Consider the following 57671-nt stretch of genomic DNA (forward strand, 5'->3'; position numbering starts at 1 on the left):
CATTCATTGCAGATCACCTTTCACCCACGATGACGCCGTCCGCAGTTTCGGTTTCTCAAAGTACGATGTCATATCCGCCAGAACCTCCCGGGTAACCTCAGAGAGATGCATGAGCGCGTCGATATCACTCCGGCTTTCTCTCGGTTCCGCTGCCAGAACCAATCCATGCGTTCTTTCCATACAAACCACCGTAGGAACGCCTAGCATATCTGCAAGGCAAATCCCATAGAGAGGAAATATCCTCAATGACACTTAAAGATTGTGGAAATGCATGACACATTTGCAATGCAGTTTAGAAGAATATACATACATCCGCACCGCAAAAAGTACCGGGAAAGAGTCATGGACGACACCACCCGGAAAGAACTTTCACGCATCAGAAACATTCTCACCAGCAACCCGCGGGGGATGAGTATCAGCGATATCTCCGAGGAGATGGGTCTCAACAGAAACTCCGTGGCCAAGTACCTCAACATGCTTCTCGTGGGAGGTCATGCGGAAATGAGGACGGTTGCCGCGGCCAAAGTCTACTACCCCTCCCGGAGAGTGCCAATCTCAGCAATGCTGGACTTTTCATCCGACTGCATCCTCGTCCTGGACAGCAACCTCCAGATCATCCAGGCCAACGACAGCCTCCTGAAATGCATGCAGGCGGAACGGGACACTGTCATCGGCAGATCGCCCCGCTCCCTGCCGCCCGGCCCCCTCTCCGACCCGGAACTGCAGGAGGCGATCGGCAGAGCGATGCAGGGCAGCGAGCAGACGCGCGAGATAACCGCGGAGATGGGCGGCACGAGGCGTCACTATCGCATTAAAATCGTCCCGACTGCCTTTGAAGAAGGAAATTCGGGCCTGACGATCCTGCTGGAGGATATTACTGACGAGAGGGGGGCGCAGGAGGCGCTGCAGCAGAGTGAGGCGCGCTACCGCGCCATCGTTGAAGATCAGACCGAGTACATCGCCCGCTTCACACCGGAGGGGAAGATTACATTCATCAACGAAGCATACGCGCGGCACCTCGGCATTCCCCGCAGCGAGCTCAGGGGAAGGGATGCCCGGGCAATCATTCCGGATGACGGACAGAGCGGACTGCAGGAGAAGATCCGCGCCGTAAACAGTGCATCCCCTATGACGACATGGGAGGCCTGCGCAGACACCCCTGCCGGCGAAGAGCACTGGCACCAGTGGGTCGTGCGCGGACTCTTTGACGAGCAGGGAAACCGGCTCGAATACCAGGCTGTCGGGCGCGACATCACCGACCTCAAACGGTCGCTTAAGGAAAAGGAGATCCTGCTACAGGAGGTGCATCAGCGCGTCAACAACAGCCTGCAACTCATCTCCAGTCTGCTGCACCTGCAGAATTTTACCATAGCCAACGATGAGAGCCGCACGATCATCCAGGATATGCAGAACCGCATCCGTGCCCTCTCGCTGGTATATGAGACGCTCTATCAGTCCCGCGACCTCTCCCGGATCGATCCCGGCCGGTACCTGACGAGGGCGGCAGCAGATCTCCTCGCAGATCATGAGGGCGCACAGGAGAGGATTCACATGAACGTGACGGCAGACGAAACCACACTGGATATCGAGCAGGCAATTGCCTGCGGCCTTATTATCACCGAGCTTGTCCAGAACGCACTCTCCCACGCCTTCCCGGGCGGGAGGAGCGGAGAGATCCGCATCGCGATCCGCAACGCCGAGGAAAGGTGCGTCCTCGCAGTCTCCGATACCGGCGTGGGCCTACCGGGCAGTATCGATATCCATACCGCAGAATCACTCGGCCTGTCCCTGGTGCGGGCACTCGTCACCCACCAGCTTGAGGGAGAGATTACCGTCGACCGATCGGGCGGAACGGCATACACCATCACCTTCCCATACCCGGCACCGGCAGGGGGGAGCGCATGACGGGCAGACAGGTCGCCATCGTCGAAGATAATGCCATCATCGCCCTTGACATCGGGAAACGGCTGGAAAAGCTGGGCCACAGTGTCGCCGGCGTGGCTGCGACCGCGGCAGATGCCCTCCGGATTGTCGAAGAGACAGAACCGGACCTTGTCCTGATGGACATCAGATTGAAAGGCGAAGAGGACGGCATCGCTGCTGCCGAAGCGATACGAAGCCGGTTCAATACACCGATCATTTTTATAACCGCCCACTCGGATCAATCCGTAGTCGAGCGTGCACAGGGTACCAATCCGAGCGGCTACCTCGTCAAACCCATCAGGATGGAAGATTTCACCACTGCAATTGGAGATATCTTCGCCCGGAAAGAGTAATCACAACCAGGGAGGCGACGACCCACCCCACCGGTTTTCAGAGAGAGGGGCGCTCGCGTACAGCGACGATTCGGCACCACTGGATATTTCAGGGCGCACAATCTATGCAAGGGTTTATGCATTACAAAAGTGATAACCACATCTGGAATGCAGATGTATACCAGAGCGAGGCGTACTGATGTCACAGACCGGCGAACTGCTTGACCGGATCAAGGAGGTACTGGGAAATAATCCCCGGGGGATGAGCATCACCGAGATTGCAGCAGCGATAGACCTGAACAGGAACTCGGTGGCAAAGTATGTCAATATGCTCCTCGTCTCCGGGCAGGTGGAGATGCGGACGCACGCAGCCGCAAAGGTCTTCTACCTCACCCAGCGGATCCCGCTCTCGAACCTGCTGGGCATCTCCAACGACGGCGTTCTCGTCGTCGATCAGGCACTCAGGGTCGCCCAGGTAAACGACAATTTCTGTTATCTGACGGGTATCGAGCGGGAAGAGATTGAAGACCGGTACATCCTCGAGATTGCGGACCTCCCACTGAACGCCGGCAGAATGCTGACGCATCTGAAGAGCGCGCTTAACGGCAAGAAGATCAGGGAAGAGGACAGCCTCATGAAGGAGGGAGTATGCCGACATCTCCGGGTGCACTACGTCCCGACGACTTTTGACGACGGGGAATCTGCCGTTGCCGTGATGCTGACCGACATCACCGACCAGAAAAACCTCGCCAGAAGGCTAGAGGAGACCGAGGAGCGGTACCGCATCCTTGCAGAATCAGCACAGGACATCATCTTCCTGGCGAGTCACGAGGGAAGAATTCTCTATATGAACGCATACGGTGCAGAAATCCTGAAGAGCGATCCGGACTCGCTCAGGGGGCGCTCCATCACGGAGATCTTTCCCTGCGACGAGGACAAGGACTGCATTGATGAGGTCCTGCAGGCCATACGGATATCCGAACCGGTATCCCATGAAGCACGCCACATCCTCGCCGGGACCGATTACTGGTTTGAGCACCGCCTAATACCGATCGACGGTGACGGCAATGCAGCACCGTATATCATGGGCCTCTCAAGGGACATCACCCTGCGAAAGAGAAACGAGATAGAGCTTGAACGGCACCGCGAACACCTTGAACACCTGGTCGCGGAGCGGACGGCCGAACTGCAGCAGAGTGAAGAACGGCTCCGGATGGCTCTTGAAGGAGCAAACGAAGGACTGTGGGACAGGGAGATTGATACCGGAAGAGTCTATTTCAGTCCTCGGTACTATACCCTGCTCGGATACGAACCGGGCGAATTTCCTCCAGACTACGACGTATGGAAGAGCCTTGTACACCCCGACGACCTCGCTGCCGCCCTGGAGGAGATGGAAAAACACAAAGCCGGAGAGAAGCCGTACTACCGAAAAATATTCCGGATGCGCTCGAAATCCGGCGAATATCGCTGGATTCTCAGCCGGGGCAGAGTGGTGGAGAGAAGCCCGGAGGGAAAGCCGCTCCGGGTCGTCGGCACCCATACGGATATCACCGAGCAAAAGCAGGCAGAAGAGGCGCTGCGACAGTCAGAAACGCAGTTGAGCCGCATATTCTTGAACAATATGGTCGCGATGGCCATTTGGGCGAAATCAGGTGAGATCGTCAACGCGAACGATGCGTTCCTGGACCTTCTTGGCTATACGCGTGCAGAACTCGAAGCCGGACAGATCCGCTGGAACGAGATAACGCCATCCGACTACTCCGAACGCGATCTGGAGGCCGTCGCCGAGGTTGAAGCAAAGGGATTCTGCTCACCCTATGAAAAATGCTTTCGCCACAAAGGCGGCCATCTCATCCCGATAATTATCGGAGGGGGAGACTTTGATGAAAGCAGAGGTACGGGCATTCTCTTCGTCGTTGATCTCACCGAGCGAAAGCAGGCCGAAGAGGCGCTGCGGGAGAGCGAAATGACCCTCGCGGCCGAGCTCGATACCGCAAGGCACCTCCAGCACGTCAGCACGCAGATGATCGAGGCCGAAAACATCCAGACGCTGTATGACCAGATCCTGGATACCGCAGTGGCGATCACGCACGCCGATTTCGCGAGTATCCAGATGCTCTACCCGGAACGCGGAACCGCAGGGGAACTCCGGCTCCTGGGCCACCGCGGGTTTGCCGAGGAGGCCGCGCGGATCTGGGAGTGGGTGCATCCGGATTCCGAGAGCGCCTGCGGAATCGCTTTCCGCACCAGGCAACGGGTCATGATCCCGGATATCCGGCAATGCGAATTCATGACCGACAGCCCGGATCTGAAGGCCTACCGTGAGACAGGCATCCGGGCCGTTCAGACCACCCCGCTGGTATCCCGATCCGGCACGCTCCTTGGGATGCTCTCCACGCACTGGCGCCAGCCGCACGAGCCCACCGAGACCGAACTGCGGTCCTTCGATCTGCTGGCGCGGCAGGCCGCCGATCTCATCTACCGCAACCAGTCAGAAAAAACGCTGCGCGAGAGCGAAGAGCGCCTTGTGTTAGCGAAAGACGCATCCCGGCTTGGCATTTACGATTACAATCTCCGAACCGGCGCCCTCCAGTGGGATGCGCGGGTGCGAGAACTCTGGGGCGTCGGACGGGATGAGCCCATCACCTATGAAACGTTCCAGGCCGGCATTCACCCGGACGACTGTGAAGCAGTCCAACAGGCAACGGACATAGCACTCGATCCGGCCGGAGAAGGGAAGTATTTCACAGAATACCGCGTGATCAGTCGTGCAGACGGCAGTACCCGTTGGGTTGCATCAACGGGACAGGCCTTCTTCGAGAGAGGCCGGGCGATCCGGCTCGTCGGCACCGTTCAGGACATCACAGAACGCAAGCAGGCGGAAGAAGCGCTCGCCAGATCCGAGGCAGAACAACGGCTCATTCTCGACTCGTCCGTCGAGCAGTTTGCATATTTTGATACCGACTTGCGGGTGCTCTGGTGCAACCAGGCAATGGCCGATGCAATCGGCCAACCGGAAGAGGGTATCAGAGGAGAGTACTGCTACCGCCTCCGGCACCAGCGGAGCGAACCCTGCGAAGGCTGTCCGGTGATGAAGGCGCTCGCGACCGGAGAAGCACAGGAAACCGAGTTTGAAGCGCCCGATGGTCGGATCTGGTTCTGCAGGGGACAACCTATCCTGGACGAAACGGGAAACGTCGTTAACCTGATAGAGTTCTGCTACGACATCACAAAACGCAAGCAGACAGAAGAGACGCTCCTCAAGAGCGAAGAAAAATTCCGCACCATCGCCGCTTTCACCTACGACTGGGAGTACTGGCTCGGGCCGGACGGCAGGTACCTCTATGTCTCGCCCTCGTGCGAACGGATCACCGGCTACCGGGCAGACGAGTTCCTGGAAGATCCCGGCCTGATGATGCGCATTACTCACCCCGACGACCGCGCGCTTGTTGCCGACCATCTGGAACGGGGCGTGCCGGACAGCAACGACTGCGCGATCGATTTTCGCATCATCACCCGCAGCGGCGAGGTGCGCTGGATCGGACACTCCTGCCGGCCGGTCTACAACGCTGCAGGGCAGTACATCGGCGTGCGCGGGAGCAACCGCGACATATCCAAACGAAAACAGATGGAGGATGCCCTCAGGGAAGCGGGCGCCTACACCCGCAGCCTCATCGAGGCGAGCCTCGACCCGCTCGTCACCATCAGCCCCGACGGGCGGATAACCGACGTGAACGCAGCCACCGAGGCCGTTACCGGCTATTCCCGCGACGTGCTGATCGGGACCGATTTCTCCGATTACTTCACCGATCCTGCGATGGCACGCGCCGGATACCAACAGGTCTTCAGGGACGGCCAGGTCCGGAACTACCCACTTGAGATCCGGCACCGGGATGGGACAATCACCCCGGTGATCTACACCGCCACCGTCTACCGGGACGAAGACGGGAACGTTGCCGGCGTCTTTGCAGCGGCACGGGACATCAGCGAGCAGAAACGCGCAGACAACGAAAAAACCATCCTGACCCGGATCATCGACGCAGCACCGTGCTCCATCACCGTGAAGGATCTGGAGGGCAGGTTCCTGTACGCCAACCAGCGGACATACGATCTGCACGGCTACTCCCCGGAGGAGTTCTTCGCCATCAGCCTGCACGAACTTAGCGTCCCGGAATCCGCCGAGCTCATCGAGCTTCGGACGCAGCAGATCTGCGAGACCGGCGAAGCAGTCTTCGAGGTCGCACACCGGCACAAGGACGGGACTGCGTTCCCGCTCCGTGTGCACGCCCAGACGGTCACCTGGGACGATAAACCTGCAATTCTGAGCCTGGCAGAGGACATCACTGAAGAGAAAAAGGCGGAAGCGGCGCTGCAGGAGAGCGAAGAAAGGCTCCGGCGGGCAGTGAAGAGTGCACGTGAGTTCCTCTTCAGAATTGAGTTCACCCCGGAACCGGCGTTCACCTACATCGACCCGGAAGTTGCGACGATCACAGGAATCAGTGCCGAAGAGTTTGCTGCGGATCCCTCCATCGCGTTTCGGCTGATCCACCCCGAGGACAGGGCTGCATTCGATAAAATGAGACGGGGTGAAACCAACCCCTCCAGACCTCTCACTCTCCGCTGGACCCGGACCGACGGACAGATGGTCTGGATCGAGCACTACCATACTCCATTCTATGACGCAGAGGGAAATCTCCGTGCGGTTGAAGCGATCGTCCGTGATGTTACACTCCAGAAACAGGCCGAAGAAGCACTCCGGCAGCGCACCGAAGAGCTTGAAAGACTCAATCAGCAACTCGAGGAGAGCAGGGAGCAGTACCGCTACCTCATCGAGCATGCTCCCGACATGATCGCCCTGCACGACGGAGACCGGTATCACTACATCAACCCTGCAGGGCTGCGCCTCCTGCGTGCGCAAAATCCCGACGAGATCGTCGGAAAGTCCGTCATGACATTCCTTCACCCGGACTTCCGCAAGATGGTAAAGACCCGTAGCGACCAGATCGAGAGTATGGCCTCCGACGTTCCGCGGGTCGAAGAAAAGCTGATCGCCCTCGACGGGTCGATCGTCGACGTCGAGGTTACAGCCCACCCCATGGAAAGCCAGGGAAAGCGATTGATTCAGGTCATCGCACGGGACATCACCGACCGCAAAAAAGCCGAAGAAGCGCTGCGCGAGAGTGAGGAGCGGTTCAGGTATATTGCCGAGCACAGCCCCGATATTCTCTACACCCTGGATCGCGAGGGGCGGATCACCTACGTATCACCGTCCATCGAGCGGATCACCGGGCATACCCCGACGGAACTGATCGGAAAGAACTACATGGACTACATCCTCGAATCCGACATCCCAAAAGCATACCGGGCGCGGAAGAGAGCACTCGAGGGTGAAGAACTGCTCCAGCTTCAGCTGAACCTTGTCGGAAAGAACGGCGAGACCGTGCCGCTGGAATGCATCGCATCGCCGGCATACAAAAACGCCATTGTTATCGGCACCCTGGGGCTAGCCCGCAAAATCACGCCCGGAGAGTGATCGAGTCTCACTGCTGAAAGTACTCCGTCGGAAACCGTACAACCCCGACTGCGATCAGCGCCCCGATGACCGCCGTATACAGAATGGAGATGAGGAGATCTTTCAGAAAATCCTTTCGGGTATACTCCTTCTCCTCACTGGTTGCAATATCGACGACGCCCTTGTGCAGGAGGATGAACCCGGCGATATTCGTGATCCAGTAGCCGACGATCATAGCGGGGAGAAAAAGATCCTCTGAGACCATCCCGAACGGGATGGCAAATACATAGGCAAGCGGGATGTTGACGAAGAGATCGTTCCACCACGACAGGGGTGAGAGAATATAGCCTATCGTTGCCAGAATCCCGCCCCGCACCTTTCGTTTGGGGGATTTGACAAGCGATTTGAGATCCATGCACGATCATCCCGCATCCCGATGGAGGATGAAGCCGGTATCGCAGGGAGGAAACAAAAAGATGATCCGGGATCCGCCCGGAACTGCGAGATCCGCCCAGGTCGCCGGGGCGGGGCGGATTACCTGCCAAGCTGTGCCGGATCGAGGTCGAGAGACGCCCCCGGATCGAGAACCTCCACCCGGATCGATGTCGTCCGTTCGATAGCATGCTTAAACGGATCAAGGTCCTGCTCGATGTACGGGAATGTATCGTAATGGATCGGAACCACCACCTTCGCGCCGATGTACTGCGCCGCGAGCATCGCCTCCTCAGGCCCCATCGTATAGCGCCCGCCGACAGGCAGCAGCGCCACGTCGGGCCGGTAGAGATCGCGGATCAGCTGCATGTCCGAGAAGAGCCCGGTATCGCCGGCATGGTAGACCCGTATGCCGTCCATCCCGATGACGTAGCCTGCAGCGACGCCGCCGTAGAAGCCCGGCTCTTCATCCTCGAGCCATGATGAATGGAGTGCCGGCGTCATGGTGAACCGGATGCCGTCCACGATGATGGTACCGCCGATGTTCATCGGCTCTGCCGGGATGTCATGCCGGGCAAGGTACTTCGCAATCTCATTTATGGCGACGGTCTTTACCCCAAGCTGCACCGTCACCCCCAGGTGGTCGGCGTGTGCGTGGGTAACGGCGACGATATCGGGCTGCACGGCGAGGTCTCCCGACGGCACGAACGGATCGATAAGAATCTTCTTCGAACCCTCAAGGAGGACACAGGCGTGGCCTAGCCAGGTCAGCTTCATCGGAAACTATTGTCGGCGGCGGATACATAAAATGTTTGATTCCGGCGGCAGAAACCTGCTACCGCAGGATTGCCGGTGAATTCTCGTAGGAATGCAAAGATATTTTCAGTTCAGAGCGCAATCCCCGGTACTGGAGATTTCATCGCCATATAGCCCTCTTCCAGGCATGGGAATCGCTGCATGCCTCACAATCCTCATTTTTGCAGCAGGATGTACGATTTTTCCGTCGGCGACTCCGGGTTCGCCATCAGTTTTTCCGAGCCTGCACCGCCGCACGACCCCCCTGCCGACACCGAAACCGTTCGCATCGGGGCGTTTAACGTCCAGGTCTTCGGAGAGACCAGGGCTGCAAAGCCGGAGGCCATGGAAGTGCTTGCACGGATCGTCCGCACCTACGACATCGTTGCCGTGCAGGAGATCCGCGACGGGTCCGGAACTGCGCTGCCTGCTCTCATCGATGCGGTGAACGCCGAAGGCTCGCGGTACGCCTGTCTCGAAGGACCGAGGCTCGGAAGGACGAGCAGCAAGGAGCAGTACGTCTATCTCTATGATACTCGCACCACCGAACCGGCGGGGAGCGCAATCACCTACCCCGAACCCGACGGGTTCGACCCCTTCCACCGGGAACCCTGCATCATGCCGTTCAGGGTCACAAACGGCACGTTTGATGCCGTGCTGATCGTCATCCACACCGATCCCGACGAAGCGACCGAAGAGACCGATGCCCTCACCAACATGGTGCCCATCGCCGGGACGACGTATCGCGCCGAGGAGGACTTCATCATCATGGGAGACCTGAATGCCGACGGCTCATGCTTCGATGAAGACGGAGCATCGACGCTCCGGCACGAGGACTCCATGTGGCTCATCGGTAAACGACCTCGACACCACTACAAAAGCCACCGAGTACACCTACGACAGGATCGTCATAACCGAAGGCGCCATAGCCGACTTTTCCGGGGCTGCGGGCGTTTTCCGGTTTAATTCGGAATATGGGCCGACCGAGAACGAAACGTGGGCAGTCTCGGATCACTATCCGGTGTATGCTATCTTCAGAACCGGCATCGATACCGATTAGCGGGTAGTGCTCCAGCATATACCTGATACGTTACCTCAGAGCATGCCCTCATGCCGTGAACCGTGGTGGCTATCGCCATGGGGGTGGGGCTGACTGGGAGGGGTCCCCCCGTATCTCCCCGAAGATCCACAGACATTATCAACCCCACCCGGCCTCCGGCCTCCTCCCCCGCCCCCAGGGGTGGGGGCAGTCATGGCGATACCCAGGGGAAAGCCGTGCTCCGGGGTGCAATCAATCGGGAACGCCCGGACGCGATCGCAACAAAGGGAGTATCAGTTGTTTCGCAGGGCTCTACCGAATATTCGGATGAGCAACCAGGAAAAGAAAATTTGATAGGGAATCCCGAAGCAGTCAGAGCTCTGACATGTCAATGGCTTCGGCGATATCAATGGCCTCGCTCAGGCCGTCGTTCGCGACACCGCGTGTCATCTGCTCGGAGAGATCGCGATCCTCCATGACATCCCTGATCCGCTCGAGGTAGGGATCCAGCGTGGTGTCTGCCTCCTGTTCAATCACGTGACGGTACTCACGAAGCGTGGAGGGACTCACGTCGAGCTCTTCACTAACCTCCTTCATGGTCTTCCCTGACTCCAGGAGCTCCTCCATACCGTACCGGTCAAAGGGCATCTTAAAGTCAAGGTCCCTGAAGAGCTTGAGACGAACCCGGGCACGTGCCATCGTTTTGCTCAGCTTTTCGTCGCCGAGAGCCCTCGCAATCTCAGTATCGTTCTTGCCGTCATAGTACGCAACGACCAGATTCGCCAGCTGCCGCGGGGAGAGTTTCGTCTTGAACTGTCCCTGATCGAGGATCTCTCGCATAATCAGGGCGATCTCCCGCTCAATGGCCTCCTGATCCCGGAGCGTACCGTGAATCTTTTTCATCGGCTCAACGATCTTCGTCTTGCTCGTGATGTTTGTGAACAGCTCAAGGAGCTGTTTCTTGCGGGTGTCTTCTGGCATGACCCTTCTCTCTTCTCTTGATCCGTTCAGGCATTTCGAGTGGCTTTCACTGCTGCCTATCGTATTTAAGTTTATCCCATTTCCGGGACGTAACGTTCCCTACATTACAACTCATCAGATATATAACTTTCCATATCCTGCACCAGGAGTGAAACCCGGTTTCCGTCGATGAGAGGAATCTGATCGGGTTTGGCATGATTTTTAGGGAAATCAGGGAGGAAATATCCAATCTAAAGGAAGAAATTTCCGGCCGGGCAGATGGAATTACCCTTATAATCATCTGCAGTCAACTATACTGCAGAACTATGACCACGATGAGCGATATTTACGAAAACGTCATGGAGGTGGCAAGGCGCCGCGGCTTCGTCTGGCCGTCCTCCGAGATCTACGGATCCGTCGCCGGATTCATCGACTACGGCCCTCTCGGAGCGATGATGAAGAGAAACGTCGAGAACGTCTGGCGAAACTTCTACATCATTCAGGAGGGCTACTACGAGATCGAGTGCCCCACCGTCGGGGCGGAGGCGATCTTCGTCGCATCGGGTCATGTAAAAGAGTTTGCCGATAAGATGTGCCAGTGCCCCCACTGCGGAGAATACCTGCGGGCGGACCATATCGCAGAGGAGCACGGGGTCGAAGGGGCGGGCGCCCTCTCCGCCGAGATGCTCAAAAGCAGGATCTACGAACTCCCCTGCCCCGCATGCGGGGAGACGATGGGCGAGACCGATGTCTTCAACTTCAACCTGATGTTCGAGACCACTATCGGCCCCGGGTCGCAGCGGAGAGGATATCTCAGGCCCGAGACGGCACAGGGCATCTTCACCGATTTCGCACGTCTGCTGCGTTTCTACCGCGACAAACTTCCCTTCGGCGCCGTCCAGATCGGCAAGTCGTACAGGAACGAGATCTCACCCCGCCAGGGCATGATCCGGCTGCGTGAGTTCTCGCAGGCGGAAGCCGAGATCTTCGTCCACCCCGAGGAGAAAAAGCACCCCGTCTTCCACCGGTATGCGGAGTACCAGGTCCCGCTGCTCACCTACGGCCTGCAGGAGACAGGAAAGCCCCCGGTGCAGAAGACGATGCGAGATGCCGTGGACGAAGGCATCGTGGCGAACGAGTACGTCGCATACTACATCGCCCTTACCCACGAACTCCTGGTGACGATCGGTGTCGACCCGGAAAAACTGCGGTTCCGCCAGCATATGCCGGACGAGCGTGCCCACTACGCAATGGACTGCTGGGACGCGGAGGTCTTCTCCGGGCGCTTTGGGTGGGTGGAGATCGTCGGCATCGCCGACCGCACCGACTACGACCTCCGGGCACATGCTGCAAACAGCGGATCGTCCTTCACCGTCTTCATCCCCTTCGAAGAGGCGCGGAAGGTCTCCAGAAAGAGGATCGTGCCGGACATGGGCGTCCTGGGCCCCCGGTACCGCGGCAGGGCAAAGGCGATCGCCGATACCATGGCAGAGGCCACACCCGGCGAGGCCGGCGTCACCGTCGAGGTCGACGGCGAGGAGATCTTCATCCCCGCAGAGCAGTACCAGATCCGGGAGGAAGAGGTAGAGGTGCGGGGCGAGGAGGTCATGCCGCACGTCATCGAACCCTCGTACGGGATCGACCGGATGATGTACGTCGTCCTCGAACATGCCTACGCCGAAGAGGAGGTCGAGGAGGAGGTGCGCAGGGTGCTCCGCCTGCCGCCCGCCGTCGCCCCGGTGCAGGCAGCGGTCTTCCCGCTGATGAACCGCGACGGACTCGACCTGATAGCCAGGCAGATCGCGGACACCCTCGCACGCCGCCAGATCGTTGCCCAGTACGACGATTCCGGGGCAATCGGCAGGCGTTACCGCCGGCAGGACGAGATAGGGACGCCCTTCGCCGTCACGGTCGACTACGACACCAAAGAGGACGACACCGTCACCATCCGCGACCGCGACAGCATGGAGCAGGTCCGGATCCCGGTCGACCAGGTCGCAGACGTCGTCTGCTCACTCATCGCCGGCACCATGACGTTCCGTGACCTTGCTGCATGACCTGCATCTCCCACCCGCTGATCCGGCCCGAGAGCCTCGAGGAACGCCGCTACCAGCTCTCGATAGCTCTGCGGGCGCTCGACGGCAACACGATGGTCGTTCTCCCGACGGGGCTTGGAAAGACTGCCGTGGCGCTCCTCGTCGCCGCATCGCGCCTCTACTCGCACGACGGGCGGGTGCTGATGCTGGCTCCCACAAAACCGCTTGTGGAGCAGCACTGGCGCTTCTTCAGGAAATTTCTCCTCGTCTCTGCGGAGAGCGAACCGGATGACGCGGATTATGCGATGTTTACCGGTGAAACACCGCCCGAAGAGCGTGCAGCGGCGTGGGAGCGGTGCCGGATCTGCTTTGCCACGCCCCAGGTGATCAAGAACGACTGTATCGCAGGCAGGTACTCGCTCGCCGACGTCTCACTTTTGGTGGTGGACGAGTGCCACCGGGCGGTCGGCAACTACGCCTACGTCTTCCTGGCACAGCACTACATCACGAACGCCGCCGACCCCCTCCTGCTGGCGATGACCGCCTCGCCCGGCGGTGATGCGGCCAAAGTGCAGGAGGTCTGCACCAATCTCGGCATCGCTGCCGTGGAGTCACGGGTCGAGTCCGACGAGGACGTCCGCCCCTACATCCACGAGCGCGACGTACAGTATATCGACGTCCTCCTGCCGGAAGAACTGCAGGAGGTGCTCACACTTCTGCGAAAACTCGTTGAGTCGCGGCTGCAGAAACTTGCCGGCTTCGGCTTTCGCGTCCCGAAACCGCAGAGCCTCTCCATGCGAGCGCTCAACCAGCTGAATGTCCAGATCCAGGAGCGGATTCGGACGCGCGAGCCGACAGCGTTCATGGCCGCCTCGCTTTATGCGGAGTGCATGAAGCTCCGTCACGCCGTCTCCCTTGCCGAGACACAGGGCAGCGTCGCCCTGCGCCTCTATCTCGATCGCCTCGGGGCGGAGGGCCGATCGACTGCCGGGAGCAAGGCAGCCAAACGGCTGGCGAACGACGCGGCATTTCTGGAAATCGTGAAACGGTCACGGGCGTGGACTGCCGAGCTCCACCCGAAGGCGGGCATTACGCTCGAACTCGTCCGCGCCCAGCTCACAGCATACCCGGAGAGCAGGATCATCGTCTTTGCCACCTACCGCGACACCGTGCAGAGCCTTGTCGATCACCTCTCCGCCGGAGGCGTTGCCTGCGAGCGGTTCGTCGGCCAGGCAACGAAGGATGCCGAAAAAGGGCTCTCCCAGAAGCAGCAGATCGAGACGCTCACCCGGTTCCGCGCCGGGGAGTTCAAGGTGCTCGTCGCCACGTCCGTCGGGGAAGAGGGGCTCGACGTCCCCTCGACCGACATGGTCATCTTCTACGAGGCGGTTCCCTCCGAGATCCGGAGCATCCAGAGGAAGGGGCGGACCGGCCGGAGCGGTGCCGGGAAGATCATCGTCCTGGTGACGAAAGGAACCAGCGACGAAGCGTTCCGGTACGTCAGCCAGAACAGGGAGAAAGCGATGATCTCAGGCATCCAGAACCTCCGCTCCCCGCTGCGCGACGGCCAGGCACCGGCCGTCCCCCCCCTCCCGTCGGCAACGAGACAGACAGACTTCACTGCATTTCCTGCACGTGCACCGGCAGGCCCTGCCGTCACCGTCGACGATCGGGAAACGGCCTCACGGGTGGTGGAGGTGCTGCACAATCTCGGCGCCGCAATCGACCTCCGGCGGCTCGACCAGGGGGACTACGCCATCGGCGATCGCATCCTGGTCGAGCGAAAGACCGTCCGCGACTTCGTCGACACCCTGGTGGAACGGGATCTCTTCGGCCAGATCAAAGCACTTGCCGAGGCCGTTCCCCGCCCGGTCCTGATCGTCGAGGGGGACGATCTCTACACTGCCCGGAACATTCAGCCGAACGCCATCCGTGGCACGCTCGCCGCAATAACGGTCGACATGGGAGTAACGCTGCTCTTCTCACGCGATGCGGAGGATACGGCGAACATGCTCTATGTCCTGGCGCAGCGGGAAGAAGGGGAGCGCCGGGAGCGGAAGATCCACCCTCGCAAATCATACCGCTCTCACCATGAGGAGCAGGAGTACGTTATGGCGGCATTCCCGAATATCGGGCTGAAACATGCCCGCCTGCTCCTCGAAGAGTTCGGATCGCTGAAAGCGGTGATCGAGGCGGATCTCGACGACCTCATGGCGGTGCGGGGAATCGGGGCAAAAACCGCAGAGGCGATCTGGGACCTCGCACGGCGTCCCTACCGGTGACGCAGGATCGCGAGTGCCTCGGCACCGGTTTTAACGGCCTGCATCAGGCAGAGGCATTCGTCGGGGCGCGGTTCGTTCCGTATGCGGTCACAGAGAGCGATCAGAGTCTGTTCCACCGCACCGGAGAGTGAATCGTGCGACACCTGCGGAGCAGCAGGAGCGGCATGCTTTACGGGCATATCAGGAGCAGCAGACGCGGATTCTGCCGTTTCGGGTTCTATGGGACAGACGACACAGATCGTTTCCCCTTTATATTCAAAGAGAGGAAAGCCGCACTTTTTACAGCTCTTTGAGAGCATTTTACCTCCTTTCAGGAGGTATTCGGCCATTATCTCATCAGCCTTCTCTGCAGTCATGGCGATAAACTTCCTTTATCAACTTATTTATGTCGGGATGGAATTAATAATAAAGGGGTGATACAATGCCAAATCCCGATGAGACAATACGAATTTGTATCCAGATGTTACAAAATATCAACGAAGATAGCACCATTCCACGCAACATCCGTCGTGTGGCGGACGAAACGAAATCCGTTCTTCAGGACGACTCAAAGAGCATCGGCCTTCGCGCCGCAACGGCCATCTCCATGATCGACGAGATCAGCAACGACCCCAACATGCCCGTCCACGCCCGGACCCGCATCTGGGAACTTGTGTCACAGCTCGAGACAGTCCCGCTCGACTAAATAGCCTGACCATCTTTTGTACAGGATTGATGCGTGCGGGAAGAGCACGCGCTCAAGGACGGGTCAACTCCCATACCTTCATTTTCCGCCGCAGCAGTCGGGGCATCTTTAGCCCGTAACCGTGACGATGATCGACCGGTTTCTGCTCGGACGGACATCCAGCTCCAGAAGGACGATCTGCTGCCATGTCCCGCACCCGAGATCGCCGTCGATCACCGGGACGGTGACCGAAGGTCCGACGACGGCGGCTTTCACATGGGAGCGGCCGTTGCCGTCGCCCCATGCCCGGTCGTGCGCATAGGAAGCAGTGTCGGGAGCAATCACCGAGAGCGCACGCTTCAGATCGGCAAGAACTCCCGCCTCGTACTCTATCGTCGTCACGGCAGCGGTGGAGCCGGGAACGAACACGTTCACCAGACCATCCACAACACCGCTCTCATGTACACTACGCGCCACATGCGGTGTGAGATCGACGATCTCACCCTCACCCTGCGTCTCGATACGAATGGTTCTTCGAAACATCTGCTCGTCACCCGGACCCGGCACTGCGGATGCACTCTCCTTCTTCTGCATGCTACAAAAACCTCGCGGATCCGGCACCTGCCACCCCCGAACCCCAAGAGCAGGAGCGGAAAACCGCATGCAGGTAGCGGGGGTGAGAGGAGGAAGCGTTCTGGACAGAGTCACTTTTCATCGGTCGAACCTGCGATCGACATGCCTTCAGCGACAAGCTACCGGAACATGTATGTTCAGCCGGCATGCGTGTCACCCCTATGAACCCACCATTGATTTTCCAAAGCCTATCAGAGAGAAAATCCGTGCAATAGAGAGTATTCCTGCCCGGAACCGGATGAGGAACCCGGGTTTCGGCAGTCAGGAGCATCCGCACAAATATTTAATAGCAGAGTCCGCCACATACCCCATAGAGGTGGCCAGGGATGCCCTACCGATGGAATGACAAAACAGATGTGGATGAGGCGATCGTCGTCGTCATGAACACAATGGATCAGAATCAGGAGATTAAAGGGTGGCTGACGCGGACCATACAGCAGGCCGTCAACGACTCCCCGCCCGAACTGTCACAGTACTTCTTCCGGGAGATTGAGCGGCACCGGCCGCAGGCGCTCATATACTTCCAGAAACCGACCTACTAATCTATTTTTCTCACAGAAGCGCCGTGGCGACGCACCTGAAAAAAGAGAACAGAAAGGAAGCGTTCAAACAGCGTCCTCTTCGGCATCCTCGTCGGAACGGAGGATTGCGACGCCGACCACCCGGTCGCCGGCACCGAGCTTCATCACCCGGACACCGCGGGTGCTGCGCTTCTGTATCGATATCTCGGAGACCTTCGTCCGTATGACAATGCCGGATGCGCTCATCACGATGATCTCATCATCGTCCGAGACCGCCGTCGAGGCGACGACGACACCCGACCGCAGGTCGGTGACGATGTTCTTGACACCCATCGTCCCGCGTCCGTGCCCCCGGAACTCATCGAAGTCGGTACGCTTGCCGTATCCCTTCTCGGTGATGGTAAGAAGGTGATCCTTCTCGGCAACGGTGGCAGACTGGAGGGTATCGTCGTCCCGCAGTCTGATACCGCGGACGCCCATGGCATTCCGGTGGAGCGACCGGACCGTCTCCTCGGAGAAACGGAGGCTCTGACCGTACTGCGTCGTCAGGACAAGATCCCGGCTGCCGTCGGTGAGCATGACGTCCACAAGGTCGTCCCCTTCACGGAGGGTGATGGCGTTGATGCCACTCTGGCGCGGCCTGGAGAATTCGTCCAGCGGAATCTTCGCCACGGTGCCTGCCCGTGTAGCGAAGAAGAGGAACCGGTCGGGGCTAAACTCCCGGACCGGGATCACCGCTGTGACGCGCTCCTCGTTCAGGTTCAGGAGGTTGACGAGCGCTTTGCCCTTGCTCGTCCGGTTGCTCTCCGGAATGTCGTAGACCTTCACCCAGTACGCCCGTCCCTTGTTGGTGACGCAGAGCAGGTAGTCGTGCATATTGGCGACGAAGACCCTCTCCACCATATCGTCCTCCTTGGTGGCCATGCCGATGACGCCGCGGCCGCCGCGCCGCTGTCCGCGGTAGGTATCGAGGTCGATCCGCTTGATATAGTTCGATAGCGTCAGCGAGACCAGCATGGGCTTGTCCTCGATGAGGTCTTCCTTCTCGATGCTCCCGATGGAGTACTGGATGCCGCTACGCCGCTCCTCGCCGTAGCGGTCTGCGATCTCGCCGATCTCTTTCCGGATCTCGGCGAACATTGCCGCTTCACTCGCAAGGATCGCCTGCAGCCGCTCGATCTCCCGCGCGAGGCCGTCACGCTCGTCCACAATCTTCTGGTGCTCGAGCGCCGCCAGGCGGCGCAGCTGCATCTTCAGGATGGCATCCACCTGCGCCTCATCGAGGGCGAACCGCGATATGAGTGCGTTTTTCGCCTCGTCGGTCGTCTGCGAGCCCCGGATCGTCGCTATTACGGCGTCGATATTGTCGAGCGCGATGAGGAGACCGCGGAGGATGTGAATCCGCTCTTCCGCCTTTCGGAGGTCGAACTCACTGCGCCGCCGGACGACCTCGGTCCGGTGCTTGAGAAACTCCGAGATGATCTCCTTGAGGTTCAGGACGTGCGGCTGCTTCTCGACGATGGCGAGGTTGATGATGCCGAAAGAAGACTCGAGCGCCGTGTGCTTGTAGAGGAAGTTTAAGATCACCTGCGGCATGGCGCCTTTCTTGAGCTCGATGACGACCCGGAGGCCGTCACGGTCAGACTCGTCGCGGATGTCGGAGATCCCGTCCAGCTTTTTGTCGCGGACGAGCCCTGCGATATGCTCGATCAGCCGGGCCTTGTTGACCTGGTAGGGGATCTCGGAGATGATGATCCGGGGGTTTCTGCCCTCCTCCTCGATCTCGGCGACACCGCGGACGACGCACTTGCCGCGGCCGGTGAGATACGCATCGCGGATTCCCTCGGTACCCATGATAATGCCGCCGGTGGGAAAATCGGGGGCCGGCATAATCCGCATCAGTTCGTCGACGGAGGTTGTGGGCTCATCGATGATCCGGCAGACGGCGTTGCAGACCTCACGAAGGTTGTGCGGCGGCATATTTGTCGCCATGCCGACGGCGATACCGCTCGACCCGTTGAGGAGGAGGTTCGGCAGGCGTGCCGGGAGCACCTCCGGCTCCTGCAGCGACTCATCAAAGTTCGGGACGAAGTCGACCGTCTCCTTGTCGATGTCCTCCAGGAGCTCCTCGGCGACCTTGGTGAGGCGTGCCTCGGTGTAACGCATGGCTGCTGCCGCATCGCCGTCGATGGAGCCGAAGTTGCCCTGCCCGTCCACCAGCATGTAGCGGTAGCTGAAGGGCTGAGCCATCTTGACCAGCGTATCGTAGATGGCGGCATCACCGTGCGGGTGGTACTTACCCATGACGTCTCCGACGATACGGGCACTCTTCTTGTAGGGCTTGTCGCTGGTGTTGCCCATCTCCCGCATCGCAAAGAGTGTCCGACGGTGGACGGGCTTGAGGCCGTCGCGGGCGTCGGGAATGGCTCGCCCGATGATCACGCTCATCGCGTAGTCGATGTAGCATGACTTCATCTCCTCCTCGATGTTGATCGGGATGACCTGGCCGGTCCGTTCAGATATCAAGGTTGGTCACCTCCTTTGCGTGCCTGCGGATGAAATCCCGGCGTGCGCCGACATCCTCGCCCATCAGTTTCTCGAAGATCTCGTTTGCATAGACGGCATCCTCGATCTTCACCATCTTCAGCACACGGTGTGCCGGGTCCATCGTCGTCTCCCAGAGCTGGCCGGCATTCATCTCGCCAAGACCCTTGTAGCGCTGGATGGAGACGCCCCGCTCACCCCATTCCTTGAGGACAACCCGCATCTCGTCCTCGCGGTAGACATACCGCTCCTCTTTGCCCCGGGCAATCCGGTAGAGCGGGGGCTGGGCGATGTACACGTATCCGTTCGCAATCAGATCCGCCATATACCGGTACAGGAATGTCAGGAGGAGCGTCCGGATATGCGCACCGTCCACATCCGCATCGGTCATCAGGATGATGCGGTGGTAGCGGGCACGTTCCGGGTCGAAGGATTCGCCGACACCGGTGCCGATCGCCGATATCAGTGCCTGAATCTCGGCATTCTTCAGGATCTTATGCTGGGCGGCCTTCTCGACGTTCAGGATCTTCCCCCGCAGCGGGAGGATCGCCTGGAACTTCCGATCCCGCCCCTGTTTTGCGGAGCCCCCTGCAGAATCTCCCTCCACGATGTAGAGCTCGGACTTTGCAGGGTCGCGCTCGGAGCAGTCGGCAAGCTTTCCGGGGAGACCGGAACTCTCGAGCGTACTCTTTCTGCGGGCGAGTTCGCGGGCGCTGCGTGCCGCCTCACGGGCACGGGCGGCCGCCATCGCTTTATCGAAGATGGTCTGGATGACCTTCGGGTGCTCGTCGAAGTACTCGGTGAGCGACTGGTACACGAGGGAGTCGACGATGCCGCGGACGTTGCTGTTCCCGAGGCGCATCTTGGTCTGCCCCTCGAACTGGGGATTTGCGACCTTCGTGCTGATGACCGCTGCAAGCCCTTCGCGGACGTCCTCGCCCCTGACCTGGGCGTCTGCGCTCTTCAGGAGGTTGTTGCGGCGGGCGGCGGCGTTGATCGCCCGGGTGATGGCGCTGCGGAACCCCTCGAGGTGTGTCCCGCCCTCGCGGGTGTTGACGCTGTTAACGTAGGTATAGAGTGTCTCGCCGTACGACATGTTGTACTGCAGGGCGACCTCGACCTCGACCATGCTCTCGGGGTCACTTTTGCGGAACGCGATCACGTCGTCGTGCAGTGTCTCCTTCCCGTCATTGATGTAGGAGACGAACTCCCGGATCCCGCCTGCATAGGTGTAGGCCGCAGCATCTCCCGTCCGTTCGTCGCGGAGGGAGATGGTGATGCCGCTGTTTAAGAATGCCAGTTCCCGGAGCCGATGATCGAGCACATCGAAGTCGAATTTGACCGTCTCGAAGATGGCCGGGTCGGGCATGAACGAGATGCGGGTGCCCCGGAGGCGCTCGGAGGGGACCTCCTCCCCCGGCGTCTCGCCGTAGCGCTGGAAGTAGCGCTGCCGGCGTTCGTGGCTGGTCTCCTCCCGCTCCGTCAGCGGCGAGGTGACCTGCCCCCGCTCAAACGCCATATCGTATACCTTGCCGTCCCGGTAGACACTCACCCGGAGCCAGCTTGCAAGTGCGTTGACGACGGAGACACCGACACCATGCAGACCGCCGGAGACCTGGTAGGTATTCTTGTCGAATTTTCCGCCGGCGTGGAGCACGGTCAGGACGATCTCAAGGGCGCTCTTCCCGTACCGCGGCATCATATCCACCGGTATGCCGCGCCCGTTGTCGTCGACCGCAACCGAGCCGTCCCTATTGATGGTCACCATGATATGGTCACAGATACCGGCGAGTGCCTCGTCGATGGAGTTGTCGACAACCTCATAGACGAGATGGTGAAGACCGCGGGAATCCGTGCTCCCGATGTACATCGCGGGACGCTCGCGGACGGGTTTTAAACCTTCGAGTACTGTAATATGAGATGCATCATACGTCTCAGTCATCCATGACCTCCACTAAAAGAGAAGCGTCCTGAATCGCAACCGTAATTCACACTATATATTAGTTTTATAAGCACTTATAGGTGTCCGCCGATCGGAAACGGCGGTATCAGTCGTACTTTCCGACGTCGGGATCGGGGACTCCGAGGTGCTTGTCGATCGCAACGGCAATCCGGTTGATCAGCCTTCGGACGTCTGCAGCGTCCTCCTTGTCCATGGTGCCCGGTTGATGCCAGATCACCTGTTTGCGGAGCCGCTCCACCAGCAGATCGATCTCGGTGCCCCGGAACACTTCGGGTACAATCAGGTCGTCGAGGTGATCAGAAGCGCCGTAGAATGCCTTCTCGGGTGGCAGCCCGAAGTGTTTGGAAAGCAGCATCAGGTTGACCACAAACCCTCTCCCGAATTCGCTCGTCATAGGCAAAAGATGGACGCCGGGGACAAAAAAAGGTAGTGATCGACCCTCTCCGTGGCCAACACGGCCGGAGGCCCTGCCGGTGCAGGACCGGAAGTGAGGTCCGCGGCGGCCTGTGCCGCTTCATGGTCAAGTAACGCTTAAATATCAGCAATCCTGGCCGAATTCGGCCGATTTCCGACCCCCACAGAAGCCCGTAGACGGCCGATCCCGGGGCGGGCCATAGTAACCACCCTGCGGAAATTACCTGCCCGCATATCGCCGATATGGCCCTCGAATCCTGCCGGTTTTCAAGGATCGGAGTGCAATTCCCGGGTCATTTGCGGTGCCGGGATCCGAAGCCGGCGGTAAAATCGAAAAATACGCCGATATGACCCTTTTTCGGAACGGAGAGGGGGCGACCCAAACCCCCCGGGCCGCGGTCACGGAGCCAGATAGATGACAATCGTGACCGTGACGATGAAGAGGATCGAGCAGGCGAGGAAGGCAGCCTCCCGCAGGTGCAGCGGCCTTCTCCGGAGGTGCATCCCGGAGTCATTGCCATAGCCGCGGCAGAGCATGCTCGTATACGTGCGCTCCCCCTGCTCGTACGACCGGACGAAGATCATGCCGATGGTGTAGCCTATCTGGAGGAGCCGGTAGCGGTACGGGAGACGGCGATCGAGCGGATCGAAACAGCGTGTCTCCAGAGCGGAGCGGATCTTCAGGAACATCTCTGCAAAGACGAAGAGGTAGCGGATCATCATCCCAAGCGGCAGCGTGAACTCTTTCGGAAGGCCGAGCCGTCCCGACGCCTCGACGAGGTCCTGCATCCTCGTCGTGGATGAGAGCAGGATGATAAACGATATGCAGACGATGAACTTGGCAAAGAGGATCGAAGCGAACTCGACCGATTCCGCATAGATCTCGATACCGAACGGGAGGGAGACGATCGGGTGGAAGATGTCATAGTAGCGGTTCTTGACAAAGATCTGGAAGATGATGAGGAAGATACCGAACGGAAGGATCAGCACGAGCCTCTGTGCATAAACCTGCACCGGGAGCTGTGAGACCGCCCAGAGTGCCGCAAAGAAGAGGAAGAATACGACCGCGAGATCGATGACCTTCGGCGAGTACGGAACGGCGACGGCAGCGATGATGACGGCGAGGGTCAGCAGGAGCTTGACCCGGGCGTCGAGCCGGTGGATCGGGCTTGTGCGGTACGCGTACTTCTCGATCGAGAAGAGATCGTCGATCATCGTCTCCTCTCGTACGCGTCCGTGAGCGCCCGGCGGGCGTCGCCGAAGGTATACGCCATCTCGACGTCGACCCCGTCGTCCCGCAGAGAACGGAGCAGTTTCGGGATCACCGGGACGTCCAGCCGGGTGCGGGCAAGCAGGTCGTCCTTGACGAATATCTCGGCGACGCTCCCCTGCGCGACGATCTCCCCCTGGTCCATGACGTAGACAGAGTCAGCTATCTCGGGGACGAGCTCGACATGGTGCGTCGAGAAGATCACGGTCATACCGTACTTCTGCGGCAGAGTGTTGACAAACTCGACAAGGCTCGCGACACCCTGCGGATCGAGCCCGGCGGTCGGCTCGTCGAGCACCAGCACCTGCGGCTCCATCGCGAGCACGCCGGCGATGGCGACACGCTTCTTCTCCCCGCCGGAGAGGTGGTGGGGCACCCGCTCGCGCAGGTGCTCGATACCGAGAAGGGAGAGCGCCGCATCGACCCGGTGGGCAACGGTCTCCTCGTCAAGCCCGAGGTTCATCGGTCCGAAAGCGATATCCTGCTCCACCGTCGGCGAGAATATCTGGTCGTCCGGGTTCTGGAAAACAAGACCGACCGATTTTCGGATCTCCCGGATGTTCTCACGGGTCACGGCCTCTCCCCGGATCAGCACCTCTCCCGAGGTGGGCTTGAGAATCCCGTTGAAATGCTTGAAGAGCGTGCTCTTCCCGGCGCCGTTCGCCCCGATAACGGCAATACGGGACGCCCTCTCCGCAATAAAGTTGACATTGGAGAGAGCGGCAACACTCCCGCGGTAGACGTACGAGAGATTTCGCGTCTCGATCAGGTGCATTACAAAAAATGAACAGAGATAGGTATTCTACTTATCGGGGCGTGCCGAGATCCGTGAGATGCCGAAGGCTATCCCGAAGATCAACAGGGTCCCGATGACGACGGCGAGAACTTCGCCCAGCGTATCCATACCCGGGACCGTATAGTCAGGGAGAGGAGATTCGTATGCGAAGTCGTTGCCGGTCACCTCGACCACCCGTTCCTCCGCCGCTCCGGCCGCCTCCTCATCGAGCTCGTCGCCGGTGTAGGATTTGGCATCATAGATGCTGAAGAAGGCGCTCTCGAGGCCGTCAGGGTTCCCGGACGCGAGGAACGGCGCGGCGACGGCGATGATGAGAGCGACGGCGATGCCGGCGATGATGAATGTCATCCGGTCCATCAGCCGGTCACCCCCTGCGGCCGCTCAAGGATGTCAGGGCGTGCGGACGTTATCAGGTAGAGTGCTATCGCAGTGATGCCTCCCTCGATCACACCGATGATGGCGTGGTAACCGCCCATAAAGAGCAGGCCGAGGTCGAGCGGGAAGGTTCCGGCAATGGCAAGTTCGACGGCGCAGAGGACTGCGGAGATGAAGAGCGACGCCCATCCTGCAACGAATGCGGCGACGTACATGTTCCCGATGAGCCGGCTCACCGCCTGATAGCCGTAGAACCCGACGAACCCGCCGACGACGCCCATGTTGATGATATTCGCACCCATCACGGTGATACCGCCGTCCCCGAAGATGAAGCCCTGCACCAGCAGCACCAGCGTCAGGACAAAGACTCCGGCATACGGCGACCCGAGGACGATGGCGGCGAGGGCAGCTCCGACCATATGCCCGCTCGTACCCCACGGGATGGGAATGTTCAGCGCCTGAATAGCAAAGATCCCCGCAGCCAGCACGGCCACGAGCGGGACTCTCTCCTCGCCCATCGATCGTCGCGCCCACCGCAGGGCGAGTGCAATGAAGATCAGGGCGATAACCCAGTAGACGATCGCCTGGGGAAACGGAATAAAGGCATCCGGTATATGCATTGTAGCACCAGACAGAGAGTAACACCTGTTGGTATAAAAGTATTACTGAGGAACACGTTTCGTTTCATTCTTCAGAACATCACGGAGCCCCGACGCAAAAACTATCCCCATTGCTCTGATCACTGCCGGTTTTAAGGCCAGTTTCCGCACCAGAGTGCTCGGGCGATCCATATCCCCGTACCGCACGATCGTCTCGAGGACGTCGGGATCGTTTAAGACCCTGCAGAGATGGTCGATATCCTCAGGCGTCATCTTCTGCCGCATTCTGAGGAGTTTGAGACCCATAGAGAGTTCGTGGCCGAAATCCTCCCGCCAGAGCGTCTCGTACTGCCGGAGAGCGTCGTCACCGAACGCTCCGCGCTCGCAGCAGCGGGCCGCCACGGCAGCGGCATGCCGGGCCGACCGGACACCAGTGTAGATGCCGCCACCCGAGGTGGGCTTGGCGAATCCGGCCGCATCCCCCACAAAGAGCGTCTTCTGCCCGTACGTCCGGGGCATCACCCCGAGCGGGATGGTGCCCGAGACGAGATGAACGCAGCCCGGAGGGAACTTCGCGATGAACGCATCGAACCGCTCCTTCGTGTACCGGCCGCTGCAGAGGCCGATCCGTGCCCGCCGATTCGTAACCGGAATCACCCACCCGAAGAAGTCCGGAGCGGCGTTCGGGTGGAGTTCGACGTACCTGGTGTCGACCTCGCACGGTACGTCGGCCTGCACACCGGAGAGGTAGATGGGCGAGCGCTCCATCCCGAGCATGCGGGCGATGGAACTTCTAGGCCCGTCCGCGGCGATGAGGAGCCTGAAGGGGATCTCGCCGCGGCCGTCTACCCCGCGGGTCAGGAGGCGACCGTCACGGACTGCGGAGACATAGGTCCGGAGCCGCAGCTCCGCCCCGGCACGGACGGCCGCTTCGGCCATCTCCCGGTCGAGCACCGCCCGGTCGACGACATAGGCTTTCGTCCGCCCGGCATCGAAACAGAGCTCTGCGCCGAGGTCCGACACCATCCGGGCACCGCGGACCTCGTTCAGCACCGATCGGCGGGAGACGCTGCAGACCTCGAAGGCCGATGCGCTCAGGAGCCCGGCGCACTGGACCGGGTTGCCGACTGCGGCATGCTCCTCAACAAGCATCGTCTTCAGCCCGAGCCCGGCACATGACCGTGCCGCAGCACTCCCGCACGGGCCTGCCCCCACCACCACAACATCGTAGACCAGAACCAGCACCCCACCGTAGCAGTTCTCGGGGCGGAATCAACCGTCCCGTATCACGGTAGTACTGTGACGGGGTGAGGCATAAAAGGGCGGTTGCCGGGCCGCAACGACCGGACCAAACGGGGACAGGTAAACCCGCTTATCCGCCCATATGGTGCCGGAGCGATCTGCCCGCCTCACGCATCAGCAGGACGATGAAGATGAACGTCAGAACAATCAGCGGTAGTGCCCTACGAAACAACTGATACTCCCTTTGTTGCGATCGCGTCCGGGTGTTCCCGATTGATTGCACCCCGGGGGCACGGCTTCCCCCTGGGTATCGCCATGACTGCCCCCGCCCCTGGGCCGGGGGAGGAGGCCGGAGGCCGGGCGGAGTGGGGTTGACGATGTCTGGGGATCTTCGCAGGAGACAGGGGAGGAGAAAACCCCTCGCCGTCAGCCCCACCCGGGGGCGGTTAGCCACCACGGTCCACGGCATGGGGAGACGCCCGGGAAAACGGTCGTCCCCGGCACCAGCCCGGTTCGGCACCGATCTCGTCAGGGAAGCATGACAGCCGGAATAGGGCTTCACCAGAGCCCGATAATGGAAATCTTCTCCCCATGGCATTTTTTCATGAGCGCGGGTTGGTGGATAGCGGAATTTCGGTCGGATTCTCTGAGATCACGTATCAGGTATATGCTGGAGCACTACCCATCGCCGGGTAGTGCTCCAGCGGACTCCTTGTGCAGGTGATTGAGAGGTCGTGCCGCCGCAGCCCCATCTCCCCGATACCGGGAACAAGAGCGGCAATCGCATGGAGGAGGGGGCACGCTCCCCGCCCGCCCTCACCCCGGATCCGGTATTTGAGAATGCCAAAAACCATCCAGGAACTGCACCGGCATCACTATCCATCAGGTAAAAGCATATTTGACGGATAACCTCAGAGGTACATACGAGATGCCGGAGATACCCGATTTTACGTGGAAACAGTGTCTGATCGTGAGAAACGACATCAAGATGAGTTGCGGCAAGAAGTGCGCCCAGATTGCCCACGCAGCCGTCGGAGCCTATGAGAAAGCCGATAAGATCGCGAAGAAGCACTGGCTCGACGAAGGGCAGAAGAAAGTGGTGCTGAAAGCGATCTCTGAGCGGCAACTCTTCGAACTCAAGACGATAGCAGAACAGGCCGGCATTCCGGCATCGATCATCCAGGACGCCGGGCTGACCGAGATCCCCCCCGGCACGGTCACCGCGCTCGGGCTTGGGCCTGCCAGAAGCGAGGCGCTCGACCGGATAACCAGCGATCTCTCACTCCTATGATGCAGTCCCCCTACCCTCTGGAAGTCGAGCTCGGTATGCGCTACTACGGCAGCGATACGCCCCCGATCGGCGGCCGGCTCAGGGCGGAGCCCGAAGACTTCATCGTCGAGGAGATCCCGCGCGAGTACGGGGACGCAGGGTCGCACCTGCTCGTGCGGCTGACCAAGAAGAACTGGGAGCTCCAGCGGGCGGTCAAGGAGATCGCAAAACGCCTCGGGATCAGCCACCGGCGGATCGGATGGGCGGGGACAAAGGATAAGAACGCCGTGACGAGCCAGATCATCTCGATCTACAACGTCACGCCCGAGGCGGTCGAGGCGGTGCGCCTGACCGACATCACGCTCACCGTCGTCGGCAGGGCTCCCGAACCCCTCGCACTCGGCGCACTCGAAGGAAACCGGTTTGCCATCGTCATCCGTGACTGCGACCGGACCTGCCTTGCAGAACGGGTCGAGCGGGTCACCGGAACTGTGGCGGAGGGCATTCCGAACTACTACGGCGTTCAGCGGTTCGGGGTCGCCCGTCCGGTGACGCACCGCGTCGGGGAACATATTCTGCAGGGTGATTATGCGGGAGCAGTGACGCTGTACGTCGGAGCCGCCTGCCCGGGAGAGGCGGAAGCCGCACAGCGCGTCAGAAGCCGGTTCACCGAGACGGGCGACGTGCACGAAGCGCTTGCGACGTACCCCGTACAGATGACCTACGAGCGCGCCATGCTCCATCACCTCGCGGCGCACCCGGACGATTATGCCGGAGCGCTGCAGCAGCTCCCCCCAAAACTGCTCTCACTTCTGGTGAGTGCTTTCCAGTCGTACCTCTTCAACTGCGCTCTCTCACGGCGGCTCGACGAAGGCCATACCCTCTCCGACCCCATACCGGGCGACCGCCTGCTCTTTGCGAACGGCCGGGAGGACATCGCAACCGAACGAAACCTGCGGACGGCAGTGCAGCACCTCAGCCGCGGCCGGTGCCGGATCGCCCTCTTCATCCCCGGTGCAGAGCCGGCGGCGGTGCACGGCCGGATGGATGAGATCCTCCAGGAGATCCTGGCGAGAAGAGAGATCAACAGAGAGAGCTTCAAGGAAGCGTCCCGGTTCGTGCAGATGCGCTATTCGGGGGCGCTCCGCCCGATCGCGCTCTCCACCGAGGTCGACGCCGGCGTTTCGGACGACACCGTCACCCTCCGGTTCACACTGCCGCCCGGGCACTACGCAACGACGGTCTGCAGGGAGTACATGAAAGCCGAACCCCTGCGGATGATCTGACCGGGCCGGTCAGTCATCCGTATCCGGTTCGTCGCCGTACCGGACACGCCACTCGGTGACCAGATTGCTCCCGCACAAGTAATGCTGCTTGAGGGTGAGCCGGATCATCTCCTCCTCAGACTCGATGTGCATGCCCCCGACGAGCGAGGGGGTATCGGCGCCGCCGACGATGAACGGCAGGTGGATCAATCGGATCTCGTCGACGAGGCACTGCCTGAGCATCGCCCAGTTCAGGGTCGGGCCGCCCTCGATCATCAGGCGGCGGACGCCGTACTCCTCACGGAGGACCTGCAGGAGCCGGGTCAGATCCACCTGATTTTTCCCGGCAACAACAACATCGACGCCCTTCTCCCGAAGCGCGGCAATCTGATCGGCGGATGCCGCTTCGCTCACGGCGATCACCGTCGGGGCGTCGCCGCCGAGCACGTTGGCATCGAGCGGAATATCGCCGCGGCTGCTGGGTATGACGCGCAGCGGGCTTTCTCCTTCGACGAGGCGAACGGTGAGAAAGGAATTATCGATGCGTATGGTGTTCGGCCCGACCATAATGGCGTCGTACTCCGCACGTGTCTTGTGGAGCAGTATCTCGGTCTCATGAGCCATGTATTTCATGAGAATTTTGCTTGAAGCGCCCTTTTTCAGGGTAAGCTTCCCGTCGGCGGTGATCTCCGACATCATGAGCACATGGGGCCTGCTGCATTCTGACATGAACATCCTTCATTAACTATTCAGGGCAGCACATTAAAGAAGTTGGTGCTGCACCAGGAACCCCCGCCGCGCTTTCGAAGTGCTTTTTCAGGGATGGAGAGAGGTATTTTCGATGCTTTTGCGTTTTATCCGGCATTCCGGCGTATGAGTAAAAGTTAAACTCTATCCTGACCGATTGAGTATGAGATATGAATATAACCTCTCTGCGGCCTCGGATGATGCAGTACACCGAGCCGCTTGCATCTCTTTTTATCAGATTCGGGGTTACGGCAAACCAGGTCTCCCTGCTCTCCCTGCTCTTCGGGCTGCTCTGCGCCATCGCATTTGCAGAGCGCTTTTTCCTCGCCGGCGGCCTTCTGCTGTTCATCTCGGCGGTGCTCGATCTGGTGGACGGGAATGTCGCCCGGAGAAACAACACCGAGAGCGACTTCGGGGCGGTCTTTGACTGGATCGCAGACAAATACGTCGATGCCGCAGCAATCCTCGGCGTAGGATTCTCGGGCGTTCCGATCATCAGTCATCTGATCGCCGTGCCGCCGCTCTGGGACTTCGGCGTGGTTGCCCTGGCACTCTTCGGCTCCATGATCAATACCTTCATCAAGCCGGTCGTGTATGCGGAGATCGGATACAGCGAACGCGTTGCAGGGAAGATCGAAGATCCCCTTGAGGGGATCGGATTCTTCGGAAGGCCCGAGACCGTGCTCTTTCTGGTGCTCGGCGCGGTCACCGGCTACATCTGGGTCGCCGTGCTCATCGTTGCCGTCTGCACCAACCTCTCTGCGGTGCAGCGGGTTGTCTACCTCTATCGCAGATATGCGTAAGGGTCTTCCCCAATAATTTTGCGCTCTTTGCCGCGATACGGGCTCTCAGAAGAGCCACTTCTCCATCCGGAACCTGAGCAGCTCGACGCCGTGGAGCGTCACCGTATCTTCTCCCAGGCACCGGTAGCTACGACGCTCGAAGAACGGCCGTGCCGTGATGCTCGCATATGTCCGCAGTACCGCAAGGCCACGGCCCTGCGCCTCCTTCTCGAGGACCGCCAGGAGGCCTGAACCGATTCCCCATCCCTGACAGTCCGCCCGCACATACAGCATGTGCAGGTATCCTTCACGGGTCAGGTCGCCGAATCCGACGGCCGAACCTTCGATCTCTGCACCATATACACTGTTCTCTGCCAGGAACCTTTGCCACCGTTCCCGGTCGGGCGTCTCGGGCGCCCAGGCATCAAGCTGCTCCTCGGTGTAGTCACGACGGTTCACGGTATGGACTGTTGCAACGAAGATTCGGAGAACAGCGTCGAGGTCTTCCGGCGCATACGGGCGGATCACCCAACGTTCCGGAGCAGGGTGCATGGCAGAGGATGGATTTACCGGGCGGATGAGCTCTCCCGCTTCCACCCCACGAGATCGGCAAGGTCATTGCGATAGAGCCTGAAGAGATCGTCTGCAAACGCCCCGAGCCCGGGGATGATCATAAAAAGACCATATGCAATTGCAATCAGCAGTATGAGCGCCCCGAGCTCGCAGAGCACGTTGTGCGCCCAGAAGAAGCTCTCGTACCCGAGCTCCCCGTTTCCTGCAATCTCCGGAAGATACGGAAACCACTGCTGCGTGTACGCCGTGACGACGAAGACGTTCCGGAGGATGTTCAGGACGTATATTGTCGGGAAGACGAGGAGAAATGCAAGCACCTTCTGCCGCAGCGTCGTCTTGACGCCGGCGGCAACCCCCAGCATGATGGCGATGCTCTGGATGCCGGTGCAGGCGAGGATTATCTCGGTCTGGAAACCGTTCCGGGAGATGATATTCCAGGTGACGTGGGAGACGGGATAGCCGACAGAACTCAGCATCCACGAGGTCTGTCCAACGACCGTGGCGATGAGCCAGTCGCCGAGCGGCACGACATATGCAAACGGAGCGTAGATTAAAAACGCAACGGCCGCGATAGTCGAGAGCTGGAAGACCCTGGAGTCCTCGCGCAGGAGAGCCCGCAACGTCACGTACAGGAACGGCAGCGATAGAAGAGCTATCGTCGGGTACATGAAGTTATTGATGGAAAAGTAATACGGCAGCTCCGCAAAAAGGAATCCAACGATGCTCACCCAGCCAACGACAGCAAAATATTTGCGGAATCGGGTATTGGGGATGAGGAAAGCAAGAAACGCGATGCAGGATATCAGCACCAGGTACTCTTTCATTACCATACATATCTCCACCGGAGGTCATAAAATATTGCGGCGTTTCCGCTCGATCGGCTCTCAATCTCCCGGTGCACCGCAGCATCCAAGGGTTAATCATACCTGCAGACGAACGTTTATGAATGATGTTTTGTCCACAGTGCAAGGGTCTGATGATATCGTCCGGGGGGCAGATGAAATGCAGAAAGTGTGGCTGCATCCGCGAGATCACAGATGAGCACAAGCTCAAAAAAACGGACAAGCGCCTCGAGAAGGAGATCACCATCGTAGAAGATGAAACAAAGGTCGCAACGCTGCCGACGGCAACCATCAAATGTCCGGACTGCGACAACACGACGGCATACTGGTGGCTACGGCAGCTGCGGGCTGCAGATGAGAGTGAGGTGCGATTTTTCCGCTGCACCGCCTGCGGTAAGACCTGGCGGGAATACGACTGAACAGTTTTGTCATCCCAGAGCGGGCGGAGAGCCGCCCAGAATACCTCTTTTCTCCAATGCGTCAGGCAGAAGACGCCGCTCATCCCGTTCTGCCGACGCGGGCGCATCCGGCATGCACGCCACCCTGATAACCTCCGGGCGATCACGGAGCACTACAAACGATTCCTTTATATATACTCACGGAGAACCACAAAATATCCCCGAAACCCTACCAGAATGTTGATATAGCAATCCTCATTATTAATAATGTAGAATAGGGGATACGATGGCTGAAGATTTTGATGTTAACCTCGATACTCCGAAGTATTACACCCCAAGCGCCAAATGCACGGAAAATGCCTGGGCAGGAGACTATAGCCAGCGATATCAGGAGTTCCTGGCAGATCCGACCGGGTTCTGGGAAGATATTGCCCGTGAACTCGAGTGGTACCAGGACTGGGATGAGGCTCTTGAGTGGAACTATCCGTACGCAAAATGGTTCCTGAACGGAAAACTGAACGTCACCACGAACTGCCTCGACCGCCATGTCTTCAACCAGCGCCGGAACAAAGTCGCCCTCATGTGGCGGGGCGAGACCGACGACGAGGAGCGGATCTACACCTACAAGCAGCTCTACCATGCGGTCTGCCGCTTTGCAAACGGCCTCAAGAGCCTCGGGGTTCAGAAAGGCGACCGTGTCTGCATCTACATGCCGGTCGTACCCGAACAGCTCATCGCCATGCTCGCATGCGCCCGTATCGGGGCGGTTCACACGGTAGTCTTCGGTGGTTTCGGCGTGAGCGCACTCAACCAGCGCATCCGGGCTGTCGGAGCCAAGATCGTTGTTGCCGCAGATGTTACCGTCCGGCGCGGCAAGGCGATACCGCTCAAGACCATCGTTGAAGATGCGGTCGTGAACGCCCCGAGTGTCGAGCGCATCGTCGTGCTGCGCCGGGAAGAGACGAAGCCGGTCGAGCTGCATCCCGAGATGGAGATCGACTTTGAGGACCTGATGGAGAACCAGCCCCGGGAATGCCCTGCTGAGCCGATGGATGCGGAAGATCCCCTGTTCATTCTCTTTACCAGCGGTACGACCGGTGAGCCCAAGGGCATCGTCCATGCCTGCGGCGGCTATATGGTCGGCACCTACTATACGACCAAGCACGTCTTCGACGTCAAGGACAACGATGTCTACTGGTGCACCGCCGACCCCGGCTGGATCACCGGGCACAGCTACGGCGTGTATGGCCCGCTCCTGACCGGGGCTACCTGCCTCATCACCGAGACGACACCGGACTATCCCGATGCCGGGATCTGGTGGAATCTGATCGAAGAGTACGGCGTGACGATCTTCTACACCGCCCCGACCGCCATCAGGATGTTCATGCGCGTCGGCGAAGAGTGGCCGAAGAAGTATAACCTCTCGTCGCTCCGGGTTCTCGGATCGGTCGGCGAACCCCTCAACCCCGAAGCCTTCGAGTGGTTCTATCATGTGATCGGGGGTGCGAAGTGCCCGATTGCGGATACCTGGTGGCAGACCGAGACCGGGATGCATATGATCACCACCATGATCGGCGAGCCGATGCGCCCCGGTTTTGCCGGTAAACCCGTCCCGGGTATCGTTGCCGACGTGGTTGATTCTGATGGGAATTCGGTGCCCCCGGGTACCGGCGGGCTTCTGGTGGTGAAGGGACCCTGGCCGTCCATGATGCGGACGATCTGGGAGAACGATGAGCGCTACCGGAAGTACTGGGAGACCATCCCCGGCTGCTACACCGCAGCCGACCTTGCGGTAAAGGATGAGAACGGCTACATCATGGTCATCGGCCGCTCCGACGACCTGATCGTCGTCGCCGGACACAACATCGGTACCGCAGAGGTCGAAAGCGCTCTCGTCTCCCACAAGGCGGTGGCAGAGGCGGCGGTCATCGGGAAACCCGACCCGCTGAAGGGCAATACCATCAAAGCGTTCGTCATCCTCATTCAGGGTCATCAGCCGACCGAAAAACTGAGAAACGAGCTCGTGTACCACGTGCGGATGACGCTCGGCCCCATCGCGATCCCGTCCGAGCTGGAGTTCGTAGAATCCCTCCCGAAGACGCGTAGCGGAAAAATAATGCGTCGTGTCCTGAAAGCGAAGGAAATGGGCATGGATCCCGGGGATATCTCCACCCTCGAGGACTGAACACCCAACCATTTATATACTGTTTTAAGCATTTTATAAATATGAATGAACGCAGACCGGAAGAGTCTCTCAAGATAGAAAATATCGTTGCTTCCGCAAAAGTGACGGATTTCCTCGATCTGCCCTCACTTGCCTCACAACTCAAAGACGCCGAGTATAATAAGAAGCGGTTTCCCGGTGTCGTCCTCCGAATGCAGGATCCGAAGATCGCAGCCCTCGTCTTCGGCTCCGGCAAAGTCGTGCTCACCGGTGCAAAGAGCATCGACAGCCTTAACAAAGGCCTCCAGATACTCGGCGACCAGCTCCGTGCACTGAATATCGACATCCCCGAAGAACTCAGCTACAAGATCCAGAATATCGTAACCTCAGCGGATCTCGGCACCCCGATCAACCTGAACAAGATAGCCGTCGGTTTCAACCTCGACAAGATCGAGTACGAACCGGAACAGTTCCCGGGTCTCGTCTACCGGCTCGACGATCCGAAGGTCGTCGTCCTGCTCTTCGGTTCAGGCAAGCTGATCATCACCGGAGGCAAAGTGCCTGAAGACGCCAGGCGGGCAGTGCAGCGGATCCTCTCCGAACTATCGAACCTCGGGCTCATTTAAGCAGAAACTATTTCCCGATCTTGCTTCACTCACAAAATCTTTTTTCGGCCGATCTTTTCCGGAGACCCTGTCCGATCCGCCGCGTGTCGCCGGCAACACACAACAGCTAAAGGATTGCCCAGAATTTCGCGTTTTCCTATACCGCACGTGTAAAGATTCATTATTGCAAAATCTCGTATAGGAATAATAATATTTTTATAGTCAGATTTAAAACACTACATGCAACAATAAAGGGTGAACGGATGAGGTCAGATAAGGTAAAATATTTCACGCCAAAAGAGGAAGAACTCGCCGAGTTGCTCATGGGCATCGGAATCAAGCGCAACGTCTCCAAAGTTCTCGTCTACCTGGCAAGCACCGACGAGGCAACGTCGCGTGACATCGAACGGGGTACCGACCTTCGTCAGCCCGAGGTCAGCATTGCGATGCGCTACCTCAAAGAATGCAAATGGATAGAGACCCGGGAGAGCAAATCCGAGAGCAAGGGCAGACCGGTCAAGATCTATACGCTATCCCGTCCGATAACCGAAATTATGGATACAATAGAAAAAGAGAAGAAACAGGAAGCCCGGCACCAGCTCGACCTTATCCAGAAGATGCGCGAAACGATCTCACTGCAGTGAGACAATACGGAACTCCCGCCCTTCACCCACCACGACGCGTATCTTTCCTGAAAAGGTGGTAAAGAGTCCGGAACCGAGCACGCCGGGTATACCGGCGATCTGCCGTTCGAGCGACACGGGGTCGGGAATCTCTCCGAAATCAGAATCGATGACGAAATTGCCGTTGTCCGTGATGATGGGGCCATCTTTTTTCACCCCTTCCCGCAGGGCCGGCAGCCCTCCAAGATCTTTCAGTCTCCTCGAAACAAGCCCGCACGCAAACGGCAGCACCTCGACCGGCACGACGGCATCCAGCCTGCCGGTCATCTTTGCAGCATCGATGACGATGATCACCGCATCCGCCGCATCCGCTACGCACTTTTCCCGGAGATGCGCGGCGCCGCGCCCCTTGATCAGGCAGAGCCCGGGATCGACCTGGTCGGCACCGTCGATGGCGAGTGCAATCTCCGGGTGTTCGTCCAGCGTGGTGAGCGGGATACCGTACTCCCGCGCCCGCTGCGCCGCCTGATACGACGTCGGAACGCCCGCGATAGAGAGGCCGTCACCGATCCGCTCACCGAGCCGTTCCATGGCGAAAAAGACCGTCGACCCGGTGCCGAGCCCGATAACCGTGCCGTCCTCGACCATCTCTGCAGCCCGGTACCCGGCAGTGCGTTTCGATTCAGCAAGAAGGGATGCATCCATGCAGGACAGGTGGCACCTCCCATCATATCAATCCTCATCTTCGGTTGCGAGCGGCGATGGGGAATGCCGCTTCCCGCCGGAAAACCGGCATCTCAGGAAGGTGCAGAGAAAACAGCGACACAGTACCCGCAGCCCGGCACGAGATCCGTTCGCATCGCCGAAAAATCAGGGGAATATATCGTTCAGCCTGGCGGCGGCACGAAACGCCGTGCAGTCGAGGGTTATCGGGGTGATCGAGACATTCCCCTTCCGCACGGCGTGCACGTCTGTCCCTTCTTCGGCATCCGCGTAGAGCGGACCGTCGATCCAGTAATAGGGGCGGCCGCGCGGATCGAGCCTCTTCTCGACACCGGTATGGAAGAGCTTCTCGCCGAGCCGGGTCACCTCGTATCCGCCCGTCACGCGCGACGGGATGTTCACGTTGATGACGTCCGCGTCTTCGGGGAAGCCGTGCTCAAAGATCCGTTCACAGACATCGCGCACGATGCGCCGCGTCTCCTCGAACTTCTGGGTCGCCCGCGACGGGTCGTCGAACTTATCGCCCTGGTCTTCCACCTGCAATGAAAACGCGATCGACCGGACTCCCTGGTTTGAGGCCTCCAGCGCGGCGCCGACCGTGCCGGACGTCATAATAGACTCATATGAGAGATTTTCACCGATATTGACGCCGCTGACAACGAGATCGGGTTTCAGGTTGAGGGAGTACAGCCCGATGATGACCGCATCGGTCGGTTTTCCGCCGACCGAGTAGGCAGGCACCCCGTTCAGGGTGATCTCGTAGGTGCGGATAGGTTCGAAGATTGAGATCGACCTCCCCACCGCGCTCTGCTGCGTCGCGGGGGCTACGACAGTGACGTCCGCAATGGCAGAGAGGGCCTCGTAGGCAGCCCAGAGCCCGGCAGACGTAACACCGTCGTCATTGGTAAGCAGTATCTTCGGCTTCATCGTCGCCAGGTACATCTGGCCGCAGGAGAGATAATACCTGACCAATCGTCAGGGTGAAGTCATCCTCCTGCCAACATATACGTGATGAAGGCGTTCCTCGCTGAGTATACCGTCTGCAACGAGCCACAGCTGGCTGCCGAAGGGGCCGCCATGCTCTCCGTCCTGCAGCAGAGCTTCGAAGCCTCCGGATATGCGGTCGTATCTCCCGAAGGCAGCGATTTTGCGGCCGAGATCCGGAGACGTGCACCGGAGTGCGATCTCGGTCTCGTCATCGCTCCCGATCATCTTCTCTTCAGGTTCACCCATCTGCTCGAACAGTTCACCCACAACATCGGCTGCGGCAGCATGAACGCAGCAGTCTGCGCGAACAAACGCCGTACGACAGATATCCTGATGCGCAACGGCATCGCTGTCCCTGAAGAGGTGACGGCAGGGAGGAAGATCATCAAACCGATCACCGGATGCGGTGCGATGGGTGTTCGGCTCTCCGCTGACGAGCCCGGGGAGGGTGAATTCGGACAGCGGTACATCGAGGGCGAACACTACAGCGTAAGCCTCGTCGGGAGCCGGGTCACCGGCAACGTCTGCGAGAACTATACCGGACGGCCGCCGCTCCTGCTCACCGTAAACAGGCAGGAGATCGTAGTCGGCGAGGACGGAGCGCTCATGTATCTCGGCGGGGAGACACCGGTCCACCCACCCCGGGAGAGGGAGATCGTCGAGGTTGCGACGAATGCGATGAACGTCCTCGGCTGCCAGGGGTACGCCGGCATCGACGTGGTCGTCGCAGACAGCATCTACGTCGTCGACGTCAACCCCCGTCCGACGACGAGCCTGGTCGGCATCGCCGCGGTCATGGAAGAAGAGATCGCCGGGATCCTGGTGGCGGCATCCCATGGCGGCGGGCCCGAGGCGGTGCATCTCACCGGCCACGTGCGGTTCGATAAGGACGGGAGCGTGCAGCCCGTATGATCGGGGTGGACATCGGCGGTGCGAACCTCAAGGTCGTGGATGAGGACGGCGTGCATATCCACTACTGCCCGCTCTGGCAGGAGGCGCCGCTCGCCGCGCATCTCAGCGAATACGCAGGAGAGGCCGCCGTGGTGATGAGCGGGGAGCTCGCCGACAGTTTTTCGAATAAGATGGAAGGCATCGCCTGGATCGTCGACCAGGTCAGGCAGGCCCTTCCCGAAGCACAGTTCTACGGCACGGATGCTGCGTTCCACACCACACCGGTGCCCGCGCTTGCGGCGGCAAACTGGCTCGCGTCCGCCGATTACCTCCGCGAGGAGTATGCGGACGCGGTACTCCTCGACGTCGGGAGCACGACCGCGGACGTCATCCCGCTCGGCTGCTTCGAGTCGCTCAAGGGACTGACCGATATCCTGCGGCTCCAGCGCCGGTACCTCGTCTACACCGGCATGCTGCGGACGAACGTCGCGACGCTGCTTGGGTCGGCCGTCATCGACGGGGTGGCGACGCCGGTGAGCACAGAGTACTTTGCCGCCAGCGCGGATGCCCATCTCGTCCTCGGCACTATTGCTCCTGAAGCGTATACCTGCCCCGCACCGGATCAGGGGGAGAGATCTCGTGCAGGAGCGCTCCGGCGGCTCGCCCGGGTGGTCTGCGCCGACGTCGAAGAGATCGGCGAGGCTGCGGCAGCAGATATCGCAGCGCAGTTCTGGGCCGTCCAGAAAAGACTGGTTGCAGAAGCGGTGGAGCAGGCGATGGAGACGTCCGGTGCCGGGAGAGTTGTTACCGCCGGGATCGGTGCGGATCTCTTTGCAAAAGAGCTCTGTGGCACGACGCTGCGCAGGAACCTCGGCAGCGTCGTGGATGCCCTTCCGGCGTACGCGGTTCTGGAGGTGGCACGACGAACCGCTGGCTCCTGACCCTCGTCCTGCTCTGCGGTTCGGTCGTCATCACCGCGGTTTCGCTGCTGCTAGGGTTTCCCTTCTTCTTTCTGTTTCTCTTTATCCCGCTGATCCCGCTCTTTGGAAAGCCCCCTCTCCTGAAGCGGTGCCCGGTCTGCGGCTGGGAAACCACAGGCAGCGAGCGCTTCTGCCCCTACGACGCGACGCCCCTTACTTCCGACGGCGGAGAGCGAGAGGTTTAAGAGCGAGAGAGGGAGCGGCACCCCGAAGAGTTCGGTGTAGGGGACACGCGGCAGGTCTCGTGCGGCGTAGTTCCGTATCGTTCCCCGGTCGACGACGATGCCCATCGCTTTCAGGAGACGGCTCGCCCGGTGGTACGGCATCCGTGCAGCAAGGAGGAGGGAAAGCTCGACTACCGGCGAGCCGAGGCGGGTGTCAGGATAGAATGGCTCCTCCGCATAGCAGAGGCTCCCGCAACGGGTGCAGTAGAACCGCTTGACGAAGACGTGGATCACACGGCGCTTTCCGTCTTCCAGGAGAACGGCGAACCGCTTTTTCCGGAGGTCATGGACGGTCAGCGCTCCCCCGCACGACGGGCAGGCATCGCGCTCTGTGAATGTCACGCCGTCCATCGACGCGAGGGCGCTTCCGACCAGATCGATGAGCATCGGCGGGAGCAGAACTTTCTTCATTGTCAGATCCCACTCTATGACTCTACCATTATTAACATCTCCGCGCACATCGGGGTAGCCGGAAGTGACCCCTGTCACCGGTTCGGTATGCTGCTATGTGGCATACCGGAAAAATACTCCCAGTGAAATCAGCCCGATAGCATTTCTATTAAATATACCCTTTGAACCTGCCGCCGAACCGCGCTCCGGAACGTCTCTGTTTCTGCTCTGGAAACACAGAGGGAAGAAGAATCACAGCAGCAGCACAGAGAGTGCCCGGGAAGGTAAACGGGTTAACTAACATCATTTAAGTAGCTTGACAGAATATAGCCGCATATCCATAAGGAGAATCAAAAGTATGACCATGAAGTATGTGGCCACCACATGTCCGTACTGCGGAACCGGCTGTAGCTTCAATCTTGTCGTCCAGAACGGCAAGGTTATCGGAACAGCACCCTACCAGCGTTCGCCCGTCAATGAGGGGAAAGTGTGCCCGAAGGGCACCTACGCCCACGAATTCGTGAACCGCGAAGACCGCCTCACAAAGCCGCTCATCAAGAAGAACGGCACATTTGAGGAAGCGACCTGGGACGAGGCATACGACCTGATCGCCGAGAAGTTCAAGTCGTATAAGCCCGACGAGTGCGCAGTGCTCTCATCCGCCCGTACCTCCAACGAGGAGAACTACGCGCTGATGAAGTTCGCCCGCGGCGCACTCAAAACCCGTCACATCGACCACTGTGCCCGTCTCTGCCACGCGTCCACCGTCGCCGGCCTTGCGGCATCCTTCGGCTCAGGTGCGATGACCAACTCCATCGGCGACATCGCCGAGTCCAAGTGCCTCTTCATCCTCGGCAGCAACACATTCGAGCAGCACCCCCTGATCGGGCGCAGGGTTGCCCAGGCGAAGAAGGCCGGCGCCAAGATCATCTACGCCGACCCGCGCTACACCGCAACCGGCAAGCAGGCCGACCTCTACATGCAGTTCGTCTCCGGCAGCGACGTCGCGATTCTCAACGGCCTGATGCAGGAGATCATCAAGAACGGCTGGGAGGATACGGAGTTCCTCAAGAACCGTGTTAAGGGATACGAGGAGCTCAAGGCGACGGTCATGAAGGAGGACTACAGCCTCGAGAACGTCTCCAAGATCTCCGGCATCCCGGTCGAGCAGCTCAAGACCGCAGCAGAGTGGATCGGCACCGCCGAGTCGGCTGCGATCCTCTACTCGATGGGCATCACCCAGCACACCGTCGGTGTCGACAACGTCAAGTCGATCGCCAACCTCCAGATGCTCACCGGCAACCTGGGCAGGCCCGGCACCGGTGTTAACGCACTCCGTGGCCAGAACAACGTCCAGGGCGCCTGCGACATGGGTGCGCTCCCGGTCGTCTTCACCGGCTACCAGAAGGTCATCGACGAAGCCGCCCACAAGAAGTTCGCCGACGCATGGGGCTTCCCCGACGGCATCAGCGAGCCCAAGAACGGCTACGAGGTCACCGTCATGATGGACGTCCTCACCGACAACCCCGGTGAGCTGAAGTGCATGTACATCATGGGCGAAAACCCCATGCTCTCCGATCCGGACCTCACCCACGTCGAGCACGCCATCAAGAACCTCGAGTTCCTGGTCGTGCAGGACATCTTCATGACCGAGACCGCAGAGCTCGCCGACGTCGTCCTCCCCGCAGCCTGCTACGCAGAGAAGGACGGCACGCAGACCAGCACCGAGCGGCGTGTCCAGATGTGGCGCAAAGCGCAGGACCCCCCCGGCGAGGCAAAAGACGACTGGAAGATCATCGCAGAGATCGCCGCCAAGATGGGCTACGCAGACCAGTTCGCGTGGGAGACTGCCGAGGACATCTTCAACGAGATCGCTGCCGTCACCCCGTCTTACCACGGCATGAACTACGAGCGCCTGAACCGCCCCGAGGCGCTCCACTGGCCCTGCCCCGCAGAGGACCACCCCGGCACGCCGATCCTGCACGGAGCGAAGTTCGCCCACCCCGACGGTTTCGGCGTCATGCACGCGATCGACTGGAAACCGCCCGCGGAAGTCCCCGACGCAGAATACCCCTACGTCTTCACCACCGGCCGTATCCTCTTCCACTGGCACACCGGCACCATGACCCGCCGCTCTGCCACGCTCGACAACGAAGTCCCGACCGGCTGGATCGAGATCAACCCCGAGGACGCCAAGGATCTCGGCATCAAGGACGGCGAAACCGTGAAGGCGAGCAGCCGCCGCGGATCGATCATCGTCCCCGCACGGGTGACCAAAGACATCATGAAGGGTGTCATGTTCATGCCGTTCCACTTCAAGGAATGCGCGGCAAACATCCTGACGAACAACGCACTCGACCCCATCGCCAAGATCCCTGAGTTCAAGGCGTGTGCTGTAAAGGTCGAGAAGATCACGGAGGCCTAACCATGGTAGCAAAAGGAGACATGGTCTACGCATGGGCAGCCGACGCAGCCGTTCAGGAGAAGGGAGAGTGCGGAGGAGCGATCACTGCTCTGCAGCAGTACGCCCTGAAATCCGGCATGGTCGACGCCGTCCTTGCCGTCAAGAAGGGACAGGATCTCTACGATGCCGTCCCGACGCTTATCACCGACCCGGTGGATCTGGCGGAGACCGCAGGTTCGCTCCACTGCGGAACTCTGCTGCTCTCAAAAGTGGTAAAGAAGTATCTGGAAAGCACCGAGAACACCAGGGTCGGAGTCACCGTGAAAGGCTGTGATCTCATGGGCCTCATCGAACTCGCAAAGCGTGATGCAGTGGATATGGACCGACTCCTCCTGATCGGCGTCAACTGCGGCGGGTCCGTCAGCCCCGTCTCGGCCCGGAAGATGATCGCCGAGAAGTTCGGTGTCAACCCCGACGACGTCGTCAAGGAGGAGATCGACAAGGGTCAGTTCATCATCGTCACCAAAGACGGTGAGCACAAGGGCATCTCGATCGACGAACTCGAAGAGGAAGGTTACGGCCGCCGCTCCAACTGCCGCAGGTGCCTGTACAAGGTTCCGCGCCAGGCAGATCTCGCTGCCGGCAACTGGGGTGTCATCGGCGATAAGGCCGGCAAGGCCACCTTCGTCGAGGTCTGCTCCGAGAAGGGTGCAGAGTTGCTGAACAAAGCAGCGGCTGCAGGAGCACTTGAGACCAGCGCGGCAATCCCGAAAGGCATCGAGATCCGCGGCAAGGTCGAGAACGCCATGCTCAAACTCGGCAACAAGTGGCGGAAGAACGACTTTAACGCACTCAGTTCCGACCTCTGGGGGACTATCGAAAGGGAGACCGCACGGTGCATAAAATGCTATTCGTGCATTGAAAACTGTCCGGTCTGCTTCCCGGCCTCAGAAGACCTCAAGGGAAATTCCAGGATGGTCACCACCGGTGAGATTCCGCCAAACCCGATGTTCCATCTCAGGCGGTTCGCCCACATCTCCGACTCCTGTGTCAACTGCGGTCAGTGCGAAGAACTCTGCCCGATGGACATCCCGCTGGCACTCTTCTCGCACGCCATCAGATCCGAGGGAGACGCCGCTTTCCAGCCAAAACTGGGCAGAGCGCCCTACAAAAACTAATCTTTTTTGATTATCCGCCCTGCCGACGACGCACCTCCTGCAGGCCGCCTGTTCCCCACCTGTGTGGCGACGATCACCACAATCCATCGTATTCCGGTCACCATTACCGCAGATATATTCGCAGAAAACAGATCGATGCGCCCATTCGTACCTGCCATACAGCAGCACCGGGACGGGAAGATGCAGTGCGCATGAGCATATAGACAGCGATAATGACATTAAATGATAAAAGGACATCAATTTGATGTTTTCAATCTGCTCCAGGAAAATGACCCCACCTAAAACCCACCGATATTCCCCAAAACCGCGACAGTTAATCAGTACAATTAAATATACCTAACTTCGAAAATCTATGTATCCGAGGTTTTACCATGGAACTCAAGTACGTACAGACCACGTGCCCCTACTGCGGCACGGGATGCAGCTTCAACCTCGTGGTGAAGGACGGCAAGGTTGCCGGTGTGCAGCCCTACCAGCGTTCACCCGTTAACGAGGGAAGAGTATGTCCGAAGGGCACCTATGCCCACGAATTCGTGAACCGCGAAGACCGCCTCACAAAGCCGCTCATCAAGAAGAACGGCACATTTGAGGAAGCGACCTGGGACGAGGCATACGACCTGATCGCCGAGAAGTTCAAGTCGTATAAGCCCGACGAGTGCGCAGTGCTCTCATCCGCCCGTACCTCCAACGAGGAGAACTACGCGCTGATGAAGTTCGCCCGCGGCGCACTCAAAACCCGTCACATCGACCACTGTGCCCGTCTCTGCCACGCGTCCACCGTCGCCGGCCTTGCGGCATCCTTCGGCTCAGGTGCGATGACCAACTCCATCGGCGACATCGCCGAGTCCAAGTGCCTCTTCATCCTCGGCAGCAACACATTCGAGCAGCACCCCCTGATCGGGCGCAGGGTTGCCCAGGCGAAGAAGGCCGGCGCCAAGATCATCTACGCCGACCCGCGCTACACCGCAACCGGCAAGCAGGCCGACCTCTACATGCAGTTCGTCTCCGGCAGCGACGTCGCGATTCTCAACGGCCTGATGCAGGAGATCATCAAGAACGGCTGGGAGGATACGGAGTTCCTCAAGAACCGTGTTAAGGGATACGAGGAGCTCAAGGCGACGGTCATGAAGGAGGACTACAGCCTCGAGAACGTCTCCAAGATCTCCGGCATCCCGGTCGAGCAGCTCAAGACCGCAGCAGAGTGGATCGGCACCGCCGAGTCGGCTGCGATCCTCTACTCGATGGGCATCACCCAGCACACCGTCGGTGTCGACAACGTCAAGTCGATCGCCAACCTCCAGATGCTCACCGGCAACCTGGGCAGGCCCGGCACCGGTGTTAACGCACTCCGTGGCCAGAACAACGTCCAGGGCGCCTGCGACATGGGTGCGCTCCCGGTCGTCTTCACCGGCTACCAGAAGGTCATCGACGAAGCCGCCCACAAGAAGTTCGCCGACGCATGGGGCTTCCCCGACGGCATCAGCGAGCCCAAGAACGGCTACGAGGTCACCGTCATGATGGACGTCCTCACCGACAACCCCGGTGAGCTGAAGTGCATGTACATCATGGGCGAAAACCCCATGCTCTCCGATCCGGACCTCACCCACGTCGAGCACGCCATCAAGAACCTCGAGTTCCTGGTCGTGCAGGACATCTTCATGACCGAGACCGCAGAGCTCGCCGACGTCGTCCTCCCCGCAGCCTGCTACGCAGAGAAGGACGGCACGCAGACCAGCACCGAGCGGCGTGTCCAGATGTGGCGCAAAGCGCAGGACCCCCCCGGCGAGGCAAAAGACGACTGGAAGATCATCGCAGAGATCGCCGCCAAGATGGGCTACGCAGACCAGTTCGCGTGGGAGACTGCCGAGGACATCTTCAACGAGATCGCTGCCGTCACCCCGTCTTACCACGGCATGAACTACGAGCGCCTGAACCGCCCCGAGGCGCTCCACTGGCCCTGCCCCGCAGAGGACCACCCCGGCACGCCGATCCTGCACGGAGCGAAGTTCGCCCACCCCGACGGTTTCGGCGTCATGCACGCGATCGACTGGAAACCGCCCGCGGAAGTCCCCGACGCAGAATACCCCTACGTCTTCACCACCGGCCGTATCCTCTTCCACTGGCACACCGGCACCATGACCCGCCGCTCTGCCACGCTCGACAACGAAGTCCCGACCGGCTGGATCGAGATCAACCCCGAGGACGCCAAGGATCTCGGCATCAAGGACGGCGAAACCGTGAAGGCGAGCAGCCGCCGCGGATCGATCATCGTCCCCGCACGGGTGACCAAAGACATCATGAAGGGTGTCATGTTCATGCCGTTCCACTTCAAGGAATGCGCGGCAAACATCCTGACGAACAACGCACTCGACCCCATCGCCAAGATCCCTGAGTTCAAGGCGTGTGCTGTAAAGGTCGAGAAGATCACGGAGGCCTAACCATGGTAGCAAAAGGAGACATGGTCTACGCATGGGCAGCCGACGCAGCCGTTCAGGAGAAGGGCGAATGCGGAGGAGCGGTCAGCGCTCTTCTGAAGTACGCCCTCGAGAGCGGCACAGTCGACGCAGTCCTTGCCATCAAGAAGGGACAGGACATCTACGATGCCGTCCCGGCACTCATCACCGATCCCGCAGAGATCGCAGAGACATCCGGGTCGCTTCACTGCGGAACCCTGCTGCTTGCAAAACTCTTCAAGAAGTACCTGGACGGCGCGAAGGACATGAAGATCGCCGTCCCGGTGAAGGGCTGCGACGCGATGGGTCTCTACGAGCTCGCGAAGCGCAACCAGGTAAACCTGGACAACGTCTACATGATCGGCCTCAACTGCGGTGGCTCCGTCAGCCCCGTCTCGGCCCGCAAGATGATCGCCGAGAAGTTCGGCGTCAACCCCGACGACGTCGTCAAGGAGGAGATCGACAAAGGCCAGTTCATCATCGTCACCAAAGACGGTGAGCACAAGGGCATCTCGATCGACGAACTCGAAGAGGAAGGCTTCGGCCGCCGCGCCAACTGCCGCCGCTGCAAGATGAAGATCCCCCGCCAGGCAGACCTCGCCTGCGGAAACTGGGGTGTCATCGGCGACAAAGCCGGCAAGGCAACCTTCGTCGAAGTCTGCTCCGAGAAGGGCGCCGACCTCGTGAACGGCGCCGCAAAGACGGGCGCTCTCGCGACCGAGGCCCCGAACCCCAAGGGTATCGAGATCCGCGGCAAGGTCGAGAACGCCATGCTCAAACTCGGCGACAAGTGGCGCGCCAAGAACTTCGACGAACTCGGCGAGGGCAAAGAACGCCTCCAGAAGATCATGGAGGAGACGAGCCGCTGCATCAAGTGCTACCAGTGCATTGAGAACTGCCCGATCTGCTACTGCGTGGAGTGCAGCACCAAGAAGCCGCACCTGGTCACACCAGGCCAGATTCCGCCGGACTTCATGTTCCACCTGATCCGGTTCGCCCACATCTCCGACTCCTGTATCAACTGCGGTCAGTGCGAGGAGAACTGCGCGATGGACATCCCGAACGCGCTCTTCATGCACGCCCTGCAGGTCGACCTCGAGGAGATGTTCGGCCAGAAGCCCGGTGTGGACATGACCCTGCCGATCCTGGCACTTGTCGATGAGAAGACCGAGAGGAAGCGCCTGAACGATACCGGCGACGACCAGATCTTCAACATCTTCAGTTAAACCACAAAAACCACAACCATTTTTTCTCCGCCTCCGAATATCCCGGAGACGCGAGGAAGGCTGTGGTATCACGGCACAGATCTTGCCGGGACTCACCGTCCCGGTTTTGCGGACGCCGGTTGCCGCACCCACCGATATTCTTCAGTTTTTTTGCAGTAACCATGAGTATTAAATAATCCAAGCGCGGTCTTCCCGTCCGAGGGAGAACCATGGATCTCAAGTACGTGTCGACCACGTGCCCCTACTGCGGCACGGGATGCGGCTTCAACCTTGTCGTCCGGAACGGCAGGGTCGTCGACGTCGCCCACTGGCAGCGTGCCCCGGTGAACGGAGGAAAACTCTGTCCGAAGGGACGCTACGCCCACGAATTTGTCAACAGTCCCGATCGCCTTACAAAGCCGCTCATCAGGAAGGACGGAAAGTTTGAAGAGGCTACCTGGGACGAGGCATACGACCTGATCGCCGGAAAGTTCAGGTCGTACAAACCCGAGGAGATGGCCTGCCTCTCGTCAGCCCGCGTCTCCAATGAAGAGAACTACCTGATGCAGAAGTTTGCCCGGGCCGTCCTGAAGACCCCGCACATCGACCACTGCGCCCGCCTCTGCCACGCGTCCACCGTCGCGGGCCTCGCCATCGTCTTCGGCTCCGGTGCGATGACGAACTCCATCAAGGACATCGGTGACGCGAACTGCATCTTCATCATCGGCAGCAACACATTCGAGCAGCACCCCCTGATCGGACGCAGCATCGTTCGTGCGAAAGAGAAGGGCGCAAAAGTCATCTACGCCGACCCGCGCTACACCGCAACCGGCAAGCAGGCCGACCTTTACATGCCGTTCGTCTCCGGAACCGACGTCGCCATCTTCAACGGCCTGATGCAGGAGATCATCAGAAACGGCTGGGAGGATACGGAGTTCATCGAGAAGCGCACGAAGGACTTTGAGAAACTGAAAGAGGTCGTCATGAAGGACGACTACAGTCTCGAGAATGTCTCGAAAGTCTCCGGCATCCCGGCCGAGAGCCTCAAAACCGCAGCAGAGTGGATCGCAAAGGCCGAGGTGGCAACGCTGATCTACTCGATGGGCATCACCCAGCACACCGTCGGTGTCGACAACGTCAAGTCGACCGCCAACCTGATGATGCTCACCGGGAACATGGGCAAACGCGGCGGCGGCGTGAACCCGCTCCGCGGCCAGAACAACGTCCAGGGCGCCTGCGACATGGGCTGCCTGCCGAACGTCTACACCGGCTACCAGAAGGTCACCGAAGAGGCCGCCCAGCAGAAGTTCGCAAGCGCCTGGTGCTGCGGCATCGCCGAGGGACGGGTCGGCTACACCGTCACCGAGATGATAAACGTCCTTGCAGATGAACCGGGCAAGCTCAAGGCGATGTACATCATGGGCGAAAACCCCATGCTCTCCGACCCTGACCTCACCCACGTCGAGCACGCCATCGAGAACCTCGAGTTCCTGGTCGTCCAGGACATCTTCATGAGCGAGACCGCCGAGATGGCGGACGTTGTGCTGCCGGCCTCCTGCTACGCAGAGAAGGACGGCACCCAGACCAACACCGAGCGGCGCGTCCAGCGATTCAGAAAAGCCCAGGAGCCGCCCGGCGAGGCGAAAGAGGACTGGAAGATCATCTGCGAACTCGCCGCCAGGATGGACATGGGCGACCAGTTCGCCTTTGCGAATCCCGAAGAGGTCTTCACCGAGATCGCCGCCGTCACCCCGTCCTACCACGGCATGAGCTACGCCCGCCTCGACCCGGACGGGCTGCACTGGCCATGCCCGACCGAGGACCACCCGGGAACACCGATCCTGCATACCGAGAAGTTCGCCACCCCCGACGGACTCGGCATCTTCTCGCCCATAGAGTGGAAACCCCCTGCGGAGATCCCTGACGAGGAGTACCCGCTCGTCCTGACCACCGGCCGTATCCTCTGGCACTGGCATACCGGCACCATGACCCGCCGGTCCTGGGATCTTGAGAAAGAGGCACCGATCGGCTGGATCGAGATCAACCCCGGGGATGCACAGGACCTCGGGATCAAAGACGGCGAGGTCGTAAAGGCGAGCACCCGCCGCGGGTCGATCGAGATCCCGGCAAAAGTCACGGCAGAGATCAAGAAGGGCGTCACGTTCATTCCCTTCCACTACAAGGAACATCCGGCAAATGCTCTGACGAACAACGCCCTCGACCCGGTTGCCAAGATACCGGAGTACAAGGCGTGTGCTATAAAGGTCGAGAAGATCACGGAGGCTTAAGCATGGCAGCAAAAGGAGATCTCCTCTACGCGTGGACGACCGACGACGCCCTGCTGGAGAAGGCGGAGACGGGCGGTGCGGTCTCGGCCCTGCTCCGGTACGCTCTCGAGAGCGGTATGGTCGACGGCGTTTTTGCGGTCAGGAAAGGTGCGGATGTCTATGACGCGGTGCCGACGCTCATCACCGACCCGGCGGAGATAGCAGGTGCCGCGGGCTCGCTCCACTGCGGCACGCTCCTCCTCCCCAAGCAGATGCGGCGGTGCCTGCTCGCAGTCGAACCCGACATGAAGATAGCCGCCGTGCTGAAGGGCTGCGACGTCAAGGCCATGTACGAGATGGCAAAGCGCAACCAGGTCAACCTGGATAACGTCATCATGATCGGCCTCAACTGCGGCGGCACCATCCGGCCCGAGACCGCCAGAACCGTCGTCAGGGACAAGCTCGGCCTTGACCCGGACGATGTCGTCAAGGAGGAGATCGATAAGGGCAAGTTTATTGTCGTCACCAGAGACGGCGAGCACAAAGGGATCTCGATCGACGAGCTCGAGGAGGGGGCCGAAAACCTGCTCGGCGACGAGGGGCTCGGCCGCCGCAGCAACTGCCGCCGCTGCAAGATCAAGATCCCGCGCCAGGCAGATCTCGCCTGCGGAAACTGGGGCGTCATCGGCGATAAGGCCGGGAAGGCCACCTTCGTCGAAGTCTGCTCCGAGAAGGGCGCAAACCTCCTGAACGGCGCAGAGAATGCCGGCGCCGTCCAGACAGAGGCGCCGCCGGAGAAAGGCATTGCCATCCGCGGCAAGGTCGAGAACGCCATGCTCAAACTCGGCGACAAGTGGCGGGAGCGCTACTTCAGTGCGCTCGGCGAGGGGAAAGAGCGCCTCCGGACGATCATGGAGGAGACGAGCCGCTGCATCAAATGCTACTCGTGCATCGAGAACTGCCCGATCTGCTACTGCAAAGACTGCAGCACAAAGCGGGACTATCTGGTCACGCCCGGCCAGGTCCCGCCGCCGTTCATGTTCCACCTGATCCGTTTCGCCCACATCTCCGACTCCTGTGTCAACTGCGGCCAGTGCGAAGAGCTCTGCCCGGTGGAGATCTCAAACTCCGTCTTCATGCATGCCCTGCAGGTCGATCTCGAGGAACTCTTCGGCTTCCACCCCGGCGAAGACATGACGCCGCCGGTGCTGGCTCTCGTCGAAGAAAAGACGGAGCGAAAGCGCCTTGAGGCGACCGGAAGCGATCAGATCTTCGATATCTTCGGCTGACCGGCGGTCAGCCCTCAACTATCGATTCCTTTTTTCCATCAGGGCTGCTTTCTGCAGTCTTAGCGGGTTCGATCAGGGTAATGTTCCCGGTATGGCGCCGCTCTCCCGCCGACTGCGACGCTCTCCTGACATAGGCCTTTATGATATCCGTACGGCTGACGAATCCGGAGAGCATCCGTGGATCTTCCGCCGGGACGACGGGCAGATGATGGATATCGTGCTCGGTCATCAGATCCAGGGTTTCACGCAGCGTGCACGCATGGTGAACGGTGAATACCCGTGAGCTCATGGCATTCCTCACCAGTACTTCATGCTCGCCATTCGCCCGATTATCCCTGACGTCGTCGAGAGCGATGATGCCGACGAGCCTCCCTTCCCCGTCGAGCACCGGAAATCCGGTATGCAGCGTCTCGTCGATCAGGCGGAGCACCCGCCCGATGGAATCATCGGGCGATACCGTGACGACCCGGTCGCGGGGCACCATCACATCACTCACCCGGATATCCTGGAGGATCTCGACCATATACTCGTCCCGGTGAGCGGCGGACAGAGACCGGTTCAGCACCTGTTCGCGGAAGATGGTGGACTGGCCGATGAGAATGACCGCCACCGAAACGGCACCCATCGCCGGCACGAGCAGAGAGAAATCACCGGTCATCTCGACGACCATGATCATGACCGCGATCGGTGCGTGGGAGATTGCACCGAAGAAGGCGATCATCCCGACGACAAAGAAGACCGGCACCGACTCGACGGGCACAATACCGGGAAGCGCAATATGCAGCAGGGACCCGAAGGCACCTCCCGTCGCCCCGCCGATCACCAGTCCCGGCGCGAAGACGCCACCGCTCCCTCCGGAGCCGATGGTGAGTGATGTCGTCAGGATCTTCGCAACCGGGAGAAAGAGCAGCACCCCGAGCGGCAGCATGTTATAGAGCGCAAGCTGTGCAAAGCCGTATCCGGTTCCGAGGCTGCCGAGCCCGACGATTGCCGCTTCGGGAGAGATGGCTGCAAGAGCGAGAACGAACGTCCCGGTGAGAAAGGCACCGACAAGGGGTTTTATGTGGTTCGGCAGGTTGAAACGGCTGAAAATGGTCTTAAAAACCCGCTGTGTCCCGTAGAAGGTATGTATATAGAGGAGGCCGACAGCCGTCGAGACCACGCCGAGGAGGATAAAGAATGGGATCTGGCTGATGTTCCAGGAGGTCGGGCAGGAACCGAAGACCGACTCGAAACCTTCAATGAAACCGAAGATGGCATATCCGATGACGGAGGCGAGAAAAGCGGGAACAATTGCTTCGGTCTCGAAATCCTGCTTGTAGAGGATCTCCGCACCGAGGATGGCACCGCCGAGGGGCGCCATAAAGATCGTGCCGATTCCGGCACCGACACCGGTGGCGAGAGCAAGCCTCCGCTCACGGTCGGAGAGCCCGAGCAGGTCGGCGGCGATCGAACCGAAGCCGGCCGACATCTGGGCGGTCGGCCCTTCACGCCCGGCACTCCCGCCGGTCGAGATGGTCAGGACCGCAGTGACCGCTTTGAGGAGGGGGACACGCCAGCGCACCCGTCCCTCCCCATGAAACGCCCGGATCGCCGCATCGGTTCCGTGACCTTCGGCCTCCGGAGCAAACGTATAGACCAAAAGGCCGGAGAGGAGACCTCCGAAGCAGATGACAGGAAGGATCAGCCAGAGGGTGTCGGGAGGAGCCCACTGGCTGATATCCGCAATGGTCTGCCCTTCCTTCGGCAGATGGAACCCGACGATGCCTTCCATAAAAAACGCAGTTCCAAGTTTCAATCCTTCAAAAAAAAGCAGGGCACCGATGCCGGAGATCACCCCGACGATGACAGCGATGAGTATGATCCTCCGATACGGAGTGACGGTTTCCTCGATCTGCATGGCGATGTATACACTATATCCATTTAACCACTTATGTAAACCGGTTTACTTCTTTTGCTGCAGCGGCAGGTAAAAGGCTGCAGATAACCGTCAGATGCCCGGCGCGCCTCTTCGTTTCCCGGCCTCCCGGCACCCTCGGAACCGGGGTAAAATGCGTGCAGGACGATTTGCGCCAAAAATTTTAATTGTCATATAGACATTGTTTACCGGATTGCATTAACTCGGAACGTGTAAAATGATAAAATACGGCCAATTATTCAGAGAATCCTGCGCACAATCCGAAAGATATTAATAGCATTCTCCAATTACTCTAATTTGAACCTATACAGACAAGATTACTCGCTGGTATAGGTAGGACGTTTAGAGAGGTGTTAAAAAATGGTATTCCATCCTCCAGTTGCTATTGTGGCAAAAGCCGCAGATGCCGGGAAATACAAGACCGGCCTGCCGGCATGGAATATGCTTCTCCGTGGACTCATGGCAGGATCCTACATCGCCATGGGTGGTGCCCTTGCAACGGTCTGTAGTACCGGTGTAGCGGCATTCCTCGGTGCAGGTTTCGCAAAACTGATTCTCGGTGCTGTTTTCCCTGTTGGGCTTATTATGATCGTGCTGACCGGTGCAGAACTCTTCACCGGCGATGCAATGCTCGCCCCGATGGCGGCCTTCATCCACAAGATCAGCTGGGCTAGCGTACTCAACCTATGGGTCTGGGTATACATCGGCAACCTGATCGGTTCGATCCTGTTCGCATATATCATGGCCTACGGCCCGCTGACATCCTTCAGCGCAACGGGAGCTGCGACCGTCAACGCGTTCGGTCTCACTGCCGTGAACATCGCGATCGGCAAAGTATCCTACATCGGTGCGCTTGCACAGTGGTCGCTCTTCCTGAAGGCAATCGCCTGTAACTGGCTCGTCAACCTGGCAGTCCTGCTGGGTATCTGTGCCGACGACCTGATCGGCAAGTTCTTCGGAATCTGGTTCCCGATCATGGCCTTCGTCTCCACCGGATTCGAGCACTGTGTCACGAACATGTACTTCATCCCCACCGGTCTCTTGACCAGCGGCATGCTGAGCCCTGAACAGGTCGCTGACATCGGTGCCAAGCTGCAGAACCTGTCCTGGGTGACGATGTGGACCAACAACGTCATCATGGCAACCATCGGCAACATCGTCGGCGGTCTGTTCTTCGTCGGTGTCCTCTACTGGGTCGCCTTCAGGAAGGAGATCGCGGCACTCAAGTAAAGAGATACCAGATGAGAATCGGAACCATCAATGTGAAGATATCGGCCATATCCCTGGCCGTTTTTGGTATCTTCACAATTATTTTACTCGGTACGGTTATCGCCACAGGAGAGACGTCGATCCTTCTCTGGGGAGTCCCGATACTCGCCCTGCTCCTGATCATCCCGGCGGCGCTCAACTACATGAGCCAGCAGCAGTATGCTTCCCTTGTGCCGATGTACGAGCAGGAGGCAAAAACGGTCCGGATCCGGACGATCAACCTGAGCATGCTCGGCGAGCCGGTACGTATTCAGGGGATCGTCGAGCGGGTGCATTTCCAGTTCCTCAACCGCCCGCAGTACCTCGTCGCCGATCGCACCGGAGAGATCTCGGTGAAGATGTTCACCAATCCTCAGGAAGACGTGAAGGTGAACGACAAGGTCGAGGTGCTCGGCTCGGTGGTGAAGCGTTATATCCTGAGCGGGGATGCGGTCATAAACTGCATCTCGATCCGGAAGATTACCGAAGAGAGTGCTCCCGAACAGAAGAAGAAAAAATCCTGATTCAAGAACTTAATGGGAATACAGACGCATGGATCCTGTGCCGATCCCTGTCCGTCACCCAATCTTCCTGTTCCCCACGCAGAAAACAGCTCTTTTGAGATTCTCTACACCAATTTGAAGTGCAGCCAGTGAAAGGCATCCCGGATTGAAGGCGGTCCGGCCGCACCGGAAAAAGAGTAGTGCTCCAGCATATACCTGATACGTGATCTCAGAGAATCCGACCGAATTACGTTATCCACCAACCCGCGTTCATGACAAAAATACCATGGGGAGAAGATTTCCATGATCGGGCTTTGGTGAAGTTCTCTTCCGGCTGTCATTCTTCCCTGACGAGATTGGTGCCGGACATGGCCTGTACCTGAGTTTGGCCTTTTTTCTCACGCATGCCCTCATGCCGCGGACCGTGGTGGCTCTCGCCATGGGGGTGGGGCTGACGGGGAGGGGCCTTGCCCTCCCCTGTCTTACGCAAAGACCCGCACGCCTCATCTCCCCACCTCGCCCGGCCTCCGGCCTCCTCCCCCGCCCCCAGGGCGGGGGCAGTCATGGCGATACCCAATGGAAAGCCGTGCCCCGGGTTGCAACCTATCGGGGATGCGATCTCAACAAAGGTAGTAGCAGGTGTTTCGTAGGGCACTACCGGAAAAAGAGGGATCAACGGTGCCAGGACCGTTCCACGGCAGATCGTTTCAGTACGACCAGTCCAGCCCCTCGTCGATGGGCTTTTTCACCGGCACCCTTCCAAGGTCGTCGATGTACTCCTCGAAGAGGTGAATGCGGGTGCTCACCGGAAAGGGAATGTTCAGGGTGCTGATCACCGCTTCACCCGGCTCAAGCGTCTGGATCTCGGTATCGAGGCGCGAGAGGTCCTGCTTTGCACTGCTTGCGATGATATCGCGGTCACCATGGTCGGAGAGCCCCATCACAACGAACGTGTTGAGCTGGGCGAGCACCCGGGCATCGATATTCTTCGGCTGCTGGGTTACGACGCAGAGACCGACCCCGAACTTTCTCCCCTCCATTGCACACTCGCGGAAGATCTGCGTGCTCCCGGTACCGGAGCCGAGTACACGCTGTGCCTCCTCGATGCTGATGAGCACCTGCCGCCGCTGGACCGGGTCTTCTGCGTCCCCGGCCCCGTCGTCCCCCTGGTGCTGCCGGAGAATCCTGCGGGTGATGATCGAAAGGACGAAGAGCTCACTCTGCTCCCCCATGCGGGGGATATCGATGAGAACGACCTGATTGTCGTGAAGCGCCCGGATGATATCAGGGATCGATGAGCCCTTCCGCCGGAAGAAGGCGCCGTTGCGCTTCAGCATTCCCTGGATGCGCCGCTGGATGACGGTGAGCGTGCTGGTCGAGAAATTTCGGAGGTCGCGGGCGATATAGGGATACTCACCATCGTAGGTCTCGGCATCAAATGTCCCAAAATCGGTCTTGGTGAAGAAGTCGATCACCGCAGACCCCGGCGTGCTCTCGAGCATCTCCACGACCTCACGCTGCGGCGGCGAGTGCTCATAGAGCAGGAGCAGATCCGGCGCCCGGAAGTCATCATGTTCGAGCCAGAGGCGGTCCAGAAGATACTTCTTCCGGAATTGTTCGTCACGTATGGTGAAGACCGAAAGGCCTTCCCGCCCTGCCTGGTAGTGGATGAGACCCCGGGTGTTCTGCCCGGTCGACGACATGCCCCCGGCAACGTACTCGCCGTGCGGGTCGACGATCAGCAGCCCGAACCGGCGGACGGCCATGCAGGATGCGCAGAAGACCTTCATAAAGTTGCTCTTCCCCATCCCGGTGGTGGCAAAGACGCCCATATGCTGCCGCATAACAGCGGAGTGGAGCGATACCCGCACATCCTGCAGGACGTCCTGGCCGGTCTTCATGACACCGACCTCGATATCGCCCATCACCTGCCGGAGAAACGCAAAATCCTCCGAACCCGGCCGCTCGACCTTTGAGAACTTCGCCGGGATCGTCCGCGGCTTCTTGAAACGGCCGTCCGTCCCGACGTACCCGAGCGGTATCGCCTCCACAAGGATGTAGACGTCCTCACCGAAGGTATAGAAGTGCCCGGTATGGGGGCGCCGGTCCCACTTCGGGTCGGCAAAGTTGCTGTCGTGGACAAGGTCGCTCACTTTCGCGAAGAAGACGAGCCCCTTGATCGGATCGGTGATCTTCAGGATATCCCCGATATACAGCTCGTCGTCGTGCGGAACCGCGAACAGATAACTGAGCACCCGGTCTCCGATCAGCCGGAACTTGGACGTATCTTCCGTATCAATATCGATCAAACTCGTCATGGTAGTCTCCGAAATACTGTATATAGTCGACGTGGCTCATGCCCTGCTCTGCCATCCCCTGCATGAGATCCTGGCGGACCTGATCGACGGTGTCCTTCCCTATCTTCGTGGTCAGGTGCGCCTCGAGGAGTGGATACGGGTATCCCGTAATCCGCCCGTCGTCGGCATAGGCAGCAAGCCCCGAGAAGGTCTGCTCCACCATATCGCGATTCATGTGCCCGGGCACCTCCACCTTGAATGCACGCGGGGAACGGCGATGCAGCCGGGTGATGTACTGCTCGCCGCGCTGCTTCCAGGGGTGCGACACCTCCCGGTCGACGAGATCGTCCCTTCCCGATATGCGGACGGCCCAGGGCTCGGGAACCGCGAGTTTCCGAGCGAGCCCCTCGGTTGCAGGCACGATCGGATGTCCGCCCCCCCAGGTAAGCGCCGTCCGCTTCGTCACCGCCGCAAGAAGAATGCCCCGGAGGCTGCAGAGGTTCATCAGCCTGACCAGAATTTCATCGTGGCTGGCATGCCTGACCCGGAGTGTCCCGTCGATCAGGATGAGATCGCCGGCATCGAGGTTTTCTGCCATCTCCATTGCCACCCAGTACTCCAGGGTATCCCGCATGACGGCGGCGTTTCTGACCGGATCATCGTGTTCGAGCGGAGCCTTCGGGAGAGATGCGAAGCAGTCGGAGAAGAGCGCCGCAAAATCCTCGTTGCACCCTCCCTGATGCACGGCGACGGTGTACAGGGGTGTCGTCACCCTGCACTGCCGCGTGCCGCCGCGATACGAACTTGCCGACGCCCTGATGGCGGCAACTGCAAAACTGCCGCCGTCGGCGAGAAGTGCGTTGCTCCCATCGACGGCGCATACGGCCCCATCAAATGCGGATGGAAAAGTGAGGAACGATGCCGGGCGAAAGCCGCTGGACGCTGCAAACCGCTCGCCGATATCCGGGGGCGCATACCTCCGGATCTCTCCGGCGATCCGCTGTACCGATGCACGGTACTCATCATGAGAGTCCATCAGCAGATCTCCTTCACGCTGCTCGTCCGATCAGCGCCCATCTCCACCAGCAGTGTCGAGGAGAACTCGTCCTGCAC

At 59.7% G+C, this 57671-nt stretch carries 50 protein-coding genes (2 of these 50 cut by a window edge); 25 read left to right on the plus strand and 25 right to left on the minus strand.

Translation table 11 applies throughout. The annotated features are described in order from the left end of the window. A protein-coding gene (locus tag FGU65_RS03200; protein ID WP_301662974.1) for a hypothetical protein crosses the window boundary here: on the minus strand, nt 1–7 show its 5' end (the start). It extends 131 nt beyond the left edge of the window; only the first 7 of its 138 coding nucleotides appear in the window; it begins with the start codon at nt 5–7; its stop codon lies off the left edge, out of view. 335 nt (nt 8–342) lie between these two features. On the opposite strand from FGU65_RS03200, the gene FGU65_RS03205 reads away from it, so the two are divergent. The 3 genes from FGU65_RS03205 to FGU65_RS03215 all read left to right on the plus strand — a co-directional run bounded on the left by FGU65_RS03205 (nt 343) and on the right by FGU65_RS03215 (nt 7788). Then, nucleotides 343–1905 carry a sensor histidine kinase gene (locus FGU65_RS03205; RefSeq protein WP_301662975.1) on the plus strand — a complete coding sequence of 521 codons (1563 nt, stop codon included), beginning with the start codon at nt 343–345 and terminating at the stop codon, nt 1903–1905. After that, nucleotides 1902–2276 carry a response regulator gene (locus FGU65_RS03210; RefSeq protein WP_301662976.1) on the plus strand — a complete coding sequence of 125 codons (375 nt, stop codon included), beginning with the start codon at nt 1902–1904 and terminating at the stop codon, nt 2274–2276. Before FGU65_RS03205 ends, FGU65_RS03210 begins: the two co-directional genes overlap by 4 nt. Nucleotides 2277–2454: 178 nt before the next feature. Further along, complete coding sequence (locus FGU65_RS03215; RefSeq protein WP_301662977.1) at nt 2455–7788, plus strand: PAS domain S-box protein; 5334 nt, start codon at nt 2455–2457, stop codon at nt 7786–7788. A gap of 7 nt (nt 7789–7795) precedes the next feature. Here FGU65_RS03215 and FGU65_RS03220 read toward each other — a convergent pair whose 3' ends face one another. Continuing rightward, nucleotides 7796–8182, minus strand: a complete 387-nt coding sequence (locus tag FGU65_RS03220) for a DUF7980 family protein (protein ID WP_301662978.1) — start codon at nt 8180–8182, stop codon at nt 7796–7798. Nucleotides 8183–8301: 119 nt separating this feature from the next. Further along, nucleotides 8302–8976 (minus strand): metal-dependent hydrolase, encoded by a 675-nt coding sequence (locus FGU65_RS03225; RefSeq protein ID WP_301662979.1) that lies wholly within the window; start codon nt 8974–8976, stop codon nt 8302–8304. Between the two features lie 210 nt (nt 8977–9186). On the opposite strand from FGU65_RS03225, the gene FGU65_RS03230 reads away from it, so the two are divergent. Continuing rightward, a complete protein-coding gene (locus tag FGU65_RS03230) occupies nt 9187–9960 on the plus strand; it encodes an endonuclease/exonuclease/phosphatase family protein (RefSeq protein WP_301662980.1) in 774 nt (257 codons plus the stop codon). A 445-nt stretch (nt 9961–10405) separates the two neighbouring features. Here FGU65_RS03230 and FGU65_RS03235 read toward each other — a convergent pair whose 3' ends face one another. After that, nucleotides 10406–11014, minus strand: coding sequence for a response regulator receiver protein (locus FGU65_RS03235; protein ID WP_301662981.1), 609 nt, complete (start codon nt 11012–11014; stop codon nt 10406–10408). A 314-nt stretch (nt 11015–11328) separates the two neighbouring features. On the opposite strand from FGU65_RS03235, the gene glyS reads away from it, so the two are divergent. Further along, on the plus strand, nt 11329–13050 hold the full coding sequence (gene glyS / locus FGU65_RS03240; protein ID WP_301663286.1) for a glycine--tRNA ligase: 1722 nt from the start codon (nt 11329–11331) through the stop codon (nt 13048–13050). Next, nucleotides 13047–15311 (plus strand): DEAD/DEAH box helicase, encoded by a 2265-nt coding sequence (locus FGU65_RS03245; protein WP_301662982.1) that lies wholly within the window; start codon nt 13047–13049, stop codon nt 15309–15311. Before glyS ends, FGU65_RS03245 begins: the two co-directional genes overlap by 4 nt. Here FGU65_RS03245 and FGU65_RS03250 read toward each other — a convergent pair. Continuing rightward, the gene (locus FGU65_RS03250; protein WP_367652350.1) at nt 15302–15667 is read right to left on the minus strand and encodes an Sjogren's syndrome/scleroderma autoantigen 1 family protein; all 366 of its coding nucleotides are present in this window, start codon (nt 15665–15667) and stop codon (nt 15302–15304) included. The two genes, FGU65_RS03245 and FGU65_RS03250, sit on opposite strands and share 10 nt — an antisense overlap. Before the next feature lie 65 nt (nt 15668–15732). On the opposite strand from FGU65_RS03250, the gene FGU65_RS03255 reads away from it, so the two are divergent. After that, nucleotides 15733–15996, plus strand: a complete 264-nt coding sequence (locus FGU65_RS03255) for a stationary phase-response protein (RefSeq protein ID WP_301662983.1) — start codon at nt 15733–15735, stop codon at nt 15994–15996. Nucleotides 15997–16104: 108 nt separating this feature from the next. On the opposite strand, the gene FGU65_RS03260 is transcribed toward FGU65_RS03255, so the two are convergent. Beyond that, complete coding sequence (locus FGU65_RS03260) at nt 16105–16518, minus strand: secondary thiamine-phosphate synthase enzyme YjbQ (protein ID WP_301662984.1); 414 nt, start codon at nt 16516–16518, stop codon at nt 16105–16107. Nucleotides 16519–16934: 416 nt separating this feature from the next. On the opposite strand from FGU65_RS03260, the gene FGU65_RS03265 reads away from it, so the two are divergent. Next, nucleotides 16935–17150: a hypothetical protein gene (locus FGU65_RS03265; protein ID WP_301662985.1), complete on the plus strand. Its 216-nt coding sequence runs from the start codon at nt 16935–16937 to the stop codon at nt 17148–17150. A gap of 63 nt (nt 17151–17213) precedes the next feature. Here the strand turns inward: FGU65_RS03265 and gyrA are convergent, their stop codons facing one another. The 9 genes from gyrA to FGU65_RS03310 all read right to left on the minus strand — a co-directional run bounded on the left by gyrA (nt 17214) and on the right by FGU65_RS03310 (nt 27186). Continuing rightward, nucleotides 17214–19655, minus strand: coding sequence for a DNA gyrase subunit A (gene gyrA / locus FGU65_RS03270; protein WP_301662986.1), 2442 nt, complete (start codon nt 19653–19655; stop codon nt 17214–17216). Further along, entirely contained in the window at nt 19645–21615 is a 1971-nt protein-coding gene (gyrB, locus tag FGU65_RS03275; RefSeq protein WP_301662987.1) for a DNA topoisomerase (ATP-hydrolyzing) subunit B, read from the minus strand. Before gyrB ends, gyrA begins: the two co-directional genes overlap by 11 nt. A 106-nt stretch (nt 21616–21721) precedes the next feature. Next, on the minus strand, nt 21722–22030 hold the full coding sequence (locus FGU65_RS03280; protein ID WP_301662988.1) for a hypothetical protein: 309 nt from the start codon (nt 22028–22030) through the stop codon (nt 21722–21724). Between the two features lie 419 nt (nt 22031–22449). Further along, on the minus strand, nt 22450–23265 hold the full coding sequence (gene cbiQ, locus FGU65_RS03285; protein WP_301662989.1) for a cobalt ECF transporter T component CbiQ: 816 nt from the start codon (nt 23263–23265) through the stop codon (nt 22450–22452). Beyond that, nucleotides 23262–24095, minus strand: a complete 834-nt coding sequence (locus FGU65_RS03290; protein WP_301662990.1) for an ATP-binding cassette domain-containing protein — start codon at nt 24093–24095, stop codon at nt 23262–23264. Before FGU65_RS03290 ends, cbiQ begins: the two co-directional genes overlap by 4 nt. 27 nt (nt 24096–24122) lie before the next feature. Then, nucleotides 24123–24473, minus strand: a complete 351-nt coding sequence (locus tag FGU65_RS03295) for a PDGLE domain-containing protein (protein ID WP_301662991.1) — start codon at nt 24471–24473, stop codon at nt 24123–24125. Beyond that, on the minus strand, nt 24473–25111 hold the full coding sequence (cbiM, locus tag FGU65_RS03300; protein ID WP_301662992.1) for a cobalt transporter CbiM: 639 nt from the start codon (nt 25109–25111) through the stop codon (nt 24473–24475). Before cbiM ends, FGU65_RS03295 begins: the two co-directional genes overlap by 1 nt. Nucleotides 25112–25153: 42 nt before the next feature. After that, entirely contained in the window at nt 25154–26326 is a 1173-nt protein-coding gene (locus tag FGU65_RS03305; protein ID WP_437344435.1) for a geranylgeranyl reductase family protein, read from the minus strand. A gap of 665 nt (nt 26327–26991) precedes the next feature. Further along, a complete protein-coding gene (locus FGU65_RS03310) occupies nt 26992–27186 on the minus strand; it encodes a hypothetical protein (RefSeq protein ID WP_301662993.1) in 195 nt (64 codons plus the stop codon). A 74-nt stretch (nt 27187–27260) separates the two neighbouring features. On the opposite strand from FGU65_RS03310, the gene pth2 reads away from it, so the two are divergent. Together pth2 and truD are read left to right on the plus strand one after the other, a co-directional pair. Beyond that, entirely contained in the window at nt 27261–27623 is a 363-nt protein-coding gene (gene pth2, locus FGU65_RS03315; RefSeq protein WP_301662994.1) for a peptidyl-tRNA hydrolase Pth2, read from the plus strand. Next, a complete protein-coding gene (gene truD, locus FGU65_RS03320; RefSeq protein ID WP_301662996.1) occupies nt 27620–28888 on the plus strand; it encodes a tRNA pseudouridine(13) synthase TruD in 1269 nt (422 codons plus the stop codon). Before pth2 ends, truD begins: the two co-directional genes overlap by 4 nt. 9 nt (nt 28889–28897) lie before the next feature. Here truD and FGU65_RS03325 read toward each other — a convergent pair whose 3' ends face one another. Then, the gene (locus FGU65_RS03325) at nt 28898–29596 is read right to left on the minus strand and encodes a dihydrofolate reductase family protein (protein ID WP_301663289.1); all 699 of its coding nucleotides are present in this window, start codon (nt 29594–29596) and stop codon (nt 28898–28900) included. Between the two features lie 188 nt (nt 29597–29784). Between FGU65_RS03325 and FGU65_RS03330 the strand changes: the two genes are divergently transcribed. Further along, nucleotides 29785–30417: a CDP-alcohol phosphatidyltransferase family protein gene (locus FGU65_RS03330; RefSeq protein WP_301662997.1), complete on the plus strand. Its 633-nt coding sequence runs from the start codon at nt 29785–29787 to the stop codon at nt 30415–30417. A gap of 45 nt (nt 30418–30462) precedes the next feature. Here the strand turns inward: FGU65_RS03330 and FGU65_RS03335 are convergent, their stop codons facing one another. Beyond that, nucleotides 30463–30948 carry a GNAT family N-acetyltransferase gene (locus FGU65_RS03335; protein WP_301662998.1) on the minus strand — a complete coding sequence of 162 codons (486 nt, stop codon included), beginning with the start codon at nt 30946–30948 and terminating at the stop codon, nt 30463–30465. Between the two features lie 14 nt (nt 30949–30962). Next, the gene (gene artA, locus FGU65_RS03340) at nt 30963–31799 is read right to left on the minus strand and encodes an archaeosortase A (protein ID WP_367652351.1); all 837 of its coding nucleotides are present in this window, start codon (nt 31797–31799) and stop codon (nt 30963–30965) included. 116 nt (nt 31800–31915) lie between these two features. Here artA and FGU65_RS03345 point away from each other — a divergent pair, with 116 nt between their 5' ends. From FGU65_RS03345 to mreA, 4 genes are all read left to right on the plus strand, one after another. Then, nucleotides 31916–32230 (plus strand): transcription factor S, encoded by a 315-nt coding sequence (locus FGU65_RS03345; protein WP_301662999.1) that lies wholly within the window; start codon nt 31916–31918, stop codon nt 32228–32230. A gap of 265 nt (nt 32231–32495) precedes the next feature. Beyond that, nucleotides 32496–34394: an acetate--CoA ligase gene (acs, locus tag FGU65_RS03350; RefSeq protein ID WP_301663000.1), complete on the plus strand. Its 1899-nt coding sequence runs from the start codon at nt 32496–32498 to the stop codon at nt 34392–34394. A 41-nt stretch (nt 34395–34435) separates the two neighbouring features. After that, nucleotides 34436–34999: a TATA-box-binding protein gene (locus FGU65_RS03355; protein WP_301663001.1), complete on the plus strand. Its 564-nt coding sequence runs from the start codon at nt 34436–34438 to the stop codon at nt 34997–34999. A 242-nt stretch (nt 35000–35241) separates the two neighbouring features. After that, nucleotides 35242–35622: an MreA family transcriptional regulator gene (gene mreA / locus FGU65_RS03360; RefSeq protein WP_301663002.1), complete on the plus strand. Its 381-nt coding sequence runs from the start codon at nt 35242–35244 to the stop codon at nt 35620–35622. Here mreA and rpiA read toward each other — a convergent pair. After that, nucleotides 35611–36306 (minus strand): ribose-5-phosphate isomerase RpiA, encoded by a 696-nt coding sequence (gene rpiA, locus FGU65_RS03365; RefSeq protein ID WP_301663003.1) that lies wholly within the window; start codon nt 36304–36306, stop codon nt 35611–35613. The two genes, mreA and rpiA, sit on opposite strands and share 12 nt — an antisense overlap. A gap of 165 nt (nt 36307–36471) precedes the next feature. Further along, entirely contained in the window at nt 36472–37251 is a 780-nt protein-coding gene (gene surE, locus FGU65_RS03370; RefSeq protein WP_301663291.1) for a 5'/3'-nucleotidase SurE, read from the minus strand. 84 nt (nt 37252–37335) lie between these two features. Between surE and FGU65_RS03375 the strand changes: the two genes are divergently transcribed. Both FGU65_RS03375 and FGU65_RS03380 read left to right on the plus strand, forming a co-directional pair. Beyond that, entirely contained in the window at nt 37336–38223 is an 888-nt protein-coding gene (locus FGU65_RS03375) for an ATP-grasp domain-containing protein (RefSeq protein WP_301663004.1), read from the plus strand. Then, nucleotides 38220–39143, plus strand: coding sequence for a hydantoinase/oxoprolinase family protein (locus FGU65_RS03380; protein WP_301663005.1), 924 nt, complete (start codon nt 38220–38222; stop codon nt 39141–39143). Before FGU65_RS03375 ends, FGU65_RS03380 begins: the two co-directional genes overlap by 4 nt. A gap of 50 nt (nt 39144–39193) precedes the next feature. Here the strand turns inward: FGU65_RS03380 and FGU65_RS03385 are convergent, their stop codons facing one another. Then, a complete protein-coding gene (locus FGU65_RS03385; RefSeq protein WP_301663006.1) occupies nt 39194–39817 on the minus strand; it encodes a hypothetical protein in 624 nt (207 codons plus the stop codon). 337 nt (nt 39818–40154) lie between these two features. On the opposite strand from FGU65_RS03385, the gene fdhF (FGU65_RS03390) reads away from it, so the two are divergent. The 6 genes from fdhF (FGU65_RS03390) (at nt 40155) to FGU65_RS03415 (ending at nt 50592) form a co-directional block, all read left to right on the plus strand. After that, complete coding sequence (gene fdhF / locus FGU65_RS03390) at nt 40155–42221, plus strand: formate dehydrogenase subunit alpha (RefSeq protein ID WP_301663007.1); 2067 nt, start codon at nt 40155–40157, stop codon at nt 42219–42221. A gap of 2 nt (nt 42222–42223) precedes the next feature. Beyond that, the gene (locus tag FGU65_RS03395) at nt 42224–43378 is read left to right on the plus strand and encodes a Coenzyme F420 hydrogenase/dehydrogenase, beta subunit C-terminal domain (RefSeq protein WP_301663008.1); all 1155 of its coding nucleotides are present in this window, start codon (nt 42224–42226) and stop codon (nt 43376–43378) included. Between the two features lie 371 nt (nt 43379–43749). Beyond that, a complete protein-coding gene (gene fdhF / locus FGU65_RS03400) occupies nt 43750–45816 on the plus strand; it encodes a formate dehydrogenase subunit alpha (RefSeq protein ID WP_301663009.1) in 2067 nt (688 codons plus the stop codon). Nucleotides 45817–45818: 2 nt separating this feature from the next. Continuing rightward, a complete protein-coding gene (locus tag FGU65_RS03405) occupies nt 45819–47057 on the plus strand; it encodes a Coenzyme F420 hydrogenase/dehydrogenase, beta subunit C-terminal domain (RefSeq protein ID WP_301663010.1) in 1239 nt (412 codons plus the stop codon). 209 nt (nt 47058–47266) lie between these two features. Then, complete coding sequence (gene fdhF / locus FGU65_RS03410) at nt 47267–49324, plus strand: formate dehydrogenase subunit alpha (protein ID WP_301663011.1); 2058 nt, start codon at nt 47267–47269, stop codon at nt 49322–49324. Between the two features lie 2 nt (nt 49325–49326). Next, the gene (locus FGU65_RS03415) at nt 49327–50592 is read left to right on the plus strand and encodes a Coenzyme F420 hydrogenase/dehydrogenase, beta subunit C-terminal domain (RefSeq protein ID WP_301663012.1); all 1266 of its coding nucleotides are present in this window, start codon (nt 49327–49329) and stop codon (nt 50590–50592) included. A 7-nt stretch (nt 50593–50599) separates the two neighbouring features. On the opposite strand, the gene FGU65_RS03420 is transcribed toward FGU65_RS03415, so the two are convergent. Further along, on the minus strand, nt 50600–52492 hold the full coding sequence (locus FGU65_RS03420; RefSeq protein ID WP_301663014.1) for a chloride channel protein: 1893 nt from the start codon (nt 52490–52492) through the stop codon (nt 50600–50602). Nucleotides 52493–52870: 378 nt separating this feature from the next. Here FGU65_RS03420 and FGU65_RS03425 point away from each other — a divergent pair, with 378 nt between their 5' ends. Together FGU65_RS03425 and FGU65_RS03430 are read left to right on the plus strand one after the other, a co-directional pair. Continuing rightward, nucleotides 52871–53740, plus strand: a complete 870-nt coding sequence (locus tag FGU65_RS03425; RefSeq protein WP_301663015.1) for a formate/nitrite transporter family protein — start codon at nt 52871–52873, stop codon at nt 53738–53740. Nucleotides 53741–53751: 11 nt separating this feature from the next. Next, nucleotides 53752–54282: a nucleotide-binding protein gene (locus FGU65_RS03430; protein ID WP_301663016.1), complete on the plus strand. Its 531-nt coding sequence runs from the start codon at nt 53752–53754 to the stop codon at nt 54280–54282. A gap of 686 nt (nt 54283–54968) precedes the next feature. Here the strand turns inward: FGU65_RS03430 and FGU65_RS03435 are convergent. The 3 genes in view from FGU65_RS03435 to FGU65_RS03445 are tightly spaced (each overlapping or abutting the next) and all read right to left on the minus strand, a layout consistent with a single transcriptional unit that may run on beyond the window. Then, nucleotides 54969–56579, minus strand: coding sequence for an ATP-binding protein (locus FGU65_RS03435; RefSeq protein ID WP_301663017.1), 1611 nt, complete (start codon nt 56577–56579; stop codon nt 54969–54971). Further along, nucleotides 56557–57594: a DNA double-strand break repair nuclease NurA gene (locus tag FGU65_RS03440; RefSeq protein WP_301663018.1), complete on the minus strand. Its 1038-nt coding sequence runs from the start codon at nt 57592–57594 to the stop codon at nt 56557–56559. The genes FGU65_RS03435 and FGU65_RS03440 overlap by 23 nt, the downstream gene beginning before the upstream one ends. Beyond that, nucleotides 57594–57671, minus strand: partial view of an AAA family ATPase gene (locus FGU65_RS03445; RefSeq protein ID WP_301663019.1) — the 3' end only. 3105 nt of this gene lie beyond the right edge of the window; the window shows 78 of its 3183 coding nt (coding positions 3106–3183); the start codon falls outside the window, past its right edge; the stop codon is at nt 57594–57596. Before FGU65_RS03445 ends, FGU65_RS03440 begins: the two co-directional genes overlap by 1 nt.

Origin of the sequence: Methanoculleus frigidifontis, assembly GCF_030464345.1 — an archaeon.
Classification (GTDB): Archaea; Halobacteriota; Methanomicrobia; order Methanomicrobiales; family Methanoculleaceae; genus Methanoculleus_A; species Methanoculleus_A frigidifontis.

Coding starts and splice junctions, on each gene's coding strand:
- cbiQ (WP_301662989.1), bottom strand. CDS start 23,265: ATGATCGACGATCTCTTCTCGATCGAGAAGTACGCGTACCGCACAAGC.
- FGU65_RS03430 (WP_301663016.1), top strand. CDS start 53,752: ATGAGAATCGGAACCATCAATGTGAAGATATCGGCCATATCCCTGGCC.
- truD (WP_301662996.1), top strand. CDS start 27,620: ATGATGCAGTCCCCCTACCCTCTGGAAGTCGAGCTCGGTATGCGCTAC.
- mreA (WP_301663002.1), top strand. CDS start 35,242: ATGAGGTCAGATAAGGTAAAATATTTCACGCCAAAAGAGGAAGAACTC.
- FGU65_RS03345 (WP_301662999.1), top strand. CDS start 31,916: ATGATGTTTTGTCCACAGTGCAAGGGTCTGATGATATCGTCCGGGGGG.
- glyS (WP_301663286.1), top strand. CDS start 11,329: ATGAGCGATATTTACGAAAACGTCATGGAGGTGGCAAGGCGCCGCGGC.
- cbiM (WP_301662992.1), bottom strand. CDS start 25,111: ATGCATATACCGGATGCCTTTATTCCGTTTCCCCAGGCGATCGTCTAC.
- fdhF (WP_301663009.1), top strand. CDS start 43,750: ATGGAACTCAAGTACGTACAGACCACGTGCCCCTACTGCGGCACGGGA.
- FGU65_RS03405 (WP_301663010.1), top strand. CDS start 45,819: ATGGTAGCAAAAGGAGACATGGTCTACGCATGGGCAGCCGACGCAGCC.
- FGU65_RS03325 (WP_301663289.1), bottom strand. CDS start 29,596: ATGTCAGAATGCAGCAGGCCCCATGTGCTCATGATGTCGGAGATCACC.
- FGU65_RS03255 (WP_301662983.1), top strand. CDS start 15,733: ATGCCAAATCCCGATGAGACAATACGAATTTGTATCCAGATGTTACAA.
- FGU65_RS03385 (WP_301663006.1), bottom strand. CDS start 39,817: ATGAAGAAAGTTCTGCTCCCGCCGATGCTCATCGATCTGGTCGGAAGC.
- FGU65_RS03425 (WP_301663015.1), top strand. CDS start 52,871: ATGGTATTCCATCCTCCAGTTGCTATTGTGGCAAAAGCCGCAGATGCC.
- FGU65_RS03245 (WP_301662982.1), top strand. CDS start 13,047: ATGACCTGCATCTCCCACCCGCTGATCCGGCCCGAGAGCCTCGAGGAA.
- FGU65_RS03290 (WP_301662990.1), bottom strand. CDS start 24,095: ATGCACCTGATCGAGACGCGAAATCTCTCGTACGTCTACCGCGGGAGT.
- acs (WP_301663000.1), top strand. CDS start 32,496: ATGGCTGAAGATTTTGATGTTAACCTCGATACTCCGAAGTATTACACC.
- FGU65_RS03415 (WP_301663012.1), top strand. CDS start 49,327: ATGGCAGCAAAAGGAGATCTCCTCTACGCGTGGACGACCGACGACGCC.
- FGU65_RS03355 (WP_301663001.1), top strand. CDS start 34,436: ATGAATGAACGCAGACCGGAAGAGTCTCTCAAGATAGAAAATATCGTT.
- FGU65_RS03280 (WP_301662988.1), bottom strand. CDS start 22,030: ATGACGAGCGAATTCGGGAGAGGGTTTGTGGTCAACCTGATGCTGCTT.
- FGU65_RS03230 (WP_301662980.1), top strand. CDS start 9,187: ATGTACGATTTTTCCGTCGGCGACTCCGGGTTCGCCATCAGTTTTTCC.
- FGU65_RS03335 (WP_301662998.1), bottom strand. CDS start 30,948: ATGCACCCTGCTCCGGAACGTTGGGTGATCCGCCCGTATGCGCCGGAA.
- surE (WP_301663291.1), bottom strand. CDS start 37,251: ATGAAGCCGAAGATACTGCTTACCAATGACGACGGTGTTACGTCTGCC.
- fdhF (WP_301663007.1), top strand. CDS start 40,155: ATGACCATGAAGTATGTGGCCACCACATGTCCGTACTGCGGAACCGGC.
- FGU65_RS03310 (WP_301662993.1), bottom strand. CDS start 27,186: ATGGTTTTTGGCATTCTCAAATACCGGATCCGGGGTGAGGGCGGGCGG.
- pth2 (WP_301662994.1), top strand. CDS start 27,261: ATGCCGGAGATACCCGATTTTACGTGGAAACAGTGTCTGATCGTGAGA.
- artA (WP_367652351.1), bottom strand. CDS start 31,799: ATGGTAATGAAAGAGTACCTGGTGCTGATATCCTGCATCGCGTTTCTT.
- FGU65_RS03435 (WP_301663017.1), bottom strand. CDS start 56,579: ATGACGAGTTTGATCGATATTGATACGGAAGATACGTCCAAGTTCCGG.
- FGU65_RS03235 (WP_301662981.1), bottom strand. CDS start 11,014: ATGCCAGAAGACACCCGCAAGAAACAGCTCCTTGAGCTGTTCACAAAC.
- FGU65_RS03205 (WP_301662975.1), top strand. CDS start 343: ATGGACGACACCACCCGGAAAGAACTTTCACGCATCAGAAACATTCTC.
- fdhF (WP_301663011.1), top strand. CDS start 47,267: ATGGATCTCAAGTACGTGTCGACCACGTGCCCCTACTGCGGCACGGGA.
- FGU65_RS03225 (WP_301662979.1), bottom strand. CDS start 8,976: ATGAAGCTGACCTGGCTAGGCCACGCCTGTGTCCTCCTTGAGGGTTCG.
- FGU65_RS03375 (WP_301663004.1), top strand. CDS start 37,336: ATGAAGGCGTTCCTCGCTGAGTATACCGTCTGCAACGAGCCACAGCTG.
- FGU65_RS03220 (WP_301662978.1), bottom strand. CDS start 8,182: ATGGATCTCAAATCGCTTGTCAAATCCCCCAAACGAAAGGTGCGGGGC.
- FGU65_RS03395 (WP_301663008.1), top strand. CDS start 42,224: ATGGTAGCAAAAGGAGACATGGTCTACGCATGGGCAGCCGACGCAGCC.
- FGU65_RS03330 (WP_301662997.1), top strand. CDS start 29,785: ATGAATATAACCTCTCTGCGGCCTCGGATGATGCAGTACACCGAGCCG.
- FGU65_RS03380 (WP_301663005.1), top strand. CDS start 38,220: ATGATCGGGGTGGACATCGGCGGTGCGAACCTCAAGGTCGTGGATGAG.
- FGU65_RS03295 (WP_301662991.1), bottom strand. CDS start 24,473: ATGGACCGGATGACATTCATCATCGCCGGCATCGCCGTCGCTCTCATC.
- FGU65_RS03440 (WP_301663018.1), bottom strand. CDS start 57,594: ATGGACTCTCATGATGAGTACCGTGCATCGGTACAGCGGATCGCCGGA.
- rpiA (WP_301663003.1), bottom strand. CDS start 36,306: ATGGATGCATCCCTTCTTGCTGAATCGAAACGCACTGCCGGGTACCGG.
- FGU65_RS03420 (WP_301663014.1), bottom strand. CDS start 52,492: ATGCAGATCGAGGAAACCGTCACTCCGTATCGGAGGATCATACTCATC.
- FGU65_RS03250 (WP_367652350.1), bottom strand. CDS start 15,667: ATGACTGCAGAGAAGGCTGATGAGATAATGGCCGAATACCTCCTGAAA.
- FGU65_RS03210 (WP_301662976.1), top strand. CDS start 1,902: ATGACGGGCAGACAGGTCGCCATCGTCGAAGATAATGCCATCATCGCC.
- FGU65_RS03215 (WP_301662977.1), top strand. CDS start 2,455: ATGTCACAGACCGGCGAACTGCTTGACCGGATCAAGGAGGTACTGGGA.
- FGU65_RS03265 (WP_301662985.1), top strand. CDS start 16,935: ATGCCCTACCGATGGAATGACAAAACAGATGTGGATGAGGCGATCGTC.
- FGU65_RS03260 (WP_301662984.1), bottom strand. CDS start 16,518: ATGTTTCGAAGAACCATTCGTATCGAGACGCAGGGTGAGGGTGAGATC.
- gyrB (WP_301662987.1), bottom strand. CDS start 21,615: ATGACTGAGACGTATGATGCATCTCATATTACAGTACTCGAAGGTTTA.